The following is a 57,671-nucleotide window of genomic DNA, read 5'->3' on the forward strand; positions in this document are numbered from 1 at the left end:
TAGAGTGATTACTTTAACCAACTATTGGCGAATTTCATCATGAGCGAGCAAGTAGAAAACCTGTTAGGCGAAGCAAACTCTTTTGTTGAAGTGCTGGAGCACGTTTCAGGTTTGGCAAAATTGAATAAACCGGTATTGGTGATTGGCGAGCGCGGTACGGGTAAGGAACTGATTGCACATCGTTTGCATTACTTATCTGAACGCTGGCAAGGGCCATTTATTTCCCTTAACTGCGCCGCGCTCAATGAAAATCTGCTCGACTCAGAGCTGTTCGGCCACGAGGCAGGTGCCTTTACCGGCGCACAGAAACGCCATCTGGGGCGCTTTGAACGTGCCGATGGCGGGACATTATTTTTAGATGAACTGGCAACTGCGCCGATGCTGGTACAGGAAAAGTTATTGCGCGTAATTGAATACGGTCATCTGGAACGTGTCGGGGGGAGCCAACCGCTACAGGTCGATGTCCGCTTGGTGTGTGCTACTAATGATAATTTACCCGCGCTGGCCGCTGCCGGTAAATTTCGCGCCGACCTGCTCGACCGCCTCGCCTTTGATGTGGTGCAATTGCCACCGCTGCGTGAACGGCGGCAAGACATCATGTTGCTGGCAGAACATTTTGCCATGCAGATGTGCCGAGAGTTAAGTCTGCCGCTATTCCCCGGTTTTACCCCGCAAGCCAGAGATCAACTATTGGACTATCACTGGCCGGGCAACGTGCGAGAATTAAAAAATGTGGTGGAGCGCTCAGTTTACCGCCACGGGAATAGCGACCAATCGCTGGATAATATCATTATTAATCCTTTCGCACCCCGTCAGCTCCATGAAAACACAGCGCCACAAATGGCCGGCACTCACGTTACAGAGCTTCCTCAATTGCCTCTCGACCTAAAACAGTGGCTGCATAACAGTGAACAGCAAATGGTAGAACATGCATTAAAACAGGCTCGTTTTAATCAACGTAAAGCGGCGAGTTTACTCGGGCTAACCTACCATCAGTTACGGGGTATGTTAAAGAAACATGCTATTTTGACCAATGATGATGTTCAGTAATAATAGGTTAACTCACCACCAGTTCAGGCTCGCGCGGGTAAATATGCAAGTTTGGACTGACGGTTAATTGACACCTTCCAACCCTCGCAAATATTTATCCCTGACACAGGCATTGACTGGCAGCCCAATTAAATAAGCTGCTTGTGCAAAACTGGACAACCCCACGGCGGAATTACCGTGAGTTCTGTCCTCGGCAATGGCTCCATACCATTTATCATCTATTTTTACACTGATAGCATTAAATGCATTACCTGTCGGTTCGCCTGGCCGCCACATGATACTGGCATTATAACCTTGAATTGTTTTGTTATATACAATAGTACTCCCATCTGTTTTACATTGTTCTTGCAGATCACTCTGCGCATAGACAGCCCAAGACAATAAGGTAAAAAGCACTATTTTTAATTTCATACCCCCTCCAACTAAAATAGTTATTCCCCACTCAAAGAATGACAATAAACTTAAACATGCCCTTAGTTTTAATATTATTTAAAACAAGGTCACGCCTAAACTCAGTATGTTCCATGTCAACACCAAAACACGCACTCACCATAGGCCGGATACCGCTTCTCAACATCCACATCCGGACTAATTGGAGATTCGGTGCAGTGAAATAAGCACTTTGGTACGGCCTGTTGCTCGCACTGGAGCGCGTTTGCCTGAAACGGGAATTAGGTATCATCCCATTGGAATGAACAACTCCTTGCATTAAATGGTATTGTGTCACTGAACCTATCTGGTTCGGTTCTATTCTGCGATGTGCCATCCACTCTGATAAATGAGCGGAATAACGGATGATACGCAGGATCTCGCCATGTGGTTCCCGATTCTGTTGTAATAAGAAGAAATCCAGTGACTGGTTAGCACTGTATATATTATCCGTCGCTCGAATCTGATAAATATTAACTATCGGATTTGCTTCGCCATGCTCACTCATATGCATGAGTATCCGTTCAACATATTCATAAGCGAATCGTCGGTCTGATGTGGTCGAAATAAAGGCACTATCACCAAAATCACTTTCAGCACTACGGCAACTTCGCCCGCTAAGGTGATCTACTATGTCATCATTGGTTCCTGACGAATAAAAACCATTATTAAAAACCTCGTTATAATCGCGGGTATCAACACGCCAAACAATATCTGGTGGTTTGGCCCATCCATTAACACTTATCATAGTATGAAAGAGTAATAAGGTGAATAAATAGCATTTATTCATATTCATATCCCCCCGCGCAACATATTTTTCTTCTAATAAAACTCATAGAGAAATATAGCCTCTAACGCATTGATGCAATAGACCATATTTCCTTGCTACACATATGAAAGTTATAATTACCGTTAAATATGTCAGCGCACTGGGTTGAGATAAACCATATGGTTATTAGGCTTAATTAATGGCAGGCAAAAAAAAGCCAGCACCCGAGCTGGCTTAAAAAACACTGGAAGCAATGTGAGCAATGTCGTGCTTTCCTGTCAAAAGCCTAAAACTGCTGGCCTTATCCCGAAGAGCGAAGCAATGATAATAGTTATCAATAGCAGTTGTAAACACTTTTGTTGAGAATTTTTCTCATTACCACACTAAACTTGATGGAATTATGCTCATGGTGAGAAAGTAACAGCGCTGAATGACATTATGCCGAACCCCATTTCCTGCCAGACAAACAACTATTTGCTGCTTTATTCACCTTAATTGCTGCAACAAACAGCAGACGATGCAGTTGTTTTGTTCAATGGATTGGGGGGATTGCCAGATTACGGTACACTAAGCATATTGCTTACTTACTGCGAAAGCGTTTATGCGTAGTTTACTGATTTGGATGCTGTCGCTTGCTTGCCTGGCGACTCCTGCGCTGGCGCAACCTGCCCCAGTAGCACCGATTGTTCAACCACTGCCGGATATCCGTCAGCGCGGTTTTGTCTATTGCGTCAGCGGGATACTCAATACCTTTAACCCGCAAATGGCCAGCAGCGGGTTAACCATCGATACACTGGCAGCGCAACTTTATGACCGTTTGTTGGATGTGGACCCTTATACCTATCGGCTGATGCCGGAACTGGCAGAAGACTGGCAAGTATTGGATAACGGGGCCACCTACCGTTTTCATTTGCGTAAAGATGTGCCGTTCCAGGACACCGACTGGTTTACCCCAACCCGCATGATGAATGCCGATGACGTGGTTTTCAGTTTCCAGCGCGTGTTTGATTCACACCACCCTTACCATGATGTCAATGGCGGTGAGTACCCCTACTTTGATAGTTTACAATTTGCCGATGCGGTACAAAGTGTCAAAAAATTGGATGATTACACGGTAGAATTTAAGCTCAAAGCGCCAGATGCTTCATTCCTTTGGCACCTGGCCACCCACTATGCCCCGGTGCTCTCTGCTGAATATGCCGATGTTCTGACGCAAAAAGGCCAGCAGGCGCAGATTGATCGCCAACCGGTCGGAACCGGCCCTTTTATGCTGAATGAGTATCGCTCCGGGCAATATATCCGCCTGTTTCGTAATAGCAAATACTGGAAAGGGTTACCACGGATGCCGCAGGTGGTTATTGATTTAGGTGCAGGAGGGACGGGCCGTTTATCTAAACTGTTGACCGGTGAGTGTGATGTGCTGGCTTATCCGGCAGCTAGCCAATTGTCTATCTTACGTGATGACCCTCGTCTGCGCCTGACTCTGCGGCCAGGAATGAATGTGGCTTATCTGGCATTCAATACCCGTAAACCGCCGCTAAATGACCAAAAAGTCCGCCAGGCAATTGCCTTATCGATTAACAACCAACGATTAATGCAATCAATCTATTACGGCACCGCAGAAACCGCAGCATCGATTCTACCTCGCGCTTCATGGGCTTATGATAATCAGGCGCAGGTAACTGAATACAATCCAGAAAAAGCCAAAACAATCCTAAAAGAGTTGGGGCTAACGAAATTACAACTCAATTTATGGGTGCCTACTGCGTCGCAATCCTATAACCCCAGTCCATTGAAAACCGCTGAACTGATTCAAGCTGATTTGGCGCAAGTCGGTATTACAGTCAATATTGTGCCCGTGGAGGGGCGTTTCCAGGAAGCACGCTTGATGGAGATGAACCACGACCTGACATTATCGGGTTGGTCTACCGACAGTAACGATCCCGACAGTTTCTTCCGGCCATTATTAAGCTGTGCAGCAATTCGATCGCAAACAAACTATGCTCACTGGTGTGACCCACAGTTTGATGAGCTGCTGCAAAGAGCATTACGTTCTCAGCAACTATCAGCTCGTATTGAATATTATCAGCAGGCTCAGCGAATTCTGGATCAACAATTGCCGTTACTGCCATTAGCCTCGTCGTTGCGGTTGCAAGCATACCGTTATGATATTAAAGGCTTGGTACTAAGCCCGTTTGGTAACGCGTCTTTTGCCGGTGTATTCCGCGAGAGCGATGAGGGTAAAAAACCATGATTATCTTCACCCTGCGGCGTTTATTGCTGTTAGTGATAACCCTGTTTATGTTGTCACTGGTTAGCTTTAGTCTGAGCTATTTTACCCCCCACGCGCCACTCAATGGAGCCGCGCTGTTTGATGCTTACCGTTTCTATTTCAGCAGCTTGCTGCAATGGGATTTTGGGGTGTCCAGTATTAACGGCCAACCTATCAGCGAACAATTACGTGAAGCTTTCCCCGCCACGATGGAATTATGCGTACTGGCCTTTACTCTGGCGCTGTTTGTCGGAATTCCACTGGGCATTACCGCAGGCGCGATGCGCGGAAAATGGGCTGATATCGCCATCAGTTCGGTGGCATTGCTCGGTTTCTCGATACCGGTTTTCTGGCTGGCACTGCTACTGATGCTGTTCTTTTCACTGCATCTGGGCTGGCTACCGGTTTCAGGGCGGTTTGACCTGCTTTATCAGGTCAAACCGGTTACCGGGCTGGCACTGGTTGATGCCTGGCTGTCAACGTCACCGTATCGTAGAGAAATGATGATCAGTGCTCTGCAACATATGATTTTACCTATTACCGCTCTGGCGGTGGCCCCCACCACTGAAGTCATCCGCCTGATGCGCACCAGTACCGATGACGTAATTAGTCAGAATTACATCAAAGCAGCAGCCACCCGTGGTTTATCGCGATTGACGATTATTCGCCGCCATGTGTTGCATAACGCCTTGCCGCCCATCATTCCAAAATTGGGGTTGCAGTTCTCCACCATGCTAACACTGGCGATGATAACAGAGGTGGTGTTTAACTGGCCGGGGCTGGGCCGCTGGCTGATTAATGCTATTCGTCAACAAGATTACGCGGCTATTTCTGCCGGAGTGATGGTGGTCGGCTCACTGGTCATTGTCATTAACGTCCTGTCGGATATTATTGGCGCAATGATGACGCCGTTAAAGCACAAGGAATGGTATGCCCTTCGATAATGTCTACCGCGAAAAGAAAATGCCCAGCCCGCTGCTGTACACCTGGCGGCTTTTTTATTCTGATGGCCTGGCGATGGTGGGGTTCTACGGCGTCCTGACGTTGCTATTGCTGTGCCTGCTGGGGAGTACGCTGGCACCTTACGCACTCGATCAACAGTTTTTGGGCTACCAATTGCTGCCACCGTCTTGGTCGCGCTACGGTAATGTTTCGTTCTTCCTCGGTACTGACGACCTGGGCCGCGATATTTTAAGCCGCTTATTGGCCGGGGCCGCATCGACTTATGGTTCCGCACTGCTGGTCACCGTTGCCGCAGCATTATGTGGCGTGGTGCTTGGCGTATTTGCAGGTATCACCCACGGTTTTCGTTCAGCTATTCTTAATCATGTACTGGATACATTGCTCTCCATTCCGTCGCTGTTACTGGCCATTATTGTGGTCGCTTTTGTTGGCCCGAGTTTAGAACATGCGATGTTCGCAGTGTGGCTGGCATTGCTACCGCGCATGGTTCGTACCATTTATAGCGCAGTTCATGATGAGTTGGATAAAGAGTATGTCATTGCCGCCCGTTTGGATGGCGCGTCAACCCCGCATATTCTTGTCTACGCCATTTTGCCCAATATCGCCGCCGTGCTGGTGACCGAATTTACCCGTGCATTATCAATGGCAATTTTGGATATTGCCGCGTTGGGCTTTCTGGACTTGGGCGCGCAACTCCCCTCGCCAGAATGGGGAGCGATGCTGGGTGACTCGCTGGATTTAGTCTATGTCGCCCCCTGGACTGTGATGCTACCGGGTGGTGCAATTTTGGTCAGCGTGCTGTTGGTTAACCTGCTGGGTGATGGTATGCGCCGTGCTATTAATGCGGGGGTAGAGTAATGCCGTTACTTGATATTCGTAACCTCACCATTGAATTTATCACCGCCGAAGGGCCAGTTAAGGCCGTTGATCGTGTCAGTATGACGCTGACCGAAGGTGAAGTGCGTGGCTTAGTGGGCGAATCTGGATCAGGCAAGAGCCTGATTGCTAAAGCCATTTGTGGTGTCAGTAAAGATAACTGGCGTATCACCGCCGACCGTTTTCGTTTTGACGATATCGACTTACTGCAATTAACCCCACGCGAGCGGCGTAAGGTGATCGGCCATAATATTTCAATGATTTTTCAGGAGCCGCAATCCTGTCTGGACCCGTCAGAGAGCATAGGCGAGCAACTGATGCAGGCAATCCCCGGCTGGACTTATAAAGGCCGCTGGTGGCAGCGATTTCATTGGCGAAAACGCCGCGCAATAGAGTTACTGCACCGCGTGGGGATTAAAGACCACAACGATATTATGCGCAGTTATCCTTATGAGTTGACTGAAGGCGAATGCCAGAAGGTGATGATTGCCATCGCGCTGGCAAATCAGCCACGGTTACTTATCGCCGACGAACCAACTAACGCAATGGAACCAACCACTCAGGCTCAGATATTCCGCCTGTTGGCGCGGTTGAACCAGAATAATAACACTACGATTTTGCTGATCAGCCATGACTTGCAGATGATGAGCAAATGGGCAAATCGTGTGAATGTGCTGTATTGTGGCCAGACGGTAGAAAGTGCCGTTTGTGAAGAGCTGCTGGCTGCCCCCCATCACCCTTATACTCAGGCGCTGATTCGGGCAATGCCTGATTTTGGCCGTTCGCTGCCTCATAAAAGCCGCCTGAATACCTTACCAGGAGCCATTCCGTCACTGGAACATTTACCGATAGGTTGCCGCCTGGGGCCACGTTGCCCTTACGCGCAAAAGACCTGCATTGAAACCCCACGCTTGCGGCTGGTCAAAAACCACGCCTTTGCCTGTCATTTCCCCTTAAATCTGGAGGAGCAATAATGGCCGAGACGTTGCTTGAAGTCCGTAATCTGAGCAAAACCTTTCGCTACCGCACTGGTTTATTTCGCCGCCAGCATGTGGAGGCGGTAAAATCAGTGAGTTTTACCCTGCGTGAAGGCCAAACCCTGGCGGTGATTGGTGAAAATGGTTCGGGTAAATCCACATTGGCAAAAATGCTGTCGGGGATGATTGAGCCGACGGCCGGTGAGTTGCTAATTGACGATCATCGCCTGAATTATGGTGATTACGCCTATCGTAGCCAACGTATTCGTATGATTTTCCAGGATCCAAGTACCTCGCTAAACCCGCGCCAGCGTATCGGCCAACTGCTGGATGCGCCGCTTAAGCTTAATACGGATCTTGATGCCGGCGCGCGTGAGCTGCGCATCTATCAAACGCTGCGTCAGGTGGGGTTGTTGCCAGATCATGCTAATTACTACCCACATATGCTGGCATCGGGTCAAAAGCAGCGTGTGGCACTGGCGCGAGCCTTGATCCTGCAACCCAAAGTGATTGTGGCAGATGAAGCACTGGCGTCTTTGGATATGTCCATGCGCTCGCAAATCATTAATCTGATGCTGGAATTACAAGAAAAACACGGTATATCCTATATTTATGTCACCCAGCATCTGGGCATGATGAAACATATCAGCGATCAGGTCATTGTGATGCATGAAGGGGAAGTGGTGGAGCGTGGCAGCACCGCCGAAGTCCTGGCAGCCCCCCTGCATGACCTCACCAAGCGGCTGATCTCCAGTCACTTTGGCGAAGCGCTAACCGCAGATGCCTGGCGTCGGGATCACGGCCATTTTTAGCAAGGTGACGCTGCCAGCATGATTGCGCATAGCAAAATCACCTCCGGCAATCCGCGATCAGATGATCGCGGATTTTTATTTATCCGTACTCACTGTATAGCCCGATTTTGGCTAACGTAATAACATCTTTTATTATGGATAATAATATCATATTTATTTTAGTTATAAATATACGACAACCAAGATACGACATTCAGATGATTACACCTCAACCATACGGCAGTTAAATCTATATTTTCCTTTCAACCGCAAAGGACATGGCCTACCGGCCATCACAGTTCCATTTAATTACATATTTTATAAGAAATAAAATACAAAACACCATGACTTAACAGTGAGGATTACACTCAATAAACATCATTAGTTATCATATTAATGATCTATAAATTACGTTTAAATGGCATTATCAAAAGCCACGAAATGCATCATTTAATTAATTGGTAACTAAATTAATAATAATTAAGTTAATAAATATTCTATATCCTGTATGGTTGTCAGTTAAAATAAAGGCATTTTAAGTTCTCCGCGCCGGTTATCCCCCGACGCACTTAATTAACCTTATCAGGAAGTGAAATCGCTTATGAACATTAATAACCCGAATCCTGACAATCATACTCACCCTCTGGCTAATCAACTTGTCCGTAACCGTCTGGGTCAATGGCCTCATACCCCGGGTACTGAAACGACGTTGACAGTTAAATTTCTGTCCGCAGGCAAGGACCCGATGAATATCTGGCCCGAAGTAGAGAATCCAGGTCCTTTTACATCAGAAGAAATCCGCCTAACAAAAGCCGCGCTGAAAACCATTGAAGAAACAATAAATCTACGTTTCATTTTCGTTGAGGAAGGCCCTGCTCAAATCACATTTGGACAGTTTCAGCAGCTCACAAAAAAACAAACGCGCTTTAGCAGTCTCAGCGGCTATGCCGACCTCTATAGTGCGAATCCCAGCTTACATGGCTCGGATTACAAGAACGATGGCACTACCATCAATAGCGGTGATTTTTCAGGGCCGATACCTGTCTGGATAAGGTCTTCAGCCGCATTAGGAATAGAAAACTTACAAAAAAAACATTGCCCACGAGCTAGGCCATGCTTTGGGATTAGCACACCTGCCGCCATCACAAACAAATATTGACGGAAGTATTATGGGAGGGACCATGCTCCGTGAAGGCGCGTTCAATCAGCCCAATAATGGCTTTGGCGATGCGGACCTATTGGCTCTCAGAGAGATATATTCATCGGATCAAAACAAGCCGGTTGACCTCTATCACCGTGGCGCAGTGTACTATGATGAATCTTATGGTCACGCAAGTGTGACTCCGGCGGGAAGTGCGCAGTTTGGCACTAAAAATGTTAATAAAGAAAACCAAGTCATTCGGTTACGTAAGGGGATCACGCCAGATAACCTGCGCGTTGAATTGCAGACATCAACGCAAGCCATAAAACTGATATTTACCGATAATCCTGACGCCAGCTTAATAATAAACCCACTATCAGAACCTCTTATTCCCAATGGGGATATGGATTCGCGATTTAAAAGAATAAGATTAGCAAACAAACAAACGCTATTAATCGACGATCAACTGTATCACACGTTGAAAACAGGGAGGCAACCACAGTGGCAAGAAGCGCCTTCGCTGGCTAAGCAGACACAATTACAGCCAGATAGTCACGCAGGGTTAAGCGGTTATGAATTTTCTCTAACCGACAATCCAAAGGTTTCTGTTATTAACAATTTCAGTCTTAAAAACGATAGGCTGGCATTGCCTGAGTTAAAAGGACGTAAACTTCATATTTTGGAGAAAGGAAATAAACACCCACGCTCTCTGCGCAATGAAAACCACGTTATTTTTCGACAAAGAGAACTGATATCTTTAAATACCGAATATAACCTTAGCAAGATGGAGTTTGTATTAATTAATTTTGATAACAAAGGTTCCCCATCCAAGGTGTTTATTAATGTTGATCTTGGGGGGGAGTTTCCTGGTGAGTTGTATATGAGATTGCTTAGACAGGGCCATTTTTTCCTGAAACGCGAGGAGCTCCAGGAAATTTACGCCGGTTTGGGCGATTTGAACATGGAGATTCAAGAACCTGTAACCCAGCAGGTGATACCCTTACCAAGCGACGATATCCAAGCCTTATCGACGGCTATTTCCTCATTTCCACCGCCTCAATCTGAGGCCCAGAGTTTGCTGACCGACCAGCTTGTCGCGCTGGCAAACAATCGCTATCAAACAACATTTCCTGATACTCAGCCAAGGTGATCGCCAACGGTGGTAACTGACGTTAAAATTAGGGGCTATTTTAACTTTTTGCTACAGCCCCCAATAGGGTTTTTGGTGGGCTGATAACATGGCTATCATATGATCTGCCACACGAGTCTTTTCTTAGGCAAAAAATTTACATAATTATCTAACATTGCGTTCAATTAACCTGTCACCCCGCTCGCCTCTGTGGTTAACATCTTCCTTAATTTTGGATAATTTCAGATTTTTTCCTATAAGCACAACATTGGGTTGCTTATTCACATTGATATAACGACATTATCTATTTATGAAACAAATAGCAGGATATATCACTAAATAAAATTCGCCACACTTCCAATCAAAACAAAAATTCGCCAAACCACGAAAACATAAACGTTAATACTGCATAACATTTGTAACATGGCGATATCGGCCTGCCTTGGTTATATGTAACGACGTATTACAAAACACTTGTCACGCTGACAAAGATAGTGAACATTAACCGCCGCCAATCATCTTATAACAATGCAAAAGGATGCCATTCGCGCATTCACTTTTGTCTCTCCTGTCATTTATGACCGGTAGTGAAAAACAGAGGTCCCTGTGTCAACAGCAAACAACAATCAACAACCGCCTCACGGTGAGCAACTTGAAAGCATCAGTATGAATGCGTTCAAACAACCAAAAGCGTTCTACCTTATCTTCTCTATCGAGCTTTGGGAGCGCTTTGGTTATTACGGCCTGCAAGGGATCATGGCCGTCTATCTGGTAAAAATGCTCGGGATGAGCGAAGCCGATTCAATCACCTTATTCTCCTCCTTCAGCGCCCTGGTTTATGGCTTTGTTGCCATCGGCGGGTGGTTAGGGGATAAAGTGCTCGGCGCAAAACGTGTCATCGTACTCGGCGCGTTAACGCTGGCGGCGGGTTACGCCATGATAGCCTACTCCGGTCATGATATTTTCTGGGTTTATCTGGGTATGGCGACTATCGCCGTCGGTAATGGTTTGTTCAAAGCCAACCCCTCTTCCCTGCTGTCAACGTGTTATAACAAAGACGATCCGCGTTTGGACGGTGCATTCACCATGTACTATATGTCCGTCAATATCGGTTCGTTCTTCTCTATGCTGGCAACCCCGTGGTTAGCGGCCAAATATGGCTGGAGTGTGGCATTCTCCCTTAGCGTGGTGGGGATGCTAATCACGTTAGTCAACTTCTGGTTCTGCCGCAAATGGGTAAAAAACCAAGGTTCCAAACCTGACTTCGCACCATTACAGTTTAAAAAATTGCTGATGGTTCTGGTCGGCGTCGTGGCACTGGTCACGTTGTCGAGCTGGTTGCTGCACAATCAGATAGTGGCCCGCTGGGCATTGGCGCTGGTTTCTCTGGGTATTATCTTCATCTTTGCTAAAGAGACATTTTCTCTGCATGGCACTGCCCGCCGCCGAATGATTGTTGCATTCTTACTGATGTTGGAAGCGGTAGTATTCTTCGTGTTGTACAGCCAAATGCCGACTTCACTGAACTTCTTCGCTATCCATAACGTAGAACACTCCATCTTTGGCATTGCATTCGAACCAGAGCAATATCAGGCACTGAATCCATTCTGGATTATGGTTGCCAGCCCGATACTGGCTGCCATCTATAACAAGATGGGTGACCGCCTGCCAATGCCGCACAAATTTGCCTTCGGCATGGTTCTTTGCTCCGCGGCATTCCTGGTATTACCGTGGGGGGCAAGTTTCGCCAACGAACACGGTATCGTTTCGGTTAATTGGTTGATCTTGAGCTATGCGTTACAAAGTATCGGTGAGTTGATGATTTCGGGTCTGGGACTGGCAATGGTTGCTCAGTTAGTACCTCAGCGTCTGATGGGCTTTATCATGGGGTCATGGTTCCTGACTACCGCAGCGGCAGCGTTGATCGCCGGTAAAGTTGCGGCATTAACCGCCGTACCCAGTGATATCACTGATGCACATGCGTCATTAGCAATCTATAGCCATGTCTTTATGCAGATTGGGATCGTTACTGCCATTATCTCTGTATTAATGATGCTAATAGCACCAAAACTGTATCGTATGACATTGGCACCCAACGATCACAAAGATATCACCCCCGTAACTACCGCCTAATTAGCGGCTGAGTTGAAAGCGCCCTTTCGAGGGCGTTTTTTTTCAAATGAAACCCGGCAAGATTGATTTATCAGACCATACCGCTAACTGATAACCGTCTGGATCGGTAAAGTGGAAACGACGCCCTCCAGGGAAAGAGAACGTCGGCAGCACAATGGTAGCACCCGCCTGTTCCAGCCGTTGCTGTGTTTGCTCCAAATCATCCGCATACAAAATAATTAGCGGCCCGCCGTTGGGGTGAATCTCACTCACCTGGCTGAAACCGCCCGTCAATCGGCCATCAGTAAACTCACAATACTCCGCCCCATAATCGGTAAAACACCAGTTAAAACGGCACCATAAAACGCTTTCGAACGCGCAATATCGCTGACAGCAAACTCGATATTATCGATCTGACGATCACTCCCCTGAACACCCATTGCGTGCTCCTATATATATTAATTAAGTCACTTGCTTATCATAAACATTTACTCACGTTCAGGGTATCACTCACTTTATCAGTGATACTTTCATCACATTATTAGCGCGCAAAAAATAAACTATACTGAGATCAGAACGCAGTATGTTAATTCGCATCCTGATGAACTATGAGGGTGTAATCCGTCCGTTATTGACGGTCAGTCGCGGGTTAAGAGGTGGCTTATGATCAACCATGTTTGGGGACTGCTGACACATCCGAGCCAAGAACTGCAACAAATCAAACGTGAAGGTGAAAGTATTCAGCACCTCTATGCACATCACGTCCTGCTGCTGGCCGCCATTCCAGTGATTTGCGCATTTATCGGTACAACGCAGGTAGGTTGGAACTTTGGTGAAGGCCGGGTAATCAAACTAGCCCCCATGACCGCACTCTACTGTGCAATTATTTTTTATATTTTAATACTGGCTGCCGTGGCCCTAATGGGGCGGGTAATTTACTGGATGGCCCGCCGCTATGAAAACCGCCCCAGTTGGCAAAGTTGCACCCGATTTGCCGGTTATGCCGCCACACCCATGTTTCTGGGCGGCGTTGTCGCACTCTACCCGATGATCTGGCTGTGCTTACTGGTCGGGATTGTCGCACTGTGCTATACCGGTTATTTGATGTATTTAGGTATCCCAACATTCCTAAATATCGATAGGCAGGAGGGATTTATCTTTTCCGGGTCTACTTTTGCTATTGGTGTCTTGGTGCTGGAATTCCTCCTCGGCCTGACTGTGCTATTGTGGGGCTATGGTGTGCGATTATTGTGACGCCATTAGCTTATCTGCTCTTTCTGCACGCCGCTCTCGTGGTCATTTACCAGGAGCGGCTGCGCTTACTGGGTTCAATCGCGGTTTATTATCGCAACACCGAGCCATTAACAGGCTTTTATGGTGATTAATGTCGTCTGGATCGCAATCTCTTACATATCCACTTAAGATAAAGTTGTACACTGAGTAGGACTGAGGCAAACAAGGCGAAAAAAATAGAAAAAGCTGACATTAAAAGATATGACCGAAAGTGAGCAACGTGACGTCAAAACCCAACTCGACAGAGCAAGAATTAATTTAGGACGTGCATTAACCAACTCAGAACAAAATAAAGTCAAAGACGAAGCAATAGAAAAAGTCATGAACGCCCGTGAACAAATCGCCAAGTTAACCCGCGTTGAGAAAAAAACTAAAAAAACGGCCCCAAGTATGACGACTTTTAGCTGGTCAGCCTCGATCAGCACACGCCCACCACGGTAATCACTTTCTACTGCCAGATAATAACTGTCATAGAAATCCCTACAGCGGAGGCCAATGCCTTCGTTGTAGGGTAATTAGCAAAATTGAATAAACTAATACAGCTAAAACCAGCAAAATACCCATCCTCGCACAATTATATTACGTCACTAGCTGCATTTTCCTCTTGTCTGCCTTAGGATTAAGGAAGCTTTTTTCTTTCAGTGCTCTATTAAGGAGTTTGCGATGAAACTGTTCTATAAACCCAATGCCTGTTCTCTGTCTCCCCATATTATATTACGTGAAGCAGGGTTAGACTTCAGTATTGAAAGCGTTGACCTGGCCAGTAAAATTACTGAGACGGGTAAAAACTATTTGAGCATCAACCCTAAAGGGCAAGTTCCCGCATTGGTACTTGATGACGGCAGTTTACTGACCGAAGGTGTTGCTATCGTGCAATATCTGGCAGACATTGTGCCAGATCGCCATTTGATCGCACCATCGGGCACCCTTGCTCGCTACCATGCCATTGAATGGTTAAACTTCGTTGCCACTGAATTACACAAAGGCTTCAGCCCGCTGTTTAACCCGAAAACACCTGAAGAATATAAAATCATTGCGCGTGAACGCCTGAATAATCAATTCAGCTATGTTGACAGTGTATTAGCACAGCATGATTATCTGTTGGGCAAAAAATTCAGTGTGGCTGATGCTTATTTATTTACCGTAACTCGTTGGGCCACAGCACTTAATGTTGAAATAACAGCACGCAGCCATTTAGATCAATATATGGTACGTGTTGCTGAACGCCCGGCAGTTAAAGCCGCGCTAGCCGCAGAAGAGATAAAAAAATAAGATTGATTATAGTGCCCCCTCAATAGGGGCACTGTTAAGCCAGTTGGGGTAAATGCACGCAGCTACCCTCTGGCGCTTCAAGTACGAAGGGGATTGGCAATAAAATGGCTGGCAGGATTAACAATGGCATCCTGAGCCGCCACAATCTGAAGTTCATACTCACCCATCTCTTGGGTTTTCAGCATCACTTCATACACCGCAGCCGTGACATGCTCAAGCGCTTTATCCAATGGCTCGCCCTTTAGCAAATTCACCAGCAATAAACCACTGGTGAGATCACCAACACCAACCGGTTGACGCGCACCAAAATCCACCAGCGGGCGGCTAATGTGCCAGGCCTCATCAGCGGTAACCAATAACATTTCAAAGCAATCGGCGTGATAACCGGCGCGGCTCAAATGCTTAACCAGCACGACTTTCGGCCCTTTGGCACAAAGCTCACGAGCGACCTTAACCGCCTGCTCGACATTCACCACCCGCCCACCGCTGAGTTGCTCCAGTTCAAGCAAGTTAGGTGCAATGATATCACTGGCCGGCAGTGCTTCCTGGCAGAAAAACTCCGCCACACCTGGCGCGACGATACAGCCCTTTTCAGGGTGCCCCATCACCGGATCGCAAAAATACCAGGCATTGGGATTAGCTTGTTTAACCCGCGCCACCGCGGCCAGTATATGACCACCTTGTTCAGGTGAACCGATATAACCACTTAGCACCGCATCACAATCTTTCAACCGGTCGATATCGGCAATGCCTTGCACGATTTCAGTCAAATGGCTGGCGGGCATTACACAACCGGCCCAGTGACCATATTGCGTATGATTGGAAAACTGGACAGTATTCAGCGGCCAAACATTGACACCCATCCGGCGCATAGGAAATTCAGCGGCACTATTGCCAGCATGGCCAAAAACAACGTGAGACTGAATCGAAAGTATATTTTTCATTGGTACGGCCTAAAGTTAGCCCATAAAAAATACCCGTCATCTTCCAAATTGCGCCTGCCTGCAAATTGAAATCCAGGGGTATATAACACATTAGCCAAAAAATAAGGGACATCTCTGCCCCTTATCTTATCTTTTTCTTATAGCCAGCTAATCAGGCAATAATGTTTTTTACCGCGACGCAGTAAGGTGTAGCGCCCAAACAGGCGATCAGCATCAGTAAAGATGTATTCAGGATCAGCCTGTTTCTCACCATTAAGCGCCACCGCATTAGAGCTAATCATGGTGCGTGCCTGCCCACGAGATGGCACCAGTTCAGCGTTAACCAGCGCCTGTTGCAAATCCGCATCACGGCTCAACTCAACGGTTGGCATACCGTCTTGCGCCAACTGTGCAAAATCAGCTTCCGTCATTTCATTCAAATCGCCAGAAAATAAACTGGCAGTGATACGTTTAGCGGCCGCCAGACCATCCACACCATGCACCATACCGGTGACATTCTCGGCCAATACGTATTGTGCGCGAGGGGCTTTACCGCTGTTTTTATCTTCGTCTTCCAGTGCGTTAATCTCTTCCAGGCTCATGAAAGTAAAGAACTTCAGGAAGCGGTAAACGTCAGCATCGGCGGTATTGATCCAGAACTGGTAGAATTTGTATGGGCTGGTTTTCTTCGGATCAAGCCAGACTGCGCCACCTTCGGTCTTACCGAACTTGGTGCCGTCAGCTTTGGTGATTAATGGCACGGTCAAGCCGTAAACCTGCTGTTGATGCAGACGGCGGGTCAAATCAATACCTGAGGTAATATTACCCCATTGGTCAGATCCACCGATTTGCAGCGCCACACCGTGCGCTTTATTCAGGCAGGCAAAATCATACGCTTGCAACAGATTGTAGGAAAATTCAGTGAATGAAATACCACTGTCATCACGATTCAGGCGCTGTTTTACCGCTTCTTTGTTAATCATCTGATTCACAGAGAAGTGTTTACCGATATCACGCAGGAAGGTCAGCACATTCATGCCACCAAACCAGTCGTAGTTATTGGCCGCAATCGCGCTATTGTCACCGCAGTCAAAATCGAGGAAAGGTGAAACCTGACGGCGGATCTTCTCAACCCATTCATTTACCGTATCTTCAGTATTTAGCTTACGTTCACTGGCTTTAAAGCTCGGATCACCAATCATACCGGTGGCCCCGCCCACCAGAGCAACCGGGCGATGCCCTGCCAACTGGAAACGCTTTAGGCATAACAACGGAACCAGATGACCCAAATGCAAGCTGTCTGCGGTAGGATCGAAACCGCAATACAGTGAAATTGGCCCTTGCGCCAGTCTCTCTGCTAACGCGTCTTCATCCGTAACCTGGGCAACGAGGCCCCGCTCTTGCAATTGTTTAATCAGGTTGCTGCTGGTCATCAACGACTCCATTGTCTTTTACAAAAATTTGTTTTTTACAAAAATTGCCTTCTTTAGCATAAACAGGATATATACCTAAAGAACTTGGCATTGCAAGCAGGCGGCAAGCGAACAAATCCCGATAAGTCTATTCATTTTAAGGTCAATGACCTGTAAGTGACTTGGGTAAATGAACGTGGCGAACACCCCTGCGGCTTCAAGTACGAAGGGTATAGAATAAAGCGCCCGCCCAACGAGCGCTAGGTTTAACCACAATTATTTCATCGTTCTCAAGGGGCTAAACGGTCAATTTCCCACCCATTGGCTTCCCGTTGATAAATAAAGCGGTCATGCAGACGGTGTTCGCCTCCTTGCCAGAACTCAACTGAATCAAATTTCACGCGAAACCCGCCCCAAAAATTGGGTAATGGCACCTCGCCATGCTGGAACTTTTGCTTCAACTCCAGGAATTTACTTTCCAGTACGCCACGGGCCGAGATTCGAGTGGATTGCTGCGAAACCCAAGCCCCTATCTGGCTGTCTTTTGGACGGGAACTGAAATACTTCAGCACCTCTAGCGTAGAAAGTCGTTCAGCTTTGCCGAGAAAAATCACTTGCCGGTCTAACATATGCCAAGGGAATAGCAAACTGATATGGGGGTTTTCAGCCAGTTGCTGCGCTTTGCGGCTCCCCAAATTGGTATAGAACACCAACCCCTGCTCATCATAGTGTTTCAGCAGGACAATGCGCTGATAAGGCTGACCGCTGGCATCAACCGTGGCCACACACATGGCTGTTGGGTCCGGCAAGCGTGCCTCACACGCCTGCTTTAGCCAACGCTCAAATAATTCCAATGGATTCTCGCTTAAATCACTGCGACGCAGACCACCACGAATATATTCACGACGCAAATCCGCCACATCAAATTCATTACTCTCAGTCATATAAGGCTCTATCCCGCGCAGGAAAACAGTGATTACCATTCTGCCCTTGCCGCAGTAGAATCACAATCATCCTACGCCAGCAATAGCCCTATTACTTGATCAGAACACAGTCATTGATAATGATTTTCTCATCACGCTCAATAAATGCACCGTTGCCTTTCGACCAGAAAGTATAATGGCCGTCACTGTATTTGGTGCCCGATGCTGCGCGTACCTGCGGCAACGTTAGCTGTTCACCGTTCATCACCAAACTGACCTTATCCTGCCGATTGTCTTGCATAACCGTCAGCTTGGTGGTGCCGCACTGGTAATGCAACGTTTCGTTTTTAGGTTGTACCATGCTGCATCCTGCCAGCATCAATACGGCTGTTGCTGCCAACCCTGATGTTAAAAACCATAAATGTTTCATTTGTGTCGCCCTCTTTGTTGAATAAGCCGCTGTGTCCAGGGCAGCTTAACACCCTCACCGTGGCGATACAGGATAGACTGCGCCTAAAATGGTTTCGCAACTGGCACCGGTAACAGAGGGTAAATTACCGGATTTACCCGATAACGTGCGAAATGCTAGCCAGGCAAATGCCAGTGCCTCCATGTCGTCGCCACTGACGCCAAAGTCATCGGTGACGCTCACTTCGGTTCCCGGCAATAAAGCTGACATCCGCGCCATCACCAACGTGTTACGCGCCCCACCACCACACACCAAAAGCCGCTCACAACCCCCAGCCAACAGCACCTGTTCTGCGATTGAAAACGCCGTCAATTCAGCCAATGTCGCCTGCACATCCTCAGCGGCCAGCCCTGGGATTTTAGCCAATTGCTTGTCTAGCCAACCGGCATTGAAGTATTCGCGCCCGGTGCTCTTCGGCGCGGGTTTGGCAAAGTAGGGATCGCTAAGCATGAGATCAAGTAAGGGTTGATGGACTTTCCCGGTATTCGCCCAATGCGCGTCTTTATCATAAGGTAAAGAACGATTACGCCAGATCCAAGTATCCATCAACATATTACCGGGGCCGGTATCAAAACCACGAATAGGTAAACCCGGTAGCAGCAGCGATAAATTAGCAATACCACCAATATTCAATACCATCCGTTTCTCTGTCGCATGAGCGAGCAACGCATGGTGAAATGCTGGCACCAGTGGCGCGCCCTGCCCTCCGTAGGCCATATCGCGGCGGCGAAAATCACCCACAGTCGTAATATTGGTCATGGCGGCAATACGGTTGTTATCGCCCAATTGCATGGTGAAAGCAGGCTCGCCCAACGGCTCATGCCAAACCGTTTGACCATGACACCCAATCGCGGTGATGTCCTGCGCCGTCAGCCCTGCTTGAGCGAGCAACGCTAGCACCGCCTCGCCAAATAACCTCCCCAGTTCGGCATCAAGCCGCCCCACGGCTGACAACGTCGTAGCCTGACCCTGACACATAGCCAGAATGTCTTTTTTCAGCTTTAACGGCATGGGGTGACTATAGCTGGCTTGCTGCGCCACCATTCGCTCATCAATGGCTGCCAGCACGACATCCACACCATCCAAACTGGTTCCTGACATAACCCCAATAAAACGGCCTGATTTCATAGCAATGACCCTATTTCCCCATTGAGGAATAAAATAGCAGTAAGACGTCCCGATACTGGGCGAAATAATAAAATTAACGCCATGAAAAGATATACTTTTTTAAGTGTATACCGCCATAAGGTGATGTCCGAAACTCTGTTTTTTATTTGTCGGGATGGTCACATAAAAGTCACTAATGCTTACAGTATTCGTTATGGCAGTAATATTTCTTACTTTAAGAAAGTTAAACAGCCGTTTAATATTGGTTGAAGCATAAAGCGCTAAGCTGCATGTCTGTCAGCGTTAGTCGAAAAAACGCGCAGATACCTACATTAAGTAAGTAGTGAAATAAACACTTGGGTAAGCCATACTTTGTGTAAATACAGGGCCTTTAATGGGCTGGATTTGGATGTTCTTGGGATACTGACCGTAATACGGTTATGCATTTTTAATAGGAGTTTTTATGATTAAGCCATTAATTGCCGTTGCTATCGTTGCAGTAACACTGACCGGTTGTACTAATAACAATACCCTGTCAGGCGATGTGTTTAGCGCATCTCAAGCTAAGCAAGTACAAACCGTGACTTACGGCACCCTCGTTTCTGTTCGTCCGGTGACGATTCAAGGCGGCGATGAAAATAATATCGTGGGGGCTATCGGTGGCGCAGTATTAGGTGGGTTCCTCGGTAATACCGTCGGTGGCGGCACTGGCCGTAGCCTGGCGACCGCAGCCGGTGCTGTGGCAGGTGGTATGGCAGGGCAAGGGGTTCAGGGGGCAATCAACCGCACTGACGGCGTGCAACTGGAAGTCCGCAAAGATGATGGCACCACTATTCTGGTTGTGCAAAAACAAGGTTCAACCCGCTTCAGCGTTGGTCAGCGTGTCATGTTAGCCAGCAGTGGCAGCACCGTGACAGTCAGCCCACGCTAACAGTCAGAGAAAGACAAGCCGGGGTTCATTGCAAACCTCGGCTTGCTTCTCTTTCGTGCCAATAATGCTATTTCTTTCGCTGTGAATATAATCTTAAAACGTTATAGTTTACTTGCTTTGTAATTGAATAATATTTTTCTCAAGCTTATCAATCAGGCCAGACAGCATTTTAATCTCATCGGTTGAAATTCCACCAAGAATTTCTTTACGGGTTGAGCATATAACACAATCAACCTCCTCTATTATTGGTGAAGATTCCTCCGTCAGTTTTATCCTTTTCGCGCGGCGATCATTAGCACAGGTATGCCGCGTGATTAGCCCCTTCTCCTCCAGTTGATCTAAGGTTCTAACCAATGATGGTTGTTCGATACCAATCGCTTTTGCCAGTTGAATTTGTGATTGCTCAGGTGGCAAACGATGAATGTTATGCAAAGTAACCCAATGCGTTTGGGTCAGCTCCAGCGGTTTCAACCGCTGGTCGATTAATGCGCGCCAAACGCGAACTAATCGTGCTAAATCAGATCCTAATGTCGATTCCAATTGCCCCTCCTTTTAATTAGCGTGCTAGCATAACTCCCTACGTCCAGTCTATTTTGGGTAATTAACATTAAAAACACAAATGTATATATACCGTCGATGCTAGGGTAATAGCAATAAATACGGCCAATCCTTTAGTAAAAATGATGTATTTACTAAAACTACCTCTTAAGGATTAACCTTATGCATGTATCAGTATCACCTGCAAACACACCGCTTTCAGACTTGATTCTGGGTGCCTCAATCTATTTCCCGCCAATATTTAAGGCAGTTATACTAGGTTTGGTGTTATGGCTATTGATCCATCATGTACTACGGAATTGGATCTACTCTGGTGAAATCTGGCATCCAATATTAATGGATTTGTCGATTTTTGTCATTGCAGTCAGTGTTTCTTTATGGATTTTAGCCAGTTGGTAAAACAAGATGAACTATCAAACACTTAAATATTTCTCCTCTGTAATAGCATTCGCCCTTGCCCTGGGTGCCGGTTGGTGGATGTGGAATTATTATATGCAATCCCCCTGGACCCGTGATGGCAAAGTCCGTGCCGAAATAGTCAGCATAACCCCTGAGGTTTCCGGGCAGTTGGTTCAAATATTAGTTCATGATAACCAGTTGGTAAGCTCTGGTAGCCTATTATTTGTAATTGACCCACAACCTTATCAATTAGCGTTGGATAATGCGCAAGCCGCCGTAGTGCGCGCGCAGGCAGACCTTGCTAAAGCCAATCATGAAGCACAACGCCGCCGAAATTTACCTAAAAATATTATTTCCGGTGAAGACCTCGATATTGCTAACTTAACCGCCGATAGCATGAAAGCCGCATATCAAGGCGCGTTGGCAAAGCTTGAACAGGCTAAATGGAATCTCAGCAAAACCCGTATTTATGCCCCAGCTAATGGTTATATCACCAACTTGCAAACGCGTGTCGGTAACTATGCGACCGCTGGCACTCCATTAGTCGCACTAATCGATACAGACTCATTCTATGTGATGGGGTATTTCGAGGAAACTAAACTGAGACACATTAGAGAAGGTAATAAGGCCAATATTATTTTGTATAATGGCAACATTCCTTTACGAGGTGTAGTAGAAAGTATTGGTCGCGCCATTTATGACCAGAGTATCGATACCAGCGGCGGCGATCTGTTGATTGATGTCAAACCCAACGTCCCTTGGGTACGTTTAGCACAACGGGTTCCCGTCAGGATAAAACTATTGGCGGTTCCGGCAGAAGTGACACTGGTTGCCGGCACCACATGTACTATTTCACTGGCGGATTAATCGGTGCGTATCTCGTTCTCTTTATGGCAAAAAACACCGTGGGGCAAGGCTAGCGCGGACCAATGGCGTTATGCATTACGCAATTCGCTCGCCATGTGTTTGTCACTGTGGATAGCCTTTGTGCTTAATTTGGATGAGCCATATTGGGCCATGACCTCCGCCGCCGTGGTCAGTTTTCCGACCGTCGGCGGGGTTATTAGCAAAAGTATTGGCCGGGTGATTGGCAGTTTACTGGGCGCCGCCGCCTCCCTGATGATTGCCGGACACTGCCTAAATGACCCCTGGTTGTTCACTTTTTCCATTGCAGCCTGGATTGGGCTGTGCACATTTGTTTCCAATCATTATCAAAATAATGTTTCTTATGCCTTCGCGCTGGCGGGCTACACCACCGCCATCATTGCCTTTTCAACCGTCGATACCACTGACACCTTGCAAATTTTCGACATCGCTCAGGCGCGCGTCTGTGAGGTGATTACCGGTATCCTGTGCGGTGGACTGATGATGATGCTGCTGCCGAGCACATCAGATGGTGAAGCCTTACTGACATCGCTACGGCGGATGCAAGCCCGCCTGTTGGAACATGCGCAGTTATTGTGGCAAACCGAGCATAACCCGCAATTACGCACGTCACACGAAGGGCTAATCAGCCAGATTCTGACGATGAACCTGCTGCGGATTCAGGCGTTCTGGAGCCACTACCGTTTGCGGCAACAAAATAATGTATTGAATTTCATTCTGCATCGTCAATTACGTATCACCAGCGTGATTACCAGTTTGCGTCGTATGTTAGTTAACTGGCCAAGTCCACCGGAGAATTTGCCCACCGTGCTGGTGCAACTGCTGGATGCCCTGCAACAGCCGGATTGTGATAAATATCAGTTAGCCAAAATATTACAGCGCATCGCGCCACATGATGCGTTTGATTACCGTCACCACGCCTTCTGGTTGAGGTTACGCCATTTTTGTTGGCAGTATTTAGAGGTCAATCGCTGGCTGTCACAATTAGATAAAGAGGCGGATGCACCAAGGCGATCACCGCCGGCCGTGGCATCACTGGCCCGCCATACCGATACCTATGAGGCCGCCTACAATGGCTTGCGTACCTTTGTTTGTATCGTGATTGGTTGCGCTTTCTGGATTCATACTCAGTGGAGCGCTGGCAGCGCAGCACTGGCGTTGGCAGCCGTCAGTTGTGTGCTCTATTCCGCGACCCCCTCGCCCACGGACAGTATCGCGACGCTGCTGAAAGCCATCGTTTTGTTGTCCATCGGCTGCTTTATTATAAAATTTGGCATCATGGTGCAAATAGATGATTTTTGGCAATTTGCCCTGCTGCTATTCCCCATTCTGATCACCATGCAGATGATGAAACTACAACACGCGGCTTATGCTGCCCTGTGGGGGCAATTAATTGTGTTTATGGGTTCATTCCTTAGCGTCACCAATCCACCCAGTTATGATTATCAAGAGTTCCTTAACGATAATATTGGTAAATTAGTGGGAGTGATGTTGGCCGGTGTCGCTTTTCAATTATTGCGACCCAGTTCGGACAAACGCAAAAGTCGCCGTATCATCAGGATGTTACGCCAAGATTTTAGTGATCAAATCAGCAGCCACCCGCAACAAAGCCAGAGCCAATTTGAATCATTAATCTATCATCGGGTAAACCAACTTAATCTCAGTAAAGATAAGGCCGCTCGCTTGTGGTTATTGCGCTGGGGGGTAGTTCTGCTTAATTGCAGCCATGTGCTCTGGCAGTTGCGCGATTGGCAGACCACCTCGGCGCCACTGTCTGCGGTGCGTGATGTCTGTATTCACTGCCTGAAAGGGTGTATGACCGCAAAAGGGGTTCAACCTACTTCATTGAGTGCCACATTGCAGGAACTACAACGGATGAGTGCGATTTTAGGCCAATATCCGGATGCTTCTGGCCGCGAGCTGGCTGGGTTAATCTGGCGGCTATATTGTTCGCTGACACAATTACAACAGGCCGGGCCGGACGAAGAGAACCAAACTGCGCCAGCCTGAACAGAGCTGGCGCGACGGAGACACTTATGGCACGTCATAGCCCAATGCAGCGCGGCGGATACGGAACCACTGTTGGCGAGTCATCGTCAAAAAGAGTGACTGCCAGGCTGCGTTAACGCGCTCAATTTTGCCAGAACCAATAATGGGCAATGGCGCAGAAGGCAACCGCAATACCCAGGCATACACCACCTGTTCAAGGCTGCTCGCCCCGATTTCACCAGCGACGGCCTGTAACTCATCACGCAGTGCCTGGCACTCAGGGTCGCTGAACAGACGCCCACCGCCCAAACAAGACCAGGCCATCGGCCTGATGCGTAACTGTTGGCAAGCATCGAGAGTACCATCCACAATCGACGGTTGATGCAACGGTGAAATTTCTACCTGATTGGTCACCAGTGAAAACGGCAAACGTGACTGCAATAAATTGAACTGCGCGGGCGTAAAGTTTGACACCCCAAAGTGCTTCACTTTGCCACTTTGGTGCAACTGTGTGAATGCTTCGGCAACCTCATCTGCATCCATTAATGGATCTGGGCGATGAATCAACAGCAGATCTAAATAATCAGTATGTAAATGAGTCAATGATTGTTCTGCGCTATGAATAATATGAGAACGATCTGTAATGTAGTGCCCCAAGGTATGCTGCGGCTTGGCTGTGGTCGCAATACCGCACTTACTGACTAACTCCAGTTGGTCGCGCAGGGACGGTTTCAAACGTAGCGCCTGCCCGAATGCCTGTTCACATTGATATCCGCCATAAATATCAGCGTGATCTGCGGTGGTAATACCCAATTCAATATGTTGCTCGATAAATGCCAACAACTGTTCGGGCGTCATGCCCCATTCCATCAACCGCCAATAGCCGCAAATCATGCGCGAAAACTCAGGCCCAAGCGGAGCCAGTTGGCTACGTGTATCCATTATTAGCTACCTCATTTGTTTATCTGCTTATAGCATACACATCCAACCGCAAGGTTAAATCCTCCTGCGACAATGAATGGGTGCTTAATTCGGGGGGGTAAGTTAATTACGCGCTGCACAACCGACAGATAATCAAAACAGTGAAGGTTGTTCCGGCAGTGGCTCATCGGGTTGTTTGTTGGCACGTTGTAAGCGCAGTAACCGCTGACGACATAAACGCAAGACATCGCGTTTTTCCCCATCACTCATTTTTATCCAGTTAAAACGCTCATCACGGCTGCGCAGACAGCCACGGCAAAAGCCACGGTCATCTGCCTGACAGATACCGCGGCATGGGCTGGGAATGTCGAAGAACTCAAGTTGCTGAGCCACATAGCCTCCTGCTACTGATAGCTTAATTGAAGACTGTTTCGCCGCGACTGGCAAGTTTCTAAACCTATTTCAGGCAACGAATCGGGGCATTGCCTCGGTTTAGCGCCGCCACCACTAAGGTTATCTTAAGTTTCATTCGATATTGTTTGGACAATGAGTCAATTTAAGGTTCCATTTTCGCAATGAATGCCAGACATAAGTTACAGTGTAACGGATTAACTTTTATTCTAGCCAGCACGCTGTTTTTTACCCTCTTTCAGAATGCTCTGTTTATTGTTAAAGCCTGGTCATTGATTCACTTTGACACCATTGACAGCTACTTATTTGCCGCGACCATTCCGGTGGTCATTTTCTGCGCGCTAAATATTATTTTTAGCTTGCTGGCGCTGCCAATGCTGCGTAAATCCATCATGATTCTGTTTCTATTGGGCAGCGCCGCCGCAAACTATTTTATCTTTAGTTATGGTGCCGTTATCGATGCCAATATGATGCAAAACGCGTTCGAGACTAACGCACAAGAAGCCACCGCCCTTTTCACACCACGTATGGCGGTGTGGCTCTTGGTGTTAGGCATTATGCCCGCCCTCATTGTCTGTTTTGTTCACATTAAAGCCACCCGCCCGTGGTGGTATATGCTGGGATTACGTGTAGCAAATATTTTGATCTCTTTTGTCATTATTTTGCTTATCGCCGCATTGTTCTATAAAGATTATGCGTCTCTGATTCGTAATAATAAAAGTATCGTGAAAATGCTGACGCCCTCAAATTTTGTCACGGGCAGTTTTCAGTTTGCCAAACATAAATATTTCACCAGTAACATGCCGTTGCTGAGAATAGGGGAAGATGCCGATAAAGGGCCGGTAATTCGCGGGCAACAGAAAAAAACAGTGGTCATTTTGGTGGTGGGTGAGACGGCCCGTGCAGAAAACTTCTCACTAGGCGGTTATAGCCGAGAGACGAATCCTCGCTTGCAAAAACAAGATGTTACCTACTTCAAAAACGCCTCATCTTGTGGCACGGAAACCGCGGTTTCCGTTCCTTGCATGTTCTCTAATATGGCGCGAAAAAATTACGATGCTACCCTGGCCAGTCATCAGGAAGGCCTGATGGATATTTTAGCCCATGCCGGGCTGAACCTGCTGTGGCGCGACAATGATGGTGGCTGTAAAGGCGCGTGTGACCGTATTCCACATCAGGATGTTACGCAATTACAATTGGCCGCTGATTGCACCGACGGAGTGTGTCTGGACAATGCATTATTGTATAAGTTAGATGACTATATCAACGGCCTAACGCGTGATGGCGTTATCGTATTACACCAAATGGGCAGTCACGGCCCTGCCTACTATCGCCGTAGCAGCCCTGAGATAAATAAATTCTCCCCGACCTGCGATAGCAACCAAATTCAGGATTGCCCCCCTCAGGCGCTAGTTAATAGCTATGACAATTCTATTCTATACACAGATACCATGCTGGATAACACCATCAAACTACTGCAACAGCACAGTGAACGGTTCAACACTGCGCTGGTCTACCTGTCAGATCATGGTGAGTCATTGGGCGAAAATGGTATCTATTTACATGGTACACCCTATATGTTTGCCCCCAGCCAGCAGACACATATTCCTTTTTAATGTGGTTATCCCCTGACTATACAAAAAACTACGGCATCAACCGCCAGTGCCTCACTGATAGCGCTCAACATGATGAAATATCGCAGGATAATCTATTCCACACCCTGCTTGGGATGATGAATATTCAGACAAAAGAATATCAATCCGGTTTAGATTTACTGCAAAAATGCCGGATGACACGTTAATTCCAGACGCTAACAGAGGCTGGTAACTCCATTACCTTACATGCGGGCAAAAGAGATTAGCGATATTTTTTTCTTGACCTAGACCAATCGGTCTATTACGCTCTTTCACATGAACAAAATAGAACATTCACATGTGGATACTCGTGACCACTTGTTAGCAACCGGTGAACATCTTAGCCTACGCCTTGGTTTTAATGGCATGGGGCTTAGCGTGTTGCTCACCACGGCGGGCATTCCCAAAGGGTCGTTTTATCACTACTTCCGCTCAAAGGAAGTGTTTGGTGAAGCAATGCTACAGCGTTATTTCGATCGCTATGATGTTGAGATGGTAAGCCTGCTTACTGGTTCCTCCGGGGATAAACGTCATCACTTGTTGCACTATTTTGCTCAATCTATTGCTAACTATTGCGGCAGTGAATGCCACAACGCTTGTCTGGCGGTTAAACTATCAGCGGAAGTCAGTGATTTATCCGAACCCATGCGCCATGCACTGGATATCGGCACTGCCAGAGTGATTGGCCGTCTACAAGATACGATTGAGACTGGCGTCGAAGAAGGCTCTCTGCGTATCGTACTCTCGCCGGCCGCAACCGCAGAAACACTGTATGCCTTGTGGCTGGGTGCGTCGTTGCGGGCAAAAGTGAAACGCTCTGTTGCTCCGCTGACCTGTGCGCTCGACAGTATCGAACTGATTCTACAACCACCCCACTAATCTCACGATCCTGACTCACTTGTTCTACTGTTGCTCAGGATTCACCCAGCCACTAGTTGACTGGTCTATTAATATAGGATGCACCATGAAGACTGCTAAACTGTTCTCTCCCCTGAAGGTTGGCGCGTTCACATTGCCGAACCGTGTATTTATGGCACCACTGACACGCCTGCGTAGCATTGAACCGGGTGATATTCCCACCCCATTGATGGGTGAGTATTACCGCCAACGCGCCAGTGCCGGTTTAATTATTACTGAAGCGACGCAGATTTCTTTCCAGGCGAAAGGCTATGCTGGCGCACCGGGATTACATACCCAAGAGCAGTTAAATGCATGGAAAAAAATCACTCAGGGCGTCCATGATGAAGGTGGCCATATTGCCGTACAACTCTGGCATGTCGGCCGTATTTCACACAACAGTTTGCAGCCAGACCAGCAGGCTCCTGTCGCGCCATCTGCCATTGCTGCCGACACCCGTACCACGGTACGAGATGAAACGGGAGCCTGGGTGCGTGTTCCCTGCTCTACCCCGCGCGCGCTGGACACTGACGAAATCCCCGGCATCGTTAATGATTTTCGTCAGGCAACCGCCAATGCCCGTGAAGCAGGCTTTGACTACATTGAATTACATGCAGCCCACGGCTATCTGTTGCATCAGTTCATGTCACCGGCGTCGAACCAACGCACTGACCAATACGGCGGCAGCATTGAAAACCGCACTCGTCTGACACTGGAAGTCGTCGATGCCACCATCGCTGAATGGGGTGCTGCACATATTGGTATCCGTATCTCACCATTAGGGCCGTTCAATGGCTTGGATAATGGCGAAGATCAGGAAGAAGCCGCGTTGTATCTGATTGATGAGCTGAATAAACGTAGTATTGCTTATTTGCACATTTCCGAACCCGACTGGGCCGGTGGCAAGCCCTATTCTGATGCATTCCGCGATGCGGTTCGCGCTCACTTCAACGGCGTTATCGTAGGTGCAGGGGCTTATACCGCGGAGAAAGCCGAAAGCTTGATCGAAAAAGGATTTATTGATGCCGTGGCCTTTGGTCGTAGCTATATTTCCAACCCGGACTTGGTGACTCGCCTGCAAAAAAATGCCCCACTGAACCAACCAGACGGTGACACATTCTACGGTGGCGGCGCGAAAGGTTATACCGACTACCCAACACTGTAATCAAATCTATTGACGGCATAACGGTCAGACTTGGTCTGGCCGTTATTATTTGTATCCTAATCTTTTCTGTAACCCATTGAACTCATTTAATTGCCGGGGCTATACTTGAACCGGGTTCTACTCACTGTTGCCAAATAATCTGGCAAAATGTAAACAGAGGAAATTATGCGCTTACTCCATACCATGATCCGCGTCGGTGACCTGCAACGCTCCATCGATTTCTATACCAAGGTATTAGGGATGCGTTTACTGCGTACCAGTGAAAACAGTGAATATAAATACTCACTGGCATTCGTCGGTTATAGCGATGAAAGCGACGGTTCCGTAATTGAACTGACCTATAACTGGGGTGTAGAGAGCTACGACATGGGGACAGCCTTCGGTCATCTGGCGCTGGGTGTCGATGACGTAGCCGCGACCTGCGAGCAAATCCGTCAGGCGGGTGGCAATGTCACTCGCGAGGCCGGCCCGGTCAAAGGGGGTAATACCGTTATCGCTTTTGTTGAAGATCCCGATGGTTACAAAATCGAATTAATCGAGAATAAAAGCGCCGCACACGGCCTTGGAAACTGATTAACCTTAAGGCACCTGATGGTGCCTTTTTTTCTCATCACGATAACCTCCTGCATCCCGCGCTAAAATTTGACATAATGCGCACTGAATTCGATGAAGATAAGAAACTGATGGCAGACAAAAGTGACCTTAACGCCCTAAGTGGCCGTTTTCGTGGGTATTACCCCGTAGTAATTGATGTAGAAACCGCCGGTTTTAATGCTAAAACCGATGCATTACTTGAAATTGCCGCAGTAACATTGCAGATGAACAAGGATGGCTGGCTGTTACCCGATGAAACGCTGCATTTCCATGTGGACCCGTTCGAAGGGGCAAACCTGGAACCCGAAGCGCTGGCATTTAATGGTATAGATCCTACCAACCCTTTGCGTGGGGCAGTCAGTGAACATGATGCGTTACATGCCATTTTTAAAGCGGTGCGCAAAGGATTAAAAGAGCAAGGCTGTAACCGTGCCATCATCGTGGCGCATAACGCCAACTTTGATCACAGCTTTGTTATGGCGGCAGCGGAGCGCGCCAGTCTGAAGCGTAATCCATTCCATCCGTTTGCTACCTTTGATACCGCAGCATTGAGCGGGCTGGTATTGGGGCAAACCGTGTTGGCGAAAGCCTGTCTGACGGCAGGTATTCCGTTTGATAGCAGTCAGGCCCACTCCGCGTTATACGATACCATGCAAACGGCGAAACTCTTCTGTGAGCTGGTTAATCGCTGGAAAAAACTCGGTGGTTGGCCAGTGCCCGCAGGGGAATCAGAGTAACGCAAGCTAACGCAACACGTTCACCATTAAAAAAGGTGGCCTGGAGGCCACCTTTTTATTTATTACCTAAACCTGCCAACACATTACTCTGCGGCAGGTTTTTCTTCTTCTGAACGGTATTTATCGGCGGTCTCTTTCAGCAGTTTTTGCAATTCGCCACGCTGATACATTTCCATCAGGATATCGCATCCGCCAACCAATTCACCATCCACCCACAGTTGCGGGAACGTTGGCCAGTTGGCATATTTTGGCAATTCAGCCCGGATATCCGGGTTTTGCAAAATATCCACATAAGCAAAACGCTCACCACACGCAGACAGCGCCTGTACAGCCTGAGCTGAGAAACCACAGTTCGGCAGCTTAGGTGATCCTTTCATATAAAGCAGGATTGGGTTTTCTGTTATCTGGCGTTGAATTTTATCAATCGTCGTCATTTTTTTGCTTCCTCAGCCATAGATGGCTACAACGTGTATTGCTTAAAGCAATAGCATTTTATTATCGCATCCGGTCTATTGTAGCGACTGTCACCGCAGGAATAAAACGCCATCTTTTGCAGGGGCTTTACTCATCGGACAAATGGCGATATTGTCAGCTACAAATATGTGTATTTAGAATAACATTTTTGATCCCATCACTTCACTATTATCTTCTGAATGGGATAACGTAAATATACCGCAGCGAAGGTGTTGACGAACGCTCGATTTAAGGTCATTACCTGAGTGAAAAAGCTGCAATTACGCAGCCATTAACGTTTCCTCACAATATCGATTAGAATCCTATCGCTCTCTGCTTTTTTATATCGTGAGTTTCGGCAATACTGTGACTCTTCATATTCATCTCAGGGCCAAGGTTGGTAGCGTTATTATGCGTTTAATACTTACGCTGTTTGTGCTGCTGTTTACCCAGCTATTTCTAAACCTCGCACATGCGTCGCCGCAGTCGCACGCCTCTGCTGAACAAAAGAAAGGTCAAGTCAGCCAGGCCAGCCCTGATGATCGTAAAAAACGTAAAGCTGATAAAAATACCAAAAAAGTCAAAATCGACAATAATAAAACCAGCAGTAAAAACGTGGCAAATAAAATAACGGCCAACAGCGATAAAAAGAAAACGGCAGCCACCGCCAGTAAAACCATTAAAAAGAAAGCGCAGGAAGCCAGTAAACCTAGCAGCAAAAAACCAAACAACAGTAAAACGACGAATATTAAAACCGTAGCCAATAAAAAAACGGCAGCTAAAAAAACAAGAAAAAGTGGCTTATGGTCGTCACCGAAATAAAGCCCAAAGTAAAGCCGATACCGAATTAGTGGCAAACAGTAAGATAAAGCTCAGTCCAGCACATAAAAAACGCTACCAGCACGCCAAACAGACGGCAATGAGCAAACTGATGAAACAAGTTGGCAAACCTTATCGTTGGGGTGGGTCTTCGCCTAATACTGGTTTTGATTGCAGCGGGCTTATTTATTACGCCTACAAAGATGTGATCAGAATTAAAATGCCACGTACAGCCAATGAAATGTATCACTTACGTGATGCCGCCCCGGTGAAGCGGGCAGAACTGGAAAGTGGTGATCTGGTGTTCTTCAATATCGCCAATCGTGGCGTGGCCGATCATGTTGGTGTTTATTTAGGTAATGGCAAATTTATTCAATCACCCCGTACCGGCGAAGAGATTCGTATCAGCATGCTAGATAATGATTATTGGCAAGACCATTATGTTGGCGCACGGCGTGTAGTGACACCTAAAACCATTCGATGATGCTCAACCCCGCACCCAGTGACCTCACGAAGTGCGGGCTATATCCCCTTATTTTTACTTTCCCTGACGTCACGCAACCTTGACTTAATAACCAGCCAAATTGTATGGTTATATCTGTTATTCCTGTTGAAAGTTGTTAAGATTAATATCCACAATAAAAATACAACAATTACGTTTTTAACCGCTCTTCACCGTACCGTCATCATTGATAATCGGTCGGATTTGAGGAGCAAAACACCCTGAGCAACCCCGAAAGGAGAGCACGATGTCTTTTGAATTACCGATATTACCTTATGCACAAAATGCACTGGAACCCCACATTTCGGCTGAAACGCTGGAATACCATTACGGCAAACATCACAACACCTATGTGGTTAACCTCAACAATCTGATTAAAGACACTGAATTTGCTGACAAATCACTGGAAGATATTGTCAAAACCTCCAGCGGCGGCGTATTCAATAATGCGGCTCAGGTTTGGAACCACACCTTTTACTGGCATTGCCTGTCACCCAATGGTGGCGGTGAACCCAGCGGCAAGGTTGCCGAGGCTATCAATAACACCTTTGGGTCGTTTGCTGAATTTAAAGCACAGTTTACCGATGCGGCAGTGAAAAATTTCGGCGCGGGCTGGACATGGTTAGTGAAAAAAGCAGATGGCACACTGGCGATTGTCAGCACGTCTAACGCGGCCACCCCCTTGACCACGGCAGATAAACCCGTATTGACGGTCGATGTGTGGGAACATGCTTATTATATTGATTACCGCAATGCGCGGCCAAAATACCTGGAGAACTTCTGGGCCTTGGTCAACTGGTCTTTTGTTGAGAAAAATTTAGCCTGATAGCGCGCAGAGTAAACCGGCAGCGAGCAATGATTAAGGGCGGGTTAACCGCCCTACTTCACGCATATACCGGCAAGCGGCTTAATTAATTCATTACTGCCACGAAACTAAATGCAATAATCATCGCCAGCGCACCCACAGTCGTAATCAGCGACATTTTCAGATTGGCATCCATAAAAACTCCTCAGCCGGTTAATTTAGTAGGAAAAGGCACATAGTTAGTGTGTAAAATTATTTTCCCACAGTTAGAGAAAAAAATCTTGTGCTCATTACACACTTTATAAGATTGAATACCTCTTTCACTTTTCCTCCAGATCAGCCAAAATTCGCAGTTCATAACTGCGTACCGACGAATAACGACCAATAAAGACTCTCAGACAACCCGCTGACGCGCTCATTCAGGCCACTATCTTGTTACTGTCTAAGCGATTTTCGGGTAACGCAGGCAAACGATTAACATAATACTTACCGGCTGTAACCGGTGAGCTTAGGAGTCATTTTTTGTATGGCAACGATTAAAGATGTGGCCAAACACGCCGGTGTGTCCACCACCACCGTTTCCCACGTTATCAACAAAACGCGTTTCGTCGCCGAAAATACCAAGGTGGCTGTTTGGGCTGCCATTAAAGAACTGCATTATTCGCCCAGTGCTGTGGCCCGTAGTTTGAAAGTGAATCACACCAAATCCATTGGCTTGCTGGCCACGTCTAGCGAAGCACCCTATTTTGCCGAAGTGATCGAGGCGGTCGAAAATAGCTGTTATAGCAAAGGCTATACCCTGATTTTATGTAACTCTCATAATAATCTGGACAAGCAAAAAGCCTATTTAGCGATGCTGGCTCAAAAACGGGTCGATGGATTATTGGTGATGTGTTCCGAATATCCAGAACAACTGTTAGGAATGCTGGAAGATTATCGCAACATCCCGATGGTCGTCATGGATTGGGGGACAACGCGTGGCGATTTTACCGACGCTATCATCGATAATGCCTTTGAAGGCGGCTATTTGGCAGGCCGCTATCTGATTGAACGCGGTCATCGTGATATTGGTGCTATTCCCGGTCAGTTATCCCGTAATACCGGTGGTGGCCGTCATCAGGGTTTTATGAAAGCATTGGAAGAGGCCAGCATCCCGTTACGTGAGGAATGGGTGGTTCAGGGCGATTTTGAACCTGAATCGGGTTATAAAGCCATGCAACAAATCATGTCACAAAAACATCGCCCGACCGCCGTGTTTTGTGGTGGCGACATTATGGCGATGGGGGCTATCTGCGCCGCCAATGAGATGGGCCTGCGGGTGCCACAAGATGTATCTGTGATTGGCTATGACAACGTGCGTAACGCGCGCTACTTCTCACCTGCGCTGACCACTATCCATCAGCCAAAAGAACGTTTAGGTGAAATGGCCTTTACTATGCTGCTTGACCGTATTGTCAGTAAACGGGAAGACCTTCAAACCATTGAAGTACACCCTAAACTGATTGAGCGCAACTCCGTGGCTGACGGCCCATTCCGCGATTACCGCCGTTAATCTGGCCTTCTGCCGGTAGTTATCTGCGCTATCGGCAGCCCGCACTGGGCATTATTCGTTACCGTCTTTCAACCACTCCGCATTTAACGTGACACTGTCACCTAAGTAATCAAGTAACCAGGCGAGTGCCGGTGAGTGATTGTTTTGCTCCCAAGTCAGGCAGCACGGGCTGTCTGGTAGCGGTTCAGTTAGACTTAGCGCCGCCAGCCGCCCCTGCTCAATCAGCGGTGATACCATATGCGCGGGCACCATACCGATACATAATCCTGCACACAGGCAATCGATGCCCGTAGACCAATCCGGAGCCACCAGCCGCTGTTGGTTATCCAGTGTCCAGGTATCTCGCTTGGGCAAATTGCGGGCCGTATCTTCCAAACACAGCGAGGGATAAGGCCGCAATTGTTCATCGCTAAGTGGCCCGGTTAGACCGGCTAAAGGATGATCCACACTGACGACACAGTGCCAGCTAAGAAACCCCATATCGCGAAATACAAAACGCCCACCAACAGGAATGGCACGAGTTGCACCAATCGCCATATCTGCCCGGCCATCCACCAGCGCATCCCAAACACCATTAAATACTTCATAACGCACCCGCAACTCAACATCGGGGAAATTTCGATAAAAATCCAACACTAAGCGGCGACTACGCTGAGGTTTGACAATCTTGTCTACCACGATATTTAACTGCCCGCGCCAACCATTCGCCACTTGCTGGCATTGACGGCGCGTGTCATTCATTTTTTTGATGACATCTCGCGCTTCTTTAATAAAAACCACGCCAGCTTCTGTTAATGCCACATCACGATGGCGTCGTTCAAACAGCGGAACTGCCAGCCACTCTTCCAACTGACGCACAGTATAACTGACCGCAGATGGCACGCGGTGTAACTCCTGAGCTGCGGCACTGAAACTCCCTGTGCGGGCCACCGCATCAACGACATCCAGTGAATATTCAGACCACATTATTTTTCACCTTTTTACACTATTAGTTAGCTTTCAAAATTTTTGATATCATGATGCAAATATTAACGTTTCACAACCCAATATCTCCCCGCTAGAATGCCCACCGCTTTGTTACAACAATTTTTTCACAGTAACTCTATAACTCCTTTTATGACCCCGATGTTTATAGTTGATTTGTTTATAAAGCAGCGGTTTATAACGCGAGTACCTGCAAAATTATAATTTAGCCAACGTAATTGAAGCTGCATGTGGCCCAGCCGGCAGGGTGTTCCTCAAAGATGGGGCGTTATCCCGCTGAACTTACACCGTTCAGTGACGCGGGTAAGCACAAGCCGCGCCGCTGTGGCTTCAAGTACTCAGCATATAAAGAGAAATAAAGAATGAAAACGTCGTCTGGTTTTATGTTCTATCTGGCCGGCCTGAGTATGTTGGGCTATTTGGCCACCGACATGTATCTGCCCGCCTTCGGCGCAATGCAACAAGAGCTGCAAACCTCTGCCAGCGCCATCAGCGCCAGTTTGAGTATCTTCCTCGCCGGTTTTGCGATAGCCCAGCTTATCTGGGGGCCAGTATCAGATACGTTAGGCCGCAAACCGGTGCTGTTAGCTGGCTTGGGATTATTTGCAATTGGTTGTCTGGGGATTTTGTGGGTTGAAAATGCCACCCAATTATTGATTCTGCGCTTTATTCAGGCAATAGGCGTGTGTTCTGCTGCCGTGAGCTGGCAGGCTCTGGTGGTGGATCGCTATCGCGATGGCAAAGCCAACCGCGTATTTGCCACTATCATGCCATTAGTGGCACTCTCTCCCGCGCTGGCCCCGATGCTCGGTGCATGGTTATTAAACCACTTCAGTTGGCGCTCAATTTTTGTGGTATTACTGGCCGTCACATTACTGCTCCTTATTCCAACGGCGCGGCTCAAAGAACGAAAAAAAACCACCGAGGATAACGCGGCGCGCATCAGCGCTAAAATCAGTTTTTGGCAGTTGCTAAAATCCCCGACCTACAGTGGCAATGTGATGATGTTTGCCGCCTGTAGTGCCGGTTTCTTTGCCTGGTTAACCGGTTCACCTTTTATTCTGGGTGATATGGGTTATAGCCCGAATGTTATTGGTTTGAGTTATGTTCCGCAGACCTTGGCCTTCCTGCTCGGTGGGTTTGGTTGCCGCAGTGCGCTGGCTCGAATCAAGGGCAACACCCTACTGCCGTGGCTGTTGCTGGGCTATGCCGCAAGCATGGTTGCCCTGTATCTGATAGCAACACTGACTGAGCCGACACTGATCACATTGCTTATTCCGTTCTGCATAATGGCGCTAGTGAATGGTGCCTGCTACCCTATTATCGTAGCAAATGCATTAATGCCGTTTCCGGCCAACACAGGTAAAGCCGCCGCGTTGCAAAACACACTTCAGCTCGGCTTATGTTTTGTCGCCAGTATGTTGGTTTCGGCCTATATCAGCCAGCCATTGTTGGCAACCGTTACGGTAATGTTATCAACCGTCGTGTTAGCCGCTTTAGGTTATGGCACTCATTGCTACGCATTGCGCAAAGAAAAAAGCCATACTAGTGCTGTTGACCATGATTACGTAGAGTCATAATTTTCAATAGAAATAGTCACTAATGAACATGCGAGCCGGGAATGATTTATAATTGAGAATGCATCCCGGCAAGCCTATACTCGACTCAATAAACAACATTATCATTAAAAAAAGCATTATCTTAAGCTCTTTCTGTGTGCGTGGATCGCGCCACTTTTACACTTATGGATGAGTCGCCCTAAAACAAAACGTAATAGGGTTTCTTATTAATCTTCCTCTTTTACTCAACGTAATGGGGTTGCAGCCAGGCAAATAACAAACCGATAAACGGGTTTGAACAGTATTTATGCCAGCCCACAGAATGGGCCTCTCAGAGGTTCATTTAGCCCAATGAGCTTACTCAAGTAAGTGATTTGAGTCAGTGAGCGCCAAAAACATCGCTGCAACTTCAAGTACCAAGGGTATATCCGTAATGGATACCAGACACCAAACACTATTGGTATGTCTCTGCGCATATAGATCTTGTCGCGGGTCATAAGTCAGAAGAAAGTGATGGAGAAGCTATGAGTACATCCTGTATAGAAGACCAACGTATTCAAGAAAGCCCTTGGTATCGTATTGTACACGAGATGCTGAGTCGGGCTGATATTGAAATCAATGGTTCGCGCCCTTTCGACATTCGCGTTAATAATCCGAATTTTTTCAAACGGATATTGGAAGAAGGATCTTTGGCATTAGGTGAAAGTTATATGGATGGCTGGTGGGAATGTGATCGTCTGGATATTTTCTTCCAGCGTGTTCTCCAGGCGGGTTTAGAACATCAACTTCCACACCATTTCAAAGATACTTTACGCATTGTGGCCGCCCGAATTATCAATCTACAATCAAAGAAAAGAGCCTGGATTGTTGGCAAGGAACATTACGACTTAGGTAATGATCTTTTCACGCAAATGCTCGATAGCAATATGCAATATTCTTGCGCCTACTGGAAAGAAGCCACCACGCTCGAACAAGCCCAGGAAAACAAGCTGCGCATGATTTGCGATAAGCTCCAGTTAGCGCCGGGAATGAAACTGTTGGATATCGGTTGTGGCTGGGGTGGGCTGGCGGCATTTGCTGCACGTCACTATGGCGTGTCAGTCTCCGGCGTGACTATTTCTGCGGAACAGCAAAAACTGGCGCAAGAACGCGGTGAAGGGCTGGATGTCACTATTTTGCTGCAAGATTACCGTGACTTGAATGAGCAGTTTGATCGTATCGTTTCTGTCGGCATGTTTGAGCATGTGGGGCCGAAGAATTATCGCACGTACTTTAATGTGGTAAAGCGTAATTTAAAACCTGACGGACTGTTTTTGCTGCACACCATTGGCGCTAACCGCACCGACTTACATGTCGATCCGTGGATCAATAAATATATATTCCCCAATGGCTGTCTGCCATCGGTAAAACATATTGCTCAAGCCAGTGAGCCTTATTTCATCATGGAGGACTGGCATAACTTTGGGGCAGATTATGACCGAACATTAATGGCATGGTATGAACGTTTCCAGGCGGCGCGGCCGACGCTGGCGGAGAATTACTCATCACGTTTTCACAGAATGTTCAGTTATTATTTAACTGCCTGTGCTGGCGCATTTCGTGCGCGTGACATCCAGTTATGGCAGGTAGTTTTCAGCCCGAATGGGGTGGATGGCGGTATTCGCGTACCGCGTTGAAACCCCAAGACACCTAAACGGTTGATAGGACAGGTGTACACCATGACCCTGTCCTGCGTTTATTCATATGCCGTCAGGTTACCCGCGCACGGCCTTATCAACCACCGTTGCGGCATGGGCAATATCACGTTGCGCTAATACCCGCTCCACCGTGTCCACAACAGCCTGTGTTTGTGGGTCTATTTCAATATTAACCCGATGCCCCAGGCGTTTCTTCCCAAGCGTGGTACGTTGCAACGTTTCTGGAATCAAATGCACACAAAAACGGTTACCGACCACTTCACCGATGGTCAGACTAATACCATCGATACCGATAAAACCTTTGTGTAAGACATATTTCATTAAATCGTCGCTTGGCATACGGAACCAGATCTGGCGATTATTTTCCGATGTATATATCTTGGCTATTTCAGCAGTACAAATAATATGGCCGGACATCAAGTGACCGCCAATCTCATCGCTGAATTTAGCCGCCCGCTCCAAATTAACCACATCGCCGACCTTAATATCACCTAAATTGGTAATACGCAGCGTTTCTTTCATTAAATCGAAACTGATCCGGTTCCCATCAATCTCAGTCACCGTCAGACAACAACCATTATGCGCAACCGATGCGCCCAACGCCAATGCGGGCAACATTTCATCTGGAAGTTCAACGATATGCGTGCGAAAATTGGATTTCTCTTCGATGGCCACCACCGGCGCGGTGCCTTGAACAATACCGGTAAACATACGCCATGCCTCTTAGCTATGATAAAAATTTTCTCTGCCTTGATTTTGCCTCAGAAAGTCGTGAAAACCAAACCACTTAGACTAAAAATCTGTCGTCTTGCTATTTATCCGATATTTAATGACAAGGATTGCTTAAGCGTCCTGAAAAGGTACAATCTTTTATACTCTAGAGTATTATGTTTTCCCGCTATTTTATTTATCGTCCATTACACGATAAATTGTCGTTATTGAAATTATAACTAGGTTATATCCCAGTAGCTTCAAGATGCAGGCAGGCGGCAACCGAGTGACAAATTGGTTGTAAACCATGCTGAACAACGCCTGCGCTGGCCTGTAGGGTGAGTAAGGGTAGCCCCCGCATCTTGAAGCACGTCGGGTAAAAAAAGGTGCATACGTGCAGAAGTATATCGTAGAAGCGCGTAGCTTATTGGCTCTCGCTATTCCCGTCGTCATCGCTCAATTGTCGCAAACGGCAATGGGCGTGGTTGACACTATTATGGCCGGTTCTGTCAGCGCGACCGACATGGCGGCAGTAGCGGTTGGGACGTCAATCTGGCTGCCCGCTATTTTGTTTGGCCACGGTTTGCTGCTGGCGCTAACACCAACGGTTGCCCAGCTAAATGGCTCCGGGCGGCGCGATCAGATAGCGCACCAGGTGCGGCAAGGGTTTTGGCTGGCATTCTGTGTCTCGCTGTTGATTATGTTTGTAATCTATAATAGCGACCACATTATTATGCGAATGCATAATATCGATCCGGTGCTGGCAGATAAAGCGGTTAGATTCCTTCATGCCATCATGTGGGGTGCGCCGGGATATCTATTCTTCCAGGTGCTACGAAATCAATGTGAGGGGTTATCTAAAACCAAACCGGGGATGGTTATCGGATTTATTGGTTTATTAGTTAATATTCCAATTAACTATGTCTTTATCTACGGGAAATTCGGCGCACCCGCGCTGGGCGGTGTCGGTTGTGGTGTCGCGACCGGCACGGTGTATTGGGTGATGTTCCTGATGATGCGTTGGTATGTGACCCGCGCCCGTTCGCAGCAAGATATTAAACTGGAAAAAGGCTTTGCCGCACCTGACTGGAAAGTCATGAAACGGCTGGGCGGCCTTGGTTTACCGGTGGCACTGGCACTGTTTTTTGAAGTGACCTTGTTTGCCGTCGTGGCATTGCTCGTCTCACCACTGGGCATAGCGGCTGTCGCAGGGCACCAGATTGCGCTCAACTTTAGTTCGTTGATGTTTATGTTACCGATGTCGTTAAGCGTAGCCGCCACCATTCGCGTGGGGTTCCGCCTCGGCGAAGGTTCGGTTGAAAATGCCAAAGTGGCGGCTTACACCAGTATCGCGGTTGGCCTAATGTTGGCCTGCGTGACCGCAGTATTTACTGTAATTTTCCGCGAACACATTGCCCTGCTGTATAACAAAACGCCTGAAGTGGTCATGATGGCATCTCACCTGATGCTTCTGGCGGCGCTCTATCAACTGTCTGACGCTATCCAGGTTATTGGCGGCGGGGTGTTGCGTGGGTATAAAGATACCCGTTCGATCTTCTTTATCACGTTTACCGCGTACTGGTTGCTCGGCTTGCCAACCGGCTATTTGCTGGGGCTGACCGATTATGTGGTACCGGCGATGGGGCCAAGTGGTTTCTGGATTGGTTTCGTTATCGGCTTAACCTCGGCGGCAATTTTGATGGCAATGCGCATCAATTGGTTACAAAAACAACCGGCTGCCTTTATTTTGCAAAAATCTGCGCACTAAGTTCTTATCAATGGCACACATAAGTCGCAGGTGTTCAGGCGGCTCATGCCAGATATAGCGCTAGAATATGGAGAAAAAAACAGCGCAATGGATAAAAGCACAGCAATTACGTGAGTTTGCGGCGAATATTGCGTTTTTCCCCTTGCCAGCAGACAAGCAGCTCGTTAATATTCGTCCCCGCTGTCAGCATTGATGGTGGCTAGTCTGGCGCAGTTGGTAACGCTACAGCTTGAAGTAACAAGGGTTGCATGTGCGTCCGTAGCTCAGTTGGTTAGAGCACCACCTTGACATGGTGGGGGTCGATGGTTCGAGTCCATTCGGACGCACCACTTTTAGCACCCGAGCAGTAAGATTCACAGCGATTTAGTTTTATAGCCAATGTCAGTAGAGTTGCAGCAAACAACGCTGTGACGTCAAGTAAGCAGGGCAATGTGCGTCCGTAGCTCAGTTGGTTAGAGCACCACCTTGACATGGTGGGGGTCGATGGTTCGAGTCCATTCGGACGCACCACTCTGGCAAATCTCAGTCATTCTCGCGTTATAGTCCGGTATGCGTTCTTAGCTCAGTTGGTTAGAGCACCACCTTGACATGGTGGGGGTCGATGGTTCGAGTCCATTAGAACGCACCACGCTGTCGCTTCACCCCCTTAGTCTATCCCGATCAACCCTTTTCATCACCCAGACAATATGACCCGCCACGGCTCTTCGCCCTGTTTTACTTGTTAAAATGTTAAAAACTTTTTCAGTTGCGCAACAAAACCATGTTTAATTTCACTGTTTGCGCTACTAACCTCGCGTTTTTAGAAAAAACGGCAATGAGTTTCTGTTTTCTATTTCATTTCCCGTCACTTACCGCTTATAATACGAACCGTCGTTTCAGTTGAATGGTTTCAGCATCTTGATCTGCCGATACGCTAGAAAAATACAACTCACATTTACGCCATCGGATACCGATCATGCGTTTAGCCTCGTGCTAAAGTTTTCCGCTCAACTTCTGCAACTGTCATCTATCCTTAGTAATGTTTTGCTTCTCATTAACGTTTCGCTACACCAGACACCAATCAGATTTCACTCCGTTGCTGTAACTAACGGAACTTTCGCTTTTTATCCATCACAACTTGTAGAAAAAATCCGTCATGAAAAAGACTAAAATTGTTTGTACTATCGGTCCAAAAACCGAATCCGAAGAAATGCTGACCAACTTGTTGAACGCTGGCATGAACGTTATGCGTTTAAACTTCTCCCACGGTGACTACCAAGAGCACGGTCAACGTATCAAGAACCTGCGCGCTGTTATGGCAAAAACCAATAGCAAAGCCGCTATCCTGCTGGATACCAAAGGTCCTGAAATCCGCACCATGAAACTGGAAGGCGGCAAAGATGCGGCTCTGGTTGCCGGTCAGACGTTCACTTTCACCACTGACCAAAGCGTTATTGGCAACAACAACATCGTTGCCGTAACGTATCCAGGCTTCGCGGCTGACCTGAAAATTGGCAACACCGTACTGGTTGACGATGGCTTGATCGGCATGGAAGTGACTGAAGTCACTGAAAGCACTGTGGTATGTAAAGTGCTGAATAACGGTGATTTGGGCGAAAACAAAGGCGTTAACCTGCCAGGCGTTTCTATCCAACTGCCTGCATTAGCTGAAAAAGATAAAGCTGACCTGATCTTTGGTTGCGAGCAAGGCGTTGATTTCGTTGCGGCATCCTTTATCCGTAAACGCTCCGACGTGCTGGAAATTCGTGAACACCTGAAAGCACACGGTGGCGGCAATATCCAGATTATTTCTAAAATCGAGAATCAGGAAGGTCTGAATAACTTCGACGAAATCCTGGAAGCGTCTGACGGCATCATGGTTGCTCGTGGTGACTTGGGTGTTGAGATCCCGGTTGAAGAGGTTATCTTCGCGCAGAAAATGATGATTGAGAAATGTAACCGCGCACGTAAAGTTGTTATCACCGCAACCCAGATGCTCGATTCAATGATCAAAAACCCGCGCCCTACCCGTGCAGAAGCCGGTGACGTTGCTAACGCCATTTTGGACGGTACAGATGCTGTGATGCTGTCTGGCGAAAGTGCCAAGGGTAAGTACCCATTAGAGTCGGTCACCATCATGGCGACCATCTGTGAGCGTACAGACCGCATTATGCCAAGCCGCATCGAAACACTGAACGACAACCGTAAAATGCGCATCACCGAAGCGGTGTGCCGTGGTGCCGTTGAAACCGCAGAAAAACTGGAAGCGCAGTTGATCGTGGTGGCGACCGAAGGCGGTAAATCAGCAAAATCAGTGCGTAAATACTTCCCAACCGCCACCATTTTGGCGCTGACGACCAATGCAACCACAGCCCGTCAGTTAATTCTGACCAAAGGTGTGGTCACGCATTTGGTTGATAAAATGACCTCAACAGATGATTTCTACCGTATCGGTAAAGAAGCCGCGCTGGCGAGTGGTTTCGCCCAGAAAGGCGAAGTTGTGGTGATGGTTTCCGGTGCTCTGGTACCTAGTGGCACCACTAATACGGCTTCCGTACACGTATTGTAAGCCCGGCACGTTATCTCGGGTGACAATTAGCAACGCCGCTTTCAATAGCGGCGTTTTCTTTTTTAAATGTGCCAAATAAACTTTCTGAAAAATTCTGTTTATCGTAAGCGCGCTAAAGGTCTTTTTTCAAATAAGACTTATCCCATAGAATCCGGCTGTTTTGCCTCGTTTTTTTAACTTTTCTTTAAAACAAGATGCTTCTTTGAGCGAACGATCAAAATAAACCCCTCTAACACTAAAAATTTATTCTCTTTCGAAAAAACTTTGTGTAATACTTGTAACGCTACATGGAGATTAACTTAATCTAGAGGGTGTTAATAATGAATCGTACTAAACTTGTACTGGGCGCGGTAATTCTGGCTTCAACTATGCTGGCTGGTTGTTCAAGCAATGCTAAAATCGACCAACTGTCTTCTGACGTTCAAACTCTGAACGCTAAAGTTGACCAACTGAGCAACGACGTGAACGCAATCCGTTCTGACGTTCAAGCAGCTAAAGACGATGCAGCACGTGCTAACCAACGTCTGGACAACCAAGCTCACGCTTACAAGAAGTAATATTACTTCCTGAATGAAAAATGGCGCACAGTGTGCGCCATTTTTTTGTCTTACAGAAACAGAAATGAATTCAACCTTCCCTGCGACAACACCAACGCTTCTTGCACTGACTCATCACAACAGCACCTTGCCACACAGTGACAGCATCCTTGCTCTCACCCATGTGGTATTGTCATGACCGAAACGCCATCATGACAACCGGTTATCTAATAATCAGTTCGCAACGGAGTAAACCGGGCCTGGCTGAGTCAGCTGAGGTACGTCACCGTCAGTCGGTGGTGCCGGTTGTGCCTGAGGCTCGCTCTGTGACGCTACAGCAGCCGGTGCCTGCAAAGGTGCTGCCTCACCTACCGTAACGATGATAGGCATACCTGTGCGGCGTACAATTGCATCCTGAACGACTTGTGCATCAGTCTGGCTGTCGTTGATGAACTTCTGCAAACTGCTGCTAATGGCAATTGACATGGTCTGCGGGTCATCACTGTCTACACGAGACAACGGCTGATGAACCTCCACATAACGCTTACCATCAGGTTCTACCGAGTATTTAACCGGCTCGTTGACTATCTGCACGCGAGTACCTTTAGGTACTGTACTAAACAGCGCCTGGATATCATCAGGGCGCAGACGAATACAACCGGAGCTGACACGCATCCCAATACCGAAGTTAGCGTTAGTACCGTGGATCAGGTACTCACCCCTGCCCGCAGCCAGACGCATGGCAAACAGCCCCATCGGGTTTTCCGGGCCAGCAGGAACCACTGACGGCAAGGTGACACCTTGTGCCAGATAGTGCTTACGAATGTTCGCCGTTGGCGTCCAGGTTGGGTTCGGGATCTTCTGGCTGACAGAGGTGGTCATGGTTGGGGTGTTACGCCCTAACTGGCCGATACCGATGGGATAGACGATGACTTTGTTCTGGCCTTTCGGATAGTAATAAAGGCGCAGCTCAGCCAGGTTGATAACAATACCTTCACGCGGGGTATCAGGCAGCAACATCTGGGTCGGGATAGTTAACACTGAACCCGGCATTGGCAAATACGGGTCAGTACCCGGGTTGGCTTCCAGCATCCCCAGCAGGCCGATTTTATAATCAGCAGCAATAGCCTCAAGTGGACGACCATCGTTTGGCACGATATAAGTAGTATTTTCGCCAATCAGACGACTGTTGGCGGGTGGCAGAGGATACTCGGTCGCATTGGCAGCAGTGATACTTCCCGCCATACAAGTTGCGAATAACATACCAATCAAAGTTAATGCACGTTTCATGCTTAGTTCCTACATCACTTCTTCAAATTCGGTTTACACGGCAATACCCAATAGATTTCAAGTTGCAGGAAGGCGGCAAGCAAGCGACTCCCGTGTGCTTACACAAGTAAGTGATTCGGGTGAACGAGAGCAGCCAACACACCTTTAGTTTGAAAGATGACGGGTATATCTACGTTAATTTTAGCAGCCAATTATAAGGCCACCATATAGTAACACCCCTTATTATAAAGGCAATTTATTTCTCTAAAAATCAAGGTGTTACCAAGTAATTTATTACGCACCCACCGGTGTCGCTGCCGATTTAAGCTGCTGAAATCTCACCATTTTACAACTGTGACTCATAACGCAAAATGGTCAGTTAGCCCTGAATAAAGCACGAAATATTGGCTGCTATTGCGTGGCCAATAACCCAGCCGCTTTGCTACGAATAGCGCGGATCATCGCTTCCAACCCTTGTGAGCGGGAAGGCGTCAGATGCTGGCTCAAGGCCAGATCCGCAAAGAAGGGACGCACATCGAGGGAAACGATCTGTTGCGGGGTTAAATCGTGATAAAGGATAAACACCACGGCCACCAGCCCCTTGACGATAGCGGCGTCACTGTCGCCGGCAAATACCACCAGCCCCTCCTCTGAAAGGGTCATGGCTATCCAGACCTGGCTTTGGCAGCCTGAGATCAAATTGTCCGCCTGGCGCTGTTGTTCTGTTAGCGGCGCGAGCTGCCCTCCCAGCTCGATCACATACAAGTATTTCTCTTCCCAATTCAAGCAACGGGAGAAGTTACGAATCAACTTATCTTTCTCTGGCAAACCAGCCATAACATGCTTCCTAAATAAACCCCTATGCCCTTGAAGCCACAGAGGTGTTAGCTACGCTCACAAATCCAAATCACTGACACACATAAGCTCATCGGTATAAATCAGCCTCAAGGAGGCTCACCCGATGGGCGAGCATAAATAACGGTTTGTCATGCTCCCTGCAACGCCAATAACGTTGGGAGTCGTCAGTTTTAAAGGGCACTCAGCCCAGCAGTGTTTCGATACGTTGCAGCCCAGCCACCAAGCGATCAACCTCCTCGCGGGTGTTATAAAGCACCAATGAGGCACGACACATACTCGGAACCTGATAAAACGCCATCAGCGGCATCGCACAATGGTGACCAGTACGGATCGCAATGCCATATTGATCAAGGAAACTGCCGACATCATAAGCATGGTGTGGCCCCAGATTAAAGGCAATCACCCCTGCCCGCGCCGCCGGGCCATACAGAGTCAGGCTGGTAATCTGGCGCAATTGCTGCAACGCGTAATCCATCAGCGACTGCTCATATTGTTGGATCTGCGCCAACCCTAACGCACTCACATAACGTATTGCCGCACCCAGCCCCATAATCCCGGCAGTATTTGGCGAGCCGGCCTCAAAGCGCCACGGGGCATCGGCAAATGTAGTGCCTTCGGTCAAACTGACGGTTTTGATCATTGAGCCACCGCCTTCCCACGGCGGCATCTGTTGTAGCAACGCGCGTTTGCCATACAGAATACCGATGCCCGACGGCCCGTACAGCTTATGCCCGGAGAAGACATAAAAATCACAATCGAGCGCCTGTACATCAATCGGCTGGTGCATGATAGCTTGTGCACCATCCACTAACACCACCAACCCTGCGGCTTTGGCCTGCGCAACTATCTCTTTGATAGGATTGACTGTTCCCAGCACATTAGAGACTTGCGTGATAGCCAACAGCTTGGTGGTATTATCAATCAAGCCCGCCAACGCATCAGGCTCTAACTCCCCCGTCGCCGTCAACGGCCAGACACGAATCTCAACACCGAGATCCTTCGCTACCATTTGCCACGGCACAATATTGGCATGGTGTTCCATTTGGGTGATGATAATGCTGTCACCGGCCTTGAGAAAATGTCGCCCGTAGCTGTTGGCCACCAAGTTGATCCCCTCGGTGGTGCCTTTAACGAAAACAATCTCCTCCGGCGAAGCGGCATGGATAAAATCAGCGACCTGAGTTCGCACCGCTTCCATCTGTGCGGTTGCTTCGCCACTTAGGGTATGGATACCCCGGTGGACGGCGGCATAATCATCACGGTAGAAGTGAAGCTCGCGGTCAATAACCACTTGTGGTTTTTGCGCACTGGCAGCACTGTCCAGATACACCAGCGGCTGCCCGTTCACCTGACGGCCAAGCAGAGGGAAATCGGCCCTGACTCGTTCAATGGGGAAACTCATAGTGACTCCCCGGCCAAACGCTCTGCTATTCGCGCCAGCACCACTTTACGTATCGTTTCGTTATGGATGGCTTCGGTTAATTCCGCCGCGAATGCGAAGATAATCATCTGTTGCGCATCGGCCTGATTGATGCCACGCGATTGTAGATAAAACAGTTGTTCGGCATCAATGCGCCCGACGGTCGCGCCGTGGCTGCATTTCACGTCATCGGCATAAATCTCCAGTTGTGGCTTGGTATCAACTTCGGCCAATTTGCTTAACAGCAAGTTATTGTTGGTCATCTGCCCATCGGTCTTTAACGCGTGTTGAGCCACTTTAATCATGCCATTAAAGATAGCCTTGCCACGCTCACGGACGATGACTTTATGCAATTGACGGCTTTCGCAGTAGCCTTTGTTATGCTCGAGATAGGTGCGGGTATCGCAGATTTCACGCCCAATCGGTAACAGCAAACTGTTCATCGATAAGGTTGCGCCCTCTCCGTTCAACTGCGCACTGGTGTTATGACGCGTCAACCCCGCACCGAGCAGGAAGCTGTAACTGCGCGCTCGAGCATCACGGCCCAGCACCAGGTCATTGTGAGCAAAGTGATAACTTCGTGGGCTTTCAAACGCCAGTTTGTAATGACTCAACTCGGCATTATCACCCACAGCAATGGTAAGACGCGCACCGGTAAAGTGCGGCTGTTCATTCACGCTAACAAAATGCTCAATAACCTCTGCCTGCGCTGTCGGTTCAATCATCAGATGATGGCGATAGTGACTGGTATTGACTGCCTCAGCGTCATTACCTGAACTGATATGCAGCAGATATAACGGCTTATCACTCGTTTCCCCCTGCGGTAATCGAATATGCAGGCTTTCCTGCGCCAAACTTTCCGTCAGATGCAAAAACACCTCTGATTGGATGGCCGCAGGGAATTGCGCATTGTCGCTCAGGCGAGTCAGTTGGTAAGGGCCACACGCGCAGTCACTTAACTCTGGGGCATAGCGGCCATCAACGAAAACCAGCCGATGAGCATCTTGCACTAATGACAGTGCATCACGCTGCGCGGCTGTCACCGTTGTTGTATCAGCAAAACTGAAATCATGCGCCAGCAAGCTTTCCAGTGGCGTGTATTTCCAGTCCTCATGCTTAAAACTGGGGAAGCCCAATTGCAACACCTGCTGCCAGTGTGTACTGGCTGGTGATGAATGGCTATTTTTGCGCTGTTTGAACAGTTGCCCGAATTGCATCAGCGCATCAGCACGCTGTTTTTGTTGTAACTGCTGCTGTGCCAGCAGGTTACTGTTGGTCGGTAAGCCAGCCATAGCCTTGCTCCTCCAACTGTTTCACCAAGGTGAAATCACCTGATTTGATGATACGCCCTTGATACAACACATGAACGAAATCAGGTTTCACGTAGTCCAGAATGCGTTGATAATGCGTCACAATGATAAATGCGCGGTTCTCATCACGTAGCGAGTTAACCCCATTCGCCACAATCTTCAGGGCATCAATATCCAGACCGGAATCTGTTTCATCCAGAATGCACAGTGAGGGTTCCAACGCCGCCATTTGCAGGATATCGTTACGTTTTTTCTCACCGCCAGAAAAACCCACGTTGACAGAGCGGGTCAGCAAATCTGCCGGCATCTTCAACAGTTCGATTTTTTCTTCGATAAAATCGGCAAAATCAAAGCGATCTAATGGCTCCTGCTGGCGGTATTTACGTACCGCATTGACCGCAGTTTGCAGGAAGAAGTGGTTACTGACGCCGGGGATCTCTACCGGATACTGAAAGGCTAAAAACACCCCTTCACCGGCACGGTCTTCTGGTGCCAGCTCCAGTAGATTTTTCCCTTTAAAGGTTACGCTACCCTCAGTAACCTCATACTCTTCACGCCCGGCCAGCGCCGCAGACAGTGTGCTTTTCCCTGAGCCATTCGGCCCCATGATGGCGTGTACTTCACCGGGTTTGATCTCCAGATCCAAACCTTTAAGGATCTCATTACCTTCAACACTGACGTTTAAATTCTTGATACTTAACATAGGGTTCCTTGGTGCGCCGGAGCGCAAAACTCTGCGAATACTTTTTCAACTCAGGCTTAGCCCACACTGTGTTCCAGGCTGATAGCTAATAATTTTTGTGCTTCGACGGCAAACTCCAGCGGCAATTCGGAGAACACATCTTTGCAAAAACCGTTGACAATCATTGAGATGGCATCGTCTTCGCTAATCCCGCGCTGCAAGCAATAGAACAGTTGGTCATCGCCAATTTTTGAGGTTGTCGCTTCATGTTCCAATTGTGCCGTGTTGTTGCGCACCTCCACATACGGGAAGGTGTGCGCACCGGAATCCGGGCCAATTAGCATTGAGTCGCATTGGGTGAAATTACGGGCGTTATCCGCGCCGGGCAGAATTTTCACCAGGCCACGATAGGTATTCTGGCTGTGTCCGGCCGAGATACCTTTGGCGATGATGGTTGATTTGGTGTTTTTCCCAATATGAATCATCTTGGTGCCGGTATCCGCCTGCTGGTGGCCGTTGGTGAGCGCGACGGAGAAAAACTCACCAATAGAGTTATCACCCTGCAAAATCACACTGGGGTATTTCCAGGTAATCGCCGAACCAGTTTCTGACTGAGTCCACGACATTTTTGAACCGGCACCTTCGCACAAAGCACGCTTGGTCACAAAATTCAGGATACCGCCGGTGCTGTCTGCACCCGCAAACCAGTTCTGTACCGTGGAATATTTCACTTCAGCATTTTTATGCAAAATGACTTCAACAACGGCGGCGTGTAACTGATAGCTATCACGTACCGGCGCGGAGCATCCTTCGATATAACTGACATAACTGTCTTCGTCAGCAATCAGGATAGTGCGTTCAAACTGGCCGGTTTTAGCTGCATTAATACGGAAATAGGTGGATAACTCCATCGGGCAGCGCACCCCTTTGGGCACATAAACAAAGGTGCCATCAGACGCCACCGCCGCATTCAGCGCCGCAAAAAAGTTATCTTTGGCCGGTACAACCGATCCGAGGTATTTACGCACCAGATCAGGGTATTCCTGAATAGCCTCACCGAATGAGCAGAAAATAATCCCTTGCTCGGCCAGTTTTCCGCGATAGGTGGTGGCAACCGATACTGAGTCAAAAATAGCATCAACCGCCACCTCTGCACCCTCTCGCACCGGGACGCCAAGTTGAGCAAAAGCTGATTCTACTTCTGCGGTGAGGTACTCATTCATCGCCTGCTCAGACAAATCGCGCGGAGCAGAACTGTCCGCAGACGATTGCTGCACCGCCCCCGGTTGTGAGTCACAACTGTCATCGCAACTGCCGCACGAGGGCGCTGAATAATAGCTATAGTCCTGATAATCCAGGCTCTTATAGTTTGCTTTCAGCCAATGGGGTTCTTCCATCTCCAGCCAACTGCGGTAGGCCCCAAGGCGAAAATCAAGCATCCACTCAGGCTCATTCCGCTTGGCAGAAATGGCGCGAATCACCTCTTCATTGAGGCCTTTTGCCAGTTCATCTGTCGCTAATTGGGTAAAAAATCCTTCTTTGTAGCGACCATCACTGACCCAAGCCTGCACATCATCTGGAACTTCTACATTGCTTCGTGTCATTTCGTTTACATCGCTCAAACGCCAAAACTCTCGCCACACCCGCAGGAATGCTGAGCTTTAGGATTATTAAATTTAAATATCTGGTTAAGCCCTTCGCGGACGTAATCCACCTCGGTGCCATCGATAAACGGCATCGCTTTCAATGGCACATAAAGTTTCGCGCTGCCATGTTCAAACACCAAGGCATCACTGGCAGGCGCTTTCGCCATATCCATTACATAAGCAAAACCAGCACAACCCGACTGTTTAACGCCAAGCTGTAGCCCTTTGACATCTGGGTTCTGTTGCATGAGCCGTGTAATTTGTGCGGCAGCACTGTCTGTAATCGTAACGCCCTGCCAGTCATTTTCGTCGAGGGAAAATGTTCCGACTGATTCCTGTTGCATATGCCCTACCTTAGATTTCTTTATTACCCGTCATCTTTCACGTTGCCGCAGTGTTAGTTACGTTCATCCGCCTGCCTGCATCTTGAAGTCTGTTGGGTAGATAAACATTTACTTTTCAGGTTTAAGATTCGCTAACTGATTATTCATGGTTGAATACAGATTATTTACAATGGTAGTGATAATAATTACCACTTCAACCGTTTGTTTTGCAGGGATATTCAGAAAATGGCCGTTTTAACCTCGAATGAGGCGGCAACGAGTGATCATGCTGCGATGGCCAGCGAGGTTCAAAGGGAAAAAGCCCACTTTTATCACCATGAAATTAATGAAAAAAATTCGCGGCGATGTTCGAATCCCTTGCACTATCAGAGGCTAATTGCGGTTAGCTTCTGTGGTTTTAAAACATTCATAAAAAATACCTATTTGTTGATTAACTTTAGCTGAAAACCCTCGCTGGGGAAACCTATCATAGAGATTCACCGCACTTATCGGGTATAGCGTCTTACTTCGAACGGCATGGGCATTGACGGCTTTCGCTCACCCGAATCACTTCGCAGGGTAAGCTCATTGGGCTTGTATAAATGCGGTTCAAACCGCTCTTCGAGCAATTGGTCACTCAATTGCCACCGTCGTGCAACTCAAATTATTGGGGGATAAGCAATATGTCAGGCGCTGAATACCAAGGAGGGGTGATGAGAGGTTATATCGCCCTAAGCCAGCATCTGGCGCGGAGCGATATATCCGGTTGTGTTTTAAAGGTTATTATGTGGGTGATAGCACTGCGGTGGTTAAACGTGAGGTGCAGCACAGTTGGCCTTGCTCATCAAAAATATCAATCTGCCACACCTGATGACTGCGGCCCGCATGAATGGCACGGCAACAGCCACGGACGGTTCCTGAGCGAACGGCTTTAAGATGATTAGCATTGATTTCCAACCCAACCACCCGTTGCCCCTCCTCAGAACACAGATAACCGGCCATTGAACCCAGAGATTCCGCCAGCACCACTGAGGCTCCACCGTGCAGTAACCCAAAAGGCTGAGTGGTGCGGTGATCCACTGGCATGGTAGCTTCCAGTTCATCATCGCCCAACCGGGTTATCTCAATCCCTAAGTGGGCAACCATGCAGCCTTCACTCGTCTTGTTCAGTTCAGCCAGCGTTGTTTTGCGTTTCCAAAGCATTAAACTATCTCCAATTAAATCAGCTCCAGCAAAGCCTGTAATGGGTGTTTTAGGCTGTTACCTTCAATACGCTTAACCTGACTGCGGCAAGAGTATCCCGTCGCTAAACAACGTTTACCCGGCAGTTTTTGCAATGCCTGTTGCCAGGAGAGTGCATAGATACCGAGCGAATTGTCGATGTTCTTCACCTCATGGCCATACGTTCCCGCCATACCGCAACACCCGACACTGACATTCTCCAGTTTGGCCCCATAGCGGGAGAATATCGACGCCCATTGTTGGCTGCTGGCCGGCAGCGCGGTGGTTTCGGTGCAATGGCCGAACAAATACCAGGATTCACCGCGCATTTGTTGCTCTGGCTGCTCAGCCAGTGCCACTTGTAGCCACTCATGCACCAGTTGTACGGTAAACTCACCGCGAGAACCGCCAAGAATCTCTTTATATTCATCACGATAGCAAAGCACCAATGCCGGATCGACCCCCACCATCGGCATCCCCAAAAGCGCAATACGATTAAGGAAATCAGCGGTTTTACGCGCTGTTTTGGCAAACCGTTGCAGGAAGCCTTTGATATGTTGTGCTTTGCCGTTAGGTGAGAATGGCAGCAATATCGGGTTGAAACCTAACTTCTCTACCAGCCGCACAAAATCAGCCACCACCTGAGCATCGTAGTAGCTGGTAAAAGGATCTTGTACGATCAGCACATGCTGACGGCGCTCGCGCTCGGTCAGTTTTTCCAACTGTTCGAGCGTCATGGTGCTGGCATAATGACCGGATAATGATTGCTTCAAGCTTGGGCTGGACAGCAGCGGTAAATCCACCATGCCGATACTTTTGCGGCTTAACGCGCCGACCCAAGGTTGCTTGAGGAAGAAGTTAAACACCTTAGGCGCTTTAGCCATCAACGGCGCATAGTCTTCCACACCGGCGACCACATAATCACGCAGCGGCCGGTGGTAACGGGTGTGATATAACTGAAGGAAACGGGCGCGGAACCCCGGCACATCAATTTTTATCGGGCATTGTGTCGAGCAGGCTTTACACGCCAGGCAACCTGACATCGCCTCTTTGACCTCATGCGAGAAATCATAGTCGCCCTGACTGGCGGCCCAGCTATTACGGGTCTTTTCGATAAGATTACGCAAGCTTGGCCGTTGGGCCACCAGCCCGTTCTCCAGAGCCACGGGGTCAACCCCTTGCTCGGATAGTAGCCGCAACCACTCCCGAACCAGCGTCGCCCGCCCTTTCGGTGAATGAATACGATCACCGGTTATCTTCATGGATGGACACATTGGGCTGTGCGCATCAAAATTAAAGCATAGCCCGTTGCCATTACACTCCGTCGCCCCACGGAATGAGGTTCTGACCGCCAGCGGGATACGGCGATCCAGCGTGCCGCGTTTATCCGCGCTGTCTACTTGCATCATGGGGGCATCGCTATTGAGCGGCGAACATATTTTCCCCGGATTCAGGCGGTTATCAGGATCGAAAGCTGATTTAATGCAACGCAATTCGTTGTAAAGCACCTCACCGAAGAACTCAGGGCTGTATTGCGCGCGGAAGCCTTTACCGTGCTCTCCCCACAGCAATCCACCATAACGGGCGGTCAGTTGCACCACCTGATCGGAGATCTGCTTCATCAGCATTTCTTGTTGTGGACAGCACATATCCAGTGCCGGGCGCACATGCAACACCCCAGCATCAACATGACCAAACATGCCATAACTCAGATTATGGCTATCCAGTAGCTGACGGAATTCGACAATATAATCCGCTAAATGCTGTGGCGGCACACAAGTATCTTCGGCGAACGGAATGGGTTTGGCCTGCCCTTTGCTGTTACCCAACAGGCCAACCGCTTTTTTGCGCATCCCATAAATCCGCTCAATACCGGCTAAGTCACTGCAAATCTGATAGCCAATAACGCCGCCCTGTTGGCTCGATATCAGGTCATCTAGCCGCAGGCAGAGAGATTCCATCTGACTGTCGATAAGTGCTTTATCGTCACCGGCAAACTCAACAATATTCAGACCCAGCATCTCTTTATCTGGCACATCGGTAATCAACTCGTTGACCGAATGCCAGACAATGTCTTCTTTGGCCAGATTGAGCACTTGGGAATCTACCGTTTCCACCGACAACGCCTTCGCTTCCACCATAAACGGCGCGTTACGCAAGGCAGAATCAAAGGAATCGTACTTTACATTCACCAACCGGCGCACTTTAGGCAGCGGCGTAATGTCCAGTGTGGCTTCGGTAATAAAGGCCAGCGTTCCTTCTGCTCCTGTCAGAATGCGTGTCAGGTCAAAGGTTTGTAAGTCGTCACTAAAAACATGGCGTAAGTCATAGCCGGTCAGGAAGCGATTTAATTGTGGGAATTTTTCCAGAATCAGTGGTCGTTGGTCACGGCAACGGTTTAGCACCGTATGATAAATACGCCCGATAACCGAGTCTTCCTGCGCAATCGTTTCCGCTAATGGCGTCGGCATGGCGCGGGTATCGAGCATCTCACCGCCCAGCAAAATGGCACGCAAGCCCAGCACATGATCGGAGGTTTTGCCATACACCAGTGATCCCTGACCGGAGGCATCGGTATTGATCATCCCGCCCAGCGTGGCGCGATTACTGGTCGAAAGCTCCGGCGAGAAGAAATAACCCAATGGCCGTAGGTACTGATTGAGCTGGTCTTTAATCACCCCAGCTTCCACCCGCACCCAACCCTGCTGCGGGTTAATCTCCAGAATGCGGTTCATATGGCGCGACATATCCACCACGATCCCGTGGTTCAAGGCTTGACCATTGGTGCCAGTCCCCCCACCGCGTGGCGTAAAGACCAACGATTTAAAATTTTCCTGCCCGGCCAGACGACCAATCAATGCGACATCCGCCGTCGAGCGCGGAAAAACCACGGCATCGGGCAGTAACTGATAAATACTGTTATCGGTCGCCATCGTCAGGCGATCGGCATAATGAGTGGCGCTATCGCCGGTAAACCCGTTTTGCTTCAACGCGTCCAAAAAATCCAGCACCAACTGAACCACACCTGGCGCTTGGGAAATCTGTGGGATCATAAGTGTGACCCTATCAATATGTTTGTTGTTGTTCCATTGTGAGATTATCTGTTAGCAACAACCTTTGTCGAACCCTTTATGCCAATTAAAAACAATTTGTGCTAATTCAGAATGATAGGAAAGTGATGGCGTTCGAATAAGGCGAATTCAAACAATAATTCATTAAATATCAAAATATTATATTGTGTCAGTTGCCACTACAATAAACTGGGGGGAACGTAGCTCAGTACATTCGATGCACTCGGATTATTATTAACCCCACGCTATCGTAATGTTTTTTAAGTCATCTCGGCGTTAAAATCCGGAGATATCTGTTAAAACCAACAGAAATATACCATGATTAGTGCAGTTTTTTAGTGATAGGCAATCGTGCAATGGCCACCTTGCCATAACTTGTGAAGTGAGAAAATATCGATGAATTACCCGCAACAACGTCGTACAGACCTGCCCAAACTGATGTTTGGCGTGATATTCATTATGATAATGATTGTCTCCAGTTTTTGGGTGGTGCAGCCTTTTATTATGGGTTTTGCCTGGGCTGGCATGGTGGTTATTGCCACCTGGCCGTTGCTGATCAGATTTGAAAAGCTCCTGTGGGGCAAACGTTGGTTGGCGGCAATTGTCATGACAATGCTGCTGATCTTGTTATTCGTCATCCCGATAGCCCTGCTGGTTAGCAGTTTGGTTGAAAACAGTGGCCCGGTTATCGCGTGGGCCTCCAGCCCCTCAAAACTGCACTTCCCAGAGATGAATTGGTTACAATCCATTCCGATGATAGGCAGCAAACTTTACAGCAGTTGGCATACGCTGGTTGCCGGTGGCGGCAACGCGCTATTGGCAAAAGTCCAACCTTATGTCGGTGCGACAGCCACCTGGTTGGTCGCTCAAGCCGCGCATGTGGGCTACTTCGTGATTCATCTGGCTCT

At 48.1% G+C, this 57,671-nt stretch carries 52 protein-coding genes, 3 tRNA genes and 3 pseudogenes (1 of these 58 running past the window's edge); 34 read left to right on the forward strand and 24 right to left on the reverse strand.

Translation table 11 applies throughout. The features are described 5' to 3' along the window. Nucleotides 1–39: 39 nt before the first annotated feature. A complete protein-coding gene (gene pspF / locus YALDO0001_RS04090; protein WP_004700176.1) occupies nt 40–1,050 on the forward strand; it encodes a phage shock protein operon transcriptional activator in 1,011 nt (336 codons plus the stop codon). Nucleotides 1,051–1,113: 63 nt separating this feature from the next. Here the strand turns inward: pspF and YALDO0001_RS04095 are convergent, their stop codons facing one another. Both YALDO0001_RS04095 and ytxA read right to left on the reverse strand, forming a co-directional pair. Further along, nucleotides 1,114–1,461: a hypothetical protein gene (locus YALDO0001_RS04095; RefSeq protein WP_004700178.1), complete on the reverse strand. Its 348-nt coding sequence runs from the start codon at nt 1,459–1,461 to the stop codon at nt 1,114–1,116. A 31-nt stretch (nt 1,462–1,492) separates the two neighbouring features. Further along, entirely contained in the window at nt 1,493–2,275 is a 783-nt protein-coding gene (gene ytxA, locus YALDO0001_RS04100; protein ID WP_004700179.1) for a putative AB5 enterotoxin ADP-ribosylating subunit YtxA, read from the reverse strand. Between the two features lie 574 nt (nt 2,276–2,849). Here ytxA and sapA point away from each other — a divergent pair. The 8 genes from sapA to dtpA all read left to right on the forward strand — a co-directional run bounded on the left by sapA (nt 2,850) and on the right by dtpA (nt 12,530). Continuing rightward, nucleotides 2,850–4,502: an ABC transporter substrate-binding protein SapA gene (gene sapA, locus YALDO0001_RS04105; RefSeq protein ID WP_004700182.1), complete on the forward strand. Its 1,653-nt coding sequence runs from the start codon at nt 2,850–2,852 to the stop codon at nt 4,500–4,502. Next, nucleotides 4,499–5,464 (forward strand): putrescine export ABC transporter permease SapB, encoded by a 966-nt coding sequence (sapB, locus tag YALDO0001_RS04110; RefSeq protein WP_042545806.1) that lies wholly within the window; start codon nt 4,499–4,501, stop codon nt 5,462–5,464. The genes sapA and sapB overlap by 4 nt, the downstream gene beginning before the upstream one ends. Then, nucleotides 5,451–6,341, forward strand: a complete 891-nt coding sequence (gene sapC, locus YALDO0001_RS04115) for a putrescine export ABC transporter permease SapC (RefSeq protein ID WP_042839392.1) — start codon at nt 5,451–5,453, stop codon at nt 6,339–6,341. The genes sapB and sapC overlap by 14 nt, the downstream gene beginning before the upstream one ends. Further along, nucleotides 6,341–7,333, forward strand: a complete 993-nt coding sequence (sapD, locus tag YALDO0001_RS04120; protein ID WP_004700185.1) for a putrescine export ABC transporter ATP-binding protein SapD — start codon at nt 6,341–6,343, stop codon at nt 7,331–7,333. Before sapC ends, sapD begins: the two co-directional genes overlap by 1 nt. Then, nucleotides 7,333–8,148 (forward strand): putrescine export ABC transporter ATP-binding protein SapF, encoded by an 816-nt coding sequence (gene sapF / locus YALDO0001_RS04125; protein ID WP_042839393.1) that lies wholly within the window; start codon nt 7,333–7,335, stop codon nt 8,146–8,148. Before sapD ends, sapF begins: the two co-directional genes overlap by 1 nt. A gap of 580 nt (nt 8,149–8,728) precedes the next feature. Next, nucleotides 8,729–9,286 (forward strand): hypothetical protein, encoded by a 558-nt coding sequence (locus YALDO0001_RS04130; protein WP_042839394.1) that lies wholly within the window; start codon nt 8,729–8,731, stop codon nt 9,284–9,286. Between the two features lie 22 nt (nt 9,287–9,308). Beyond that, nucleotides 9,309–10,418, forward strand: coding sequence for a hypothetical protein (locus YALDO0001_RS04135; protein WP_157131998.1), 1,110 nt, complete (start codon nt 9,309–9,311; stop codon nt 10,416–10,418). A gap of 585 nt (nt 10,419–11,003) precedes the next feature. Further along, nucleotides 11,004–12,530 carry a dipeptide/tripeptide permease DtpA gene (gene dtpA / locus YALDO0001_RS04140; RefSeq protein WP_004700189.1) on the forward strand — a complete coding sequence of 509 codons (1,527 nt, stop codon included), beginning with the start codon at nt 11,004–11,006 and terminating at the stop codon, nt 12,528–12,530. Nucleotides 12,531–12,572: 42 nt separating this feature from the next. Here dtpA and YALDO0001_RS22325 read toward each other — a convergent pair. After that, nucleotides 12,573–12,949 (reverse strand): annotated as a pseudogene (locus tag YALDO0001_RS22325) (VOC family protein). Between the two features lie 223 nt (nt 12,950–13,172). On the opposite strand from YALDO0001_RS22325, the gene YALDO0001_RS04150 reads away from it, so the two are divergent. The 3 genes from YALDO0001_RS04150 to gstA all read left to right on the forward strand — a co-directional run bounded on the left by YALDO0001_RS04150 (nt 13,173) and on the right by gstA (nt 15,074). After that, nucleotides 13,173–13,763, forward strand: a complete 591-nt coding sequence (locus YALDO0001_RS04150) for a Yip1 family protein (RefSeq protein WP_004700195.1) — start codon at nt 13,173–13,175, stop codon at nt 13,761–13,763. 225 nt (nt 13,764–13,988) lie between these two features. Beyond that, complete coding sequence (locus tag YALDO0001_RS04155) at nt 13,989–14,243, forward strand: YjbD family protein (RefSeq protein ID WP_289844112.1); 255 nt, start codon at nt 13,989–13,991, stop codon at nt 14,241–14,243. 222 nt (nt 14,244–14,465) lie between these two features. Then, complete coding sequence (gene gstA / locus YALDO0001_RS04160) at nt 14,466–15,074, forward strand: glutathione transferase GstA (protein WP_004700198.1); 609 nt, start codon at nt 14,466–14,468, stop codon at nt 15,072–15,074. Nucleotides 15,075–15,151: 77 nt separating this feature from the next. Here the strand turns inward: gstA and pdxY are convergent, their stop codons facing one another. The 5 genes from pdxY to anmK form a co-directional block, all read right to left on the reverse strand. Further along, on the reverse strand, nt 15,152–16,018 hold the full coding sequence (gene pdxY / locus YALDO0001_RS04165; protein WP_004700199.1) for a pyridoxal kinase PdxY: 867 nt from the start codon (nt 16,016–16,018) through the stop codon (nt 15,152–15,154). Nucleotides 16,019–16,155: 137 nt separating this feature from the next. Further along, nucleotides 16,156–17,430, reverse strand: a complete 1,275-nt coding sequence (gene tyrS / locus YALDO0001_RS04170; RefSeq protein ID WP_042839395.1) for a tyrosine--tRNA ligase — start codon at nt 17,428–17,430, stop codon at nt 16,156–16,158. Between the two features lie 269 nt (nt 17,431–17,699). Further along, nucleotides 17,700–18,353, reverse strand: coding sequence for a pyridoxamine 5'-phosphate oxidase (gene pdxH / locus YALDO0001_RS04175; RefSeq protein ID WP_042839421.1), 654 nt, complete (start codon nt 18,351–18,353; stop codon nt 17,700–17,702). 91 nt (nt 18,354–18,444) lie between these two features. After that, nucleotides 18,445–18,762: an MliC family protein gene (locus YALDO0001_RS04180; protein ID WP_004700206.1), complete on the reverse strand. Its 318-nt coding sequence runs from the start codon at nt 18,760–18,762 to the stop codon at nt 18,445–18,447. A 54-nt stretch (nt 18,763–18,816) separates the two neighbouring features. Then, complete coding sequence (gene anmK, locus YALDO0001_RS04185; RefSeq protein WP_004700207.1) at nt 18,817–19,929, reverse strand: anhydro-N-acetylmuramic acid kinase; 1,113 nt, start codon at nt 19,927–19,929, stop codon at nt 18,817–18,819. Between the two features lie 442 nt (nt 19,930–20,371). On the opposite strand from anmK, the gene YALDO0001_RS04190 reads away from it, so the two are divergent. Beyond that, nucleotides 20,372–20,839, forward strand: coding sequence for an outer membrane lipoprotein (locus tag YALDO0001_RS04190; protein ID WP_004700211.1), 468 nt, complete (start codon nt 20,372–20,374; stop codon nt 20,837–20,839). 108 nt (nt 20,840–20,947) lie between these two features. Here the strand turns inward: YALDO0001_RS04190 and slyA are convergent, their stop codons facing one another. After that, the gene (gene slyA, locus YALDO0001_RS04195) at nt 20,948–21,379 is read right to left on the reverse strand and encodes a transcriptional regulator SlyA (protein ID WP_004700212.1); all 432 of its coding nucleotides are present in this window, start codon (nt 21,377–21,379) and stop codon (nt 20,948–20,950) included. Between the two features lie 180 nt (nt 21,380–21,559). Here slyA and YALDO0001_RS04200 point away from each other — a divergent pair, with 180 nt between their 5' ends. The 3 genes from YALDO0001_RS04200 to YALDO0001_RS04210 are packed head-to-tail and all read left to right on the forward strand — an operon-like array spanning nt 21,560 to nt 24,691. Beyond that, complete coding sequence (locus YALDO0001_RS04200; RefSeq protein WP_004700214.1) at nt 21,560–21,796, forward strand: DUF1656 domain-containing protein; 237 nt, start codon at nt 21,560–21,562, stop codon at nt 21,794–21,796. A 6-nt stretch (nt 21,797–21,802) separates the two neighbouring features. Further along, a complete protein-coding gene (locus YALDO0001_RS04205) occupies nt 21,803–22,663 on the forward strand; it encodes an efflux RND transporter periplasmic adaptor subunit (RefSeq protein ID WP_004700217.1) in 861 nt (286 codons plus the stop codon). A 3-nt stretch (nt 22,664–22,666) separates the two neighbouring features. Next, the gene (locus YALDO0001_RS04210; RefSeq protein WP_004700218.1) at nt 22,667–24,691 is read left to right on the forward strand and encodes an FUSC family protein; all 2,025 of its coding nucleotides are present in this window, start codon (nt 22,667–22,669) and stop codon (nt 24,689–24,691) included. Between the two features lie 24 nt (nt 24,692–24,715). Here the strand turns inward: YALDO0001_RS04210 and YALDO0001_RS04215 are convergent, their stop codons facing one another. Beyond that, nucleotides 24,716–25,612, reverse strand: a complete 897-nt coding sequence (locus tag YALDO0001_RS04215; protein WP_004700221.1) for an aldo/keto reductase — start codon at nt 25,610–25,612, stop codon at nt 24,716–24,718. A gap of 132 nt (nt 25,613–25,744) precedes the next feature. Further along, nucleotides 25,745–25,984 (reverse strand): DUF1289 domain-containing protein, encoded by a 240-nt coding sequence (locus YALDO0001_RS04220; RefSeq protein WP_004700222.1) that lies wholly within the window; start codon nt 25,982–25,984, stop codon nt 25,745–25,747. Between the two features lie 182 nt (nt 25,985–26,166). Here YALDO0001_RS04220 and eptA point away from each other — a divergent pair. The 5 genes and pseudogenes from eptA to rnt all read left to right on the forward strand — a co-directional run bounded on the left by eptA (nt 26,167) and on the right by rnt (nt 31,029). Then, nucleotides 26,167–27,803: pseudogene (gene eptA / locus YALDO0001_RS04225) on the forward strand (phosphoethanolamine transferase EptA). A gap of 109 nt (nt 27,804–27,912) precedes the next feature. Further along, complete coding sequence (locus YALDO0001_RS04230) at nt 27,913–28,515, forward strand: TetR/AcrR family transcriptional regulator (protein ID WP_004700227.1); 603 nt, start codon at nt 27,913–27,915, stop codon at nt 28,513–28,515. Between the two features lie 85 nt (nt 28,516–28,600). Continuing rightward, the gene (locus tag YALDO0001_RS04235; protein ID WP_004700229.1) at nt 28,601–29,698 is read left to right on the forward strand and encodes an alkene reductase; all 1,098 of its coding nucleotides are present in this window, start codon (nt 28,601–28,603) and stop codon (nt 29,696–29,698) included. 165 nt (nt 29,699–29,863) lie between these two features. After that, on the forward strand, nt 29,864–30,271 hold the full coding sequence (gene gloA, locus YALDO0001_RS04240; RefSeq protein ID WP_004700231.1) for a lactoylglutathione lyase: 408 nt from the start codon (nt 29,864–29,866) through the stop codon (nt 30,269–30,271). A 110-nt stretch (nt 30,272–30,381) separates the two neighbouring features. Continuing rightward, on the forward strand, nt 30,382–31,029 hold the full coding sequence (gene rnt / locus YALDO0001_RS04245) for a ribonuclease T (protein ID WP_082039675.1): 648 nt from the start codon (nt 30,382–30,384) through the stop codon (nt 31,027–31,029). A gap of 83 nt (nt 31,030–31,112) precedes the next feature. On the opposite strand, the gene YALDO0001_RS04250 is transcribed toward rnt, so the two are convergent. Then, complete coding sequence (locus YALDO0001_RS04250; RefSeq protein WP_004700235.1) at nt 31,113–31,463, reverse strand: Grx4 family monothiol glutaredoxin; 351 nt, start codon at nt 31,461–31,463, stop codon at nt 31,113–31,115. Between the two features lie 430 nt (nt 31,464–31,893). Between YALDO0001_RS04250 and YALDO0001_RS22175 the strand changes: the two are divergent. Further along, nucleotides 31,894–32,785, forward strand: a pseudogene (locus YALDO0001_RS22175) (C40 family peptidase). Between the two features lie 265 nt (nt 32,786–33,050). Next, on the forward strand, nt 33,051–33,629 hold the full coding sequence (sodB, locus tag YALDO0001_RS04260; protein WP_004700240.1) for a superoxide dismutase [Fe]: 579 nt from the start codon (nt 33,051–33,053) through the stop codon (nt 33,627–33,629). Nucleotides 33,630–33,714: 85 nt separating this feature from the next. Here the strand turns inward: sodB and cydH are convergent, their stop codons facing one another. Next, the gene (cydH, locus tag YALDO0001_RS21200) at nt 33,715–33,804 is read right to left on the reverse strand and encodes a cytochrome bd-I oxidase subunit CydH (protein WP_144404899.1); all 90 of its coding nucleotides are present in this window, start codon (nt 33,802–33,804) and stop codon (nt 33,715–33,717) included. Nucleotides 33,805–34,134: 330 nt separating this feature from the next. Here cydH and purR point away from each other — a divergent pair, with 330 nt between their 5' ends. Then, complete coding sequence (gene purR, locus YALDO0001_RS04265; protein WP_004700241.1) at nt 34,135–35,160, forward strand: HTH-type transcriptional repressor PurR; 1,026 nt, start codon at nt 34,135–34,137, stop codon at nt 35,158–35,160. Between the two features lie 51 nt (nt 35,161–35,211). Here purR and punR read toward each other — a convergent pair whose 3' ends face one another. Beyond that, nucleotides 35,212–36,126, reverse strand: a complete 915-nt coding sequence (gene punR, locus YALDO0001_RS04270; RefSeq protein ID WP_004700243.1) for a DNA-binding transcriptional activator PunR — start codon at nt 36,124–36,126, stop codon at nt 35,212–35,214. A 380-nt stretch (nt 36,127–36,506) separates the two neighbouring features. On the opposite strand from punR, the gene punC reads away from it, so the two are divergent. Both punC and cfa read left to right on the forward strand, forming a co-directional pair. Then, nucleotides 36,507–37,724, forward strand: a complete 1,218-nt coding sequence (gene punC, locus YALDO0001_RS04275; protein ID WP_042839396.1) for a purine nucleoside transporter PunC — start codon at nt 36,507–36,509, stop codon at nt 37,722–37,724. A gap of 503 nt (nt 37,725–38,227) precedes the next feature. Then, nucleotides 38,228–39,379, forward strand: a complete 1,152-nt coding sequence (gene cfa / locus YALDO0001_RS04280) for a cyclopropane fatty acyl phospholipid synthase (RefSeq protein ID WP_042839397.1) — start codon at nt 38,228–38,230, stop codon at nt 39,377–39,379. A 78-nt stretch (nt 39,380–39,457) separates the two neighbouring features. On the opposite strand, the gene YALDO0001_RS04285 is transcribed toward cfa, so the two are convergent. Further along, entirely contained in the window at nt 39,458–40,111 is a 654-nt protein-coding gene (locus YALDO0001_RS04285; RefSeq protein WP_004700247.1) for a riboflavin synthase, read from the reverse strand. 394 nt (nt 40,112–40,505) lie between these two features. On the opposite strand from YALDO0001_RS04285, the gene YALDO0001_RS04290 reads away from it, so the two are divergent. From YALDO0001_RS04290 to YALDO0001_RS04315, 7 genes are all read left to right on the forward strand, one after another. Next, nucleotides 40,506–41,879 carry an MATE family efflux transporter gene (locus YALDO0001_RS04290; RefSeq protein ID WP_004700248.1) on the forward strand — a complete coding sequence of 458 codons (1,374 nt, stop codon included), beginning with the start codon at nt 40,506–40,508 and terminating at the stop codon, nt 41,877–41,879. 67 nt (nt 41,880–41,946) lie between these two features. Further along, complete coding sequence (locus tag YALDO0001_RS22180) at nt 41,947–42,072, forward strand: hypothetical protein (protein ID WP_004700251.1); 126 nt, start codon at nt 41,947–41,949, stop codon at nt 42,070–42,072. Nucleotides 42,073–42,131: 59 nt separating this feature from the next. Next, nucleotides 42,132–42,208, forward strand: a tRNA-Val gene (locus tag YALDO0001_RS04295). Between the two features lie 104 nt (nt 42,209–42,312). After that, nucleotides 42,313–42,389, forward strand: a tRNA-Val gene (locus tag YALDO0001_RS04300). A 41-nt stretch (nt 42,390–42,430) separates the two neighbouring features. Next, a tRNA-Val gene (locus YALDO0001_RS04305) sits at nt 42,431–42,507 on the forward strand. 507 nt (nt 42,508–43,014) lie between these two features. Further along, nucleotides 43,015–44,427 (forward strand): pyruvate kinase PykF, encoded by a 1,413-nt coding sequence (pykF, locus tag YALDO0001_RS04310; RefSeq protein ID WP_004700252.1) that lies wholly within the window; start codon nt 43,015–43,017, stop codon nt 44,425–44,427. Between the two features lie 320 nt (nt 44,428–44,747). Next, nucleotides 44,748–44,984, forward strand: coding sequence for a major outer membrane lipoprotein (locus YALDO0001_RS04315; protein WP_005165631.1), 237 nt, complete (start codon nt 44,748–44,750; stop codon nt 44,982–44,984). A 213-nt stretch (nt 44,985–45,197) separates the two neighbouring features. Here YALDO0001_RS04315 and YALDO0001_RS04320 read toward each other — a convergent pair whose 3' ends face one another. The 9 genes from YALDO0001_RS04320 to ydiJ all read right to left on the reverse strand — a co-directional run bounded on the left by YALDO0001_RS04320 (nt 45,198) and on the right by ydiJ (nt 56,745). Continuing rightward, nucleotides 45,198–46,253, reverse strand: coding sequence for a L,D-transpeptidase family protein (locus tag YALDO0001_RS04320; RefSeq protein ID WP_004700258.1), 1,056 nt, complete (start codon nt 46,251–46,253; stop codon nt 45,198–45,200). 390 nt (nt 46,254–46,643) lie between these two features. Continuing rightward, complete coding sequence (gene sufE, locus YALDO0001_RS04325; RefSeq protein WP_004700259.1) at nt 46,644–47,069, reverse strand: cysteine desulfuration protein SufE; 426 nt, start codon at nt 47,067–47,069, stop codon at nt 46,644–46,646. Between the two features lie 202 nt (nt 47,070–47,271). Next, nucleotides 47,272–48,492 carry a cysteine desulfurase SufS gene (gene sufS / locus YALDO0001_RS04330; RefSeq protein WP_042839398.1) on the reverse strand — a complete coding sequence of 407 codons (1,221 nt, stop codon included), beginning with the start codon at nt 48,490–48,492 and terminating at the stop codon, nt 47,272–47,274. Then, on the reverse strand, nt 48,489–49,802 hold the full coding sequence (gene sufD, locus YALDO0001_RS04335; RefSeq protein ID WP_042839399.1) for a Fe-S cluster assembly protein SufD: 1,314 nt from the start codon (nt 49,800–49,802) through the stop codon (nt 48,489–48,491). Before sufD ends, sufS begins: the two co-directional genes overlap by 4 nt. Next, complete coding sequence (gene sufC, locus YALDO0001_RS04340) at nt 49,777–50,523, reverse strand: Fe-S cluster assembly ATPase SufC (RefSeq protein ID WP_004700266.1); 747 nt, start codon at nt 50,521–50,523, stop codon at nt 49,777–49,779. The genes sufD and sufC overlap by 26 nt, the downstream gene beginning before the upstream one ends. Nucleotides 50,524–50,579: 56 nt before the next feature. Next, nucleotides 50,580–52,106, reverse strand: coding sequence for a Fe-S cluster assembly protein SufB (gene sufB / locus YALDO0001_RS04345; protein WP_042545774.1), 1,527 nt, complete (start codon nt 52,104–52,106; stop codon nt 50,580–50,582). Between the two features lie 14 nt (nt 52,107–52,120). Beyond that, nucleotides 52,121–52,492 (reverse strand): Fe-S cluster assembly scaffold SufA, encoded by a 372-nt coding sequence (sufA, locus tag YALDO0001_RS04350; protein WP_004700269.1) that lies wholly within the window; start codon nt 52,490–52,492, stop codon nt 52,121–52,123. Between the two features lie 762 nt (nt 52,493–53,254). Then, nucleotides 53,255–53,674 carry a hotdog fold thioesterase gene (locus tag YALDO0001_RS04360; RefSeq protein WP_004700271.1) on the reverse strand — a complete coding sequence of 140 codons (420 nt, stop codon included), beginning with the start codon at nt 53,672–53,674 and terminating at the stop codon, nt 53,255–53,257. A 14-nt stretch (nt 53,675–53,688) separates the two neighbouring features. Next, a complete protein-coding gene (gene ydiJ, locus YALDO0001_RS04365; RefSeq protein ID WP_004700272.1) occupies nt 53,689–56,745 on the reverse strand; it encodes a D-2-hydroxyglutarate dehydrogenase YdiJ in 3,057 nt (1,018 codons plus the stop codon). A 414-nt stretch (nt 56,746–57,159) separates the two neighbouring features. On the opposite strand from ydiJ, the gene ydiK reads away from it, so the two are divergent. Continuing rightward, nucleotides 57,160–57,671: the start of an AI-2E family transporter YdiK gene (gene ydiK, locus YALDO0001_RS04370; RefSeq protein ID WP_004700273.1), read on the forward strand. The gene runs 592 nt beyond the window's last position; only the first 512 of its 1,104 coding nucleotides appear in the window; it begins with the start codon at nt 57,160–57,162; its stop codon lies beyond the right edge, outside the window.

Source organism: Yersinia aldovae ATCC 35236, from assembly GCF_000173735.1.
Classification (GTDB): Bacteria; Pseudomonadota; Gammaproteobacteria; order Enterobacterales; family Enterobacteriaceae; genus Yersinia; species Yersinia aldovae.

Coding starts and splice junctions, on each gene's coding strand:
- YALDO0001_RS04360 (WP_004700271.1), bottom strand. CDS start 53,674: ATGCTTTGGAAACGCAAAACAACGCTGGCTGAACTGAACAAGACGAGT.
- punC (WP_042839396.1), top strand. CDS start 36,507: ATGAAAACGTCGTCTGGTTTTATGTTCTATCTGGCCGGCCTGAGTATG.
- YALDO0001_RS04250 (WP_004700235.1), bottom strand. CDS start 31,463: ATGACGACGATTGATAAAATTCAACGCCAGATAACAGAAAACCCAATC.
- tyrS (WP_042839395.1), bottom strand. CDS start 17,430: ATGACCAGCAGCAACCTGATTAAACAATTGCAAGAGCGGGGCCTCGTT.
- pdxY (WP_004700199.1), bottom strand. CDS start 16,018: ATGAAAAATATACTTTCGATTCAGTCTCACGTTGTTTTTGGCCATGCT.
- sufC (WP_004700266.1), bottom strand. CDS start 50,523: ATGTTAAGTATCAAGAATTTAAACGTCAGTGTTGAAGGTAATGAGATC.
- YALDO0001_RS04200 (WP_004700214.1), top strand. CDS start 21,560: ATGCATGTATCAGTATCACCTGCAAACACACCGCTTTCAGACTTGATT.
- sufS (WP_042839398.1), bottom strand. CDS start 48,492: ATGAGTTTCCCCATTGAACGAGTCAGGGCCGATTTCCCTCTGCTTGGC.
- YALDO0001_RS04130 (WP_042839394.1), top strand. CDS start 8,729: ATGAACATTAATAACCCGAATCCTGACAATCATACTCACCCTCTGGCT.
- punR (WP_004700243.1), bottom strand. CDS start 36,126: ATGTGGTCTGAATATTCACTGGATGTCGTTGATGCGGTGGCCCGCACA.
- YALDO0001_RS04180 (WP_004700206.1), bottom strand. CDS start 18,762: ATGAAACATTTATGGTTTTTAACATCAGGGTTGGCAGCAACAGCCGTA.
- YALDO0001_RS04095 (WP_004700178.1), bottom strand. CDS start 1,461: ATGAAATTAAAAATAGTGCTTTTTACCTTATTGTCTTGGGCTGTCTAT.
- pykF (WP_004700252.1), top strand. CDS start 43,015: ATGAAAAAGACTAAAATTGTTTGTACTATCGGTCCAAAAACCGAATCC.
- pspF (WP_004700176.1), top strand. CDS start 40: ATGAGCGAGCAAGTAGAAAACCTGTTAGGCGAAGCAAACTCTTTTGTT.
- YALDO0001_RS04285 (WP_004700247.1), bottom strand. CDS start 40,111: ATGTTTACCGGTATTGTTCAAGGCACCGCGCCGGTGGTGGCCATCGAA.
- sapD (WP_004700185.1), top strand. CDS start 6,341: ATGCCGTTACTTGATATTCGTAACCTCACCATTGAATTTATCACCGCC.
- rnt (WP_082039675.1), top strand. CDS start 30,382: ATGGCAGACAAAAGTGACCTTAACGCCCTAAGTGGCCGTTTTCGTGGG.
- YALDO0001_RS04150 (WP_004700195.1), top strand. CDS start 13,173: ATGATCAACCATGTTTGGGGACTGCTGACACATCCGAGCCAAGAACTG.
- sufE (WP_004700259.1), bottom strand. CDS start 47,069: ATGGCTGGTTTGCCAGAGAAAGATAAGTTGATTCGTAACTTCTCCCGT.
- ydiJ (WP_004700272.1), bottom strand. CDS start 56,745: ATGATCCCACAGATTTCCCAAGCGCCAGGTGTGGTTCAGTTGGTGCTG.
- sodB (WP_004700240.1), top strand. CDS start 33,051: ATGTCTTTTGAATTACCGATATTACCTTATGCACAAAATGCACTGGAA.
- YALDO0001_RS22180 (WP_004700251.1), top strand. CDS start 41,947: ATGGAGAAAAAAACAGCGCAATGGATAAAAGCACAGCAATTACGTGAG.
- ytxA (WP_004700179.1), bottom strand. CDS start 2,275: ATGAATATGAATAAATGCTATTTATTCACCTTATTACTCTTTCATACT.
- YALDO0001_RS04215 (WP_004700221.1), bottom strand. CDS start 25,612: ATGGATACACGTAGCCAACTGGCTCCGCTTGGGCCTGAGTTTTCGCGC.
- gstA (WP_004700198.1), top strand. CDS start 14,466: ATGAAACTGTTCTATAAACCCAATGCCTGTTCTCTGTCTCCCCATATT.
- sufA (WP_004700269.1), bottom strand. CDS start 52,492: ATGCAACAGGAATCAGTCGGAACATTTTCCCTCGACGAAAATGACTGG.
- gloA (WP_004700231.1), top strand. CDS start 29,864: ATGCGCTTACTCCATACCATGATCCGCGTCGGTGACCTGCAACGCTCC.
- cfa (WP_042839397.1), top strand. CDS start 38,228: ATGAGTACATCCTGTATAGAAGACCAACGTATTCAAGAAAGCCCTTGG.
- YALDO0001_RS04205 (WP_004700217.1), top strand. CDS start 21,803: ATGAACTATCAAACACTTAAATATTTCTCCTCTGTAATAGCATTCGCC.
- YALDO0001_RS04320 (WP_004700258.1), bottom strand. CDS start 46,253: ATGAAACGTGCATTAACTTTGATTGGTATGTTATTCGCAACTTGTATG.
- cydH (WP_144404899.1), bottom strand. CDS start 33,804: ATGGATGCCAATCTGAAAATGTCGCTGATTACGACTGTGGGTGCGCTG.
- sapB (WP_042545806.1), top strand. CDS start 4,499: ATGATTATCTTCACCCTGCGGCGTTTATTGCTGTTAGTGATAACCCTG.
- sapA (WP_004700182.1), top strand. CDS start 2,850: ATGCGTAGTTTACTGATTTGGATGCTGTCGCTTGCTTGCCTGGCGACT.
- purR (WP_004700241.1), top strand. CDS start 34,135: ATGGCAACGATTAAAGATGTGGCCAAACACGCCGGTGTGTCCACCACC.
- YALDO0001_RS04190 (WP_004700211.1), top strand. CDS start 20,372: ATGATTAAGCCATTAATTGCCGTTGCTATCGTTGCAGTAACACTGACC.
- YALDO0001_RS04135 (WP_157131998.1), top strand. CDS start 9,309: ATGCTCCGTGAAGGCGCGTTCAATCAGCCCAATAATGGCTTTGGCGAT.
- sapC (WP_042839392.1), top strand. CDS start 5,451: ATGCCCTTCGATAATGTCTACCGCGAAAAGAAAATGCCCAGCCCGCTG.
- sufD (WP_042839399.1), bottom strand. CDS start 49,802: ATGGCTGGCTTACCGACCAACAGTAACCTGCTGGCACAGCAGCAGTTA.
- pdxH (WP_042839421.1), bottom strand. CDS start 18,353: ATGACTGAGAGTAATGAATTTGATGTGGCGGATTTGCGTCGTGAATAT.
- YALDO0001_RS04235 (WP_004700229.1), top strand. CDS start 28,601: ATGAAGACTGCTAAACTGTTCTCTCCCCTGAAGGTTGGCGCGTTCACA.
- YALDO0001_RS04230 (WP_004700227.1), top strand. CDS start 27,913: ATGAACAAAATAGAACATTCACATGTGGATACTCGTGACCACTTGTTA.
- YALDO0001_RS04315 (WP_005165631.1), top strand. CDS start 44,748: ATGAATCGTACTAAACTTGTACTGGGCGCGGTAATTCTGGCTTCAACT.
- anmK (WP_004700207.1), bottom strand. CDS start 19,929: ATGAAATCAGGCCGTTTTATTGGGGTTATGTCAGGAACCAGTTTGGAT.
- sufB (WP_042545774.1), bottom strand. CDS start 52,106: ATGACACGAAGCAATGTAGAAGTTCCAGATGATGTGCAGGCTTGGGTC.
- sapF (WP_042839393.1), top strand. CDS start 7,333: ATGGCCGAGACGTTGCTTGAAGTCCGTAATCTGAGCAAAACCTTTCGC.